Raw genomic sequence first — 55250 nt, 5'->3', positions numbered from 1 at the left:
TGCGCGCGCCGAAGGCGATCGCTGGTATCGCAATGATGACGGTGAACAGCGCGCCGGAGGCGAAATAGCCGAGGTGAAGGGTGTGGGCGGTCAGATCACCGGCGGCAGTTCCGAGAGCGAAGGTCGTCAGCACGGTCGCCCAATAGAAGAGTTCACGTCGCCGCGATGTGATGCTGTGGATGGACAGTGTCTTTTCGACGCGGAACCAGAGCACGAATACGACGGTCAGCGCGAGGGCGAAGAAAGCGGTGGAAACGGCGTAAGGAATGCCGACCACGATATGTAGGACGTCCGCAGCCATGGTGCCGAAAACGCTCACCATCACAACCGTGAGCCAATAGACCCATGGCAGGTAGCGATCTCGCGACAGCTGCCAGCAGAGTGCCGCGACCAGCCCGATGAAACCGAGTCCGACGGCAATCACCGGGTCGATCAGTCGCACCAGGAAGTCGGAGGTCGTCTCCCCCATGCCCGTACTCAGGACCTTCACCGCCCAGAACAGAACAGTAATCTGTGGCACCTTGCTCTGCACAAGCGGATGGTTGCGGGGTCGGGTGGCGGGACTCGACGGAGTCTCCCTCGGTGTAGGCGTCATCGTCGGATCAGGATGCCGACAGCAGTCTAAGAATCCGCACAGGACCCAGTCAACCCGTTGCTCTGTCGGAGCGTCGAACGTACGCTCGGTGGAGAACGCAGCATGCATGCACAAAGCCAGCGAAAGGACGCACCGTGGGAGTCGACCAGTATCACGAGCCACCGGAGGAACTCTCTGCCGAGACTCGTACCTTCGCGCGGATGTGCGCCAGTCTCAGCGAGGAAGCGGAAGCTATCGGCTGGTATGTGCAACGCATCTCCGTCGAAGCGGACGAGGACGCCCGCGCCATCATGGAGGACTCCATGGGCGAAGAATTCAAGCACTTCAGCATGGAGCTCGAGTTCCTGCTGCGCAAAACTCCGAAATGGCGCGAGATCGCGAAGGGCATCCTGTTCAAGGACGGCGACATCGTCGAGCACGGTGAAGCCGCGGAGGAAACGGTCGGCTAAGGCGAACTCATTCACTGCAGTGACCCGATCCAGAGTCCGAGAGCCGCGGCGGCGACAGCCACCACCAGCATCCCGGGACCATTCACCACCGCTACGGCATAACGGCGCGACTGGATGAGCCGCACCGTTTCGAAACTCGCGGTGCTGAAGGTGGTGTATCCGCCCATGAGTCCGACCCCGAAGACAAGACGCAGTTCTTCAGGCACCAGGTGGCCTGCCGCGAGTCCGGTGATCACCCCGAGCAACAGCGATCCGCTGATGTTGATGATGGTGGTGCCGAACGGATAGGCCGTCGTCACGCGGTTTCTCACCAGTCCGTCGACGAGAAGGCGGAGTGCGGCTCCCACGCCTCCCGCCACCGAAAGCAGGAGGAAAGTCACGACCGTCACTCGACTACCTCGTCTGCTGCCTGCCGAGACCGATGCGCGCTCGCCGCGATGGCAATGCCCGCGAAGGTGGCGAGTGCACCGAGCACCAGGGTGCCAAGCGCGTAGAGAGCGCCTCTCCAGCCATGGCCATCGGTCAGCAGGATGCTGTCCGTTGCGAGCGAGCTATACGTGGTGAAGCCGCCGAGAACGCCCGTGCCGACCAGCAGGCGGATCTTTCGACGTCGACCCTCATCCGGTCCTCGTCTCGCGAGGGTCTCCAGCAGGGCACCGAGAGCGAAGGCACCGACGATGTTGATGGCGAAGGTGGCGACCGGGATGCCGGCGATCGATGGAATGACCAGGCTCAGCGCTTCCCTGACTGCTGTGCCGATCATCCCTCCCACTGCCACGAGACCGAGGTAGCGCCAGCGGAGGTGGATGGGCCGTGGTCGTCCGGTATAGGTGGAATCGACGTCGAGGTCACTGTCGATAGGCAGCTCGGCATCCGTCGGCGTCGATTTGACCGTGTTCTCCTCAGCCGGGCCGGTCACGAGGCTGGTTCCCATGGAAGAGAATCGTCTGAGCCGACCGGGGCGAGCGGGATGACGACGACGGGACGACGTTGACGGTGAGCCAGATGCACGGCGACCGAGCCGTTGAAGAACTCCTGCATGGTTCCTCGCACGGTGGCGCGCCGGGTTCCCACGACGATCATGGTGGCGTCGAGCAGGTCCGCCAGGTGGCCGAGGGCCTGTGCCGGGTCACCCGCGAGAGCTCGGGTGCTCCACTTTGCGCCCTGAGCGCCCAACAACCGTTTGAGGCGCACGGCCAGTTCGTCGGGAAACTGCTCATCGACCGGGTAGGCGAGGTCCGGATCGAAGGGCAGCGCCCTCACCGTTCCGTCGGGAAACTCCTCAACTGGGTATCTGCCTCCGTCGACCCAGGCGCACACCAGCTGGGCATCGAAATGTGCAGCGAAACTGGTTGCCTGTAATACGACGGATTCCGGCTGGGTCGGCGTGACTCCGACGACAACGGAACGTGTGGGCGAATCAATGCTCACGATCTGCTCCCTGCTGTGATGACATGGCGAGTGGATAAGACAGCACCGTCCGGCGGGTCGGCGGAAAAGTCAGTCGAGGGGCGGCTGGCGACCGTCGTGGCGATAGCCGACGAGCAGGTGATGAACATGCGGGGCTCCTATCTCTGGGCGCACACAAGTGCCGAGATAGGGACTGTTGTCGACCGATGTCGAGGTTGGTTACGGCGAGCCCCACCGCCGCGGCGCCGAAGCGCTGACACCAGCATGCCAGATTCGGTCGCGCAGGCATAGGCCATCGGACCGGCGGTTCTATTTCGCCTCAGGGGGTGGGCAGAACGCCGCGGCGCGCCTACCGTGGGTCTCACGACGTCGTGCCCCTCGGTCGCGACGCGTATTCGCAGCGAGGAGGACAGTTGATGAGTACCGACGACAACACGCGAGAGGGCGACGGCGCCAGCTACACAGGCGAGTCAGCCGAGACGGCGCAGGGGACTTTCACCCCAGAGGAGCCGGATGACGTCAAGGGGAGTTACACCGACGAGCACACGGAAGAGCGAGACGGCGAGTACACCGATAAGGACGAAGACGCCGACGCGCTGCCAGACGGTGGCCCCGCCCCCCTCTCCTAGCTCGACCACACAGGAAGGATGTCGACGATGAGCGACTCACAGGACTACGCAGATCTCAACAAGCCGCTTCCGGATCCCGGACCGCGCGATGGAAAGCACGGGGAGGGTGACAACTGGGAGTACGGCGAACACGGCCAGTCCGAGACGAGTTCGGATGACGAACCACGCCCGGCCGTGACCGAGGATGGCTCCCTCTCCCCGGGGAGTACGGCAACCGGATCCCCGACCGCCCTCGACGAAGACGCAGTGGAGGAAACGGATAAGGATCGCGCGGACCGACACGACTGATCCGCGAAATTGCAGGAGGCCTCGAGCGATCGGGGCCTTCTGTGTACCGTCAGGAAGTTACTGCTTGTCTGTCGCGAAGTCATTCTCCTTCAACGAGACGCACGAAAGCGCTGAGCTGAGCCAGGCCGTCGATATTCGTCGGCAGAAACTCGGTGAGAGCCGGCGAGTAGAGCAGGTACGCGGCCCATTGGGCACGCGAGATCGCCACATTCAGCCGGTTCGCCATGAGGAGGAATTCGATGCCGCGTGGCACATCGGCCGCGCTCGAGGCGGTGAGCGAGACGATGGCGACGGCCGCTTCGCGACCCTGGAACCGGTCGACGGTACCCACCGACACGCCGTCCAAGTCGGCTTCGGCCAGACGTTCGCGCAACAGCTCGACCTGCGCGTTGTAGGGCGCGACCACGATCACGTCGCGCTGTTCCAGCGGTCTGGTCGAGCCGCCGGATGTCCACGCACGGTCGAGCAGGTCTCTCACCAGCGCGACCACGGCGTCCGCTTCCTCCGGTGAGGATGTCGCGTTGTCCCGGTGTTCCACCGGCACCGCATGCAGCCCGGGCGCGACCCCCGCGAGACTGCGATCGGAGGGGTACGAGTGCAGCCTGCCCTCGTAGGACAGTGCGGAGACCGGCGCGCAGAGATCCGGATGCATCCGCCAACTGGTCTCGAGAAAGTAGCCGAACTGCGGCGGGAGCACGTCGTGCCCGGCCGAGAGCCAACCGAGGGCAGAGACATCCACCGGCTCCGGATGGGTGCCCTGGCTCACCTGCGGAAGTTGCTGCGGGTCGCCGAGCAACAGCAGCCGCTGTGCCGAGACGGATGCCGCGATGGTGTTCGCGAGCGAGTACTGCCCAGCCTCGTCGATTACCAGGAGGTCGAGCGAGTCGCGCGGGATGTGGTTCGCGTTGGCGAAAGTCCAGGCGGTGCCGCCCACCACAAATCCGGGCTGCGCGGTGAAGGCACCGAGCGTCGCCGTGCTGAGCGTTGTCCACGGAACGGTGGCGCTGTCACCCGCTCTCGGCACCTTACCGACCAGCGCCGGGTCGAGCCCTGCCTTCACCACTCCCCCGAGCATGTTCTCAACCGCGGCATGCGATTGTGCGACGACTCCGACCTTCCATCCGTGGTCCCGCACCAGGTCGGCAATCACATGGGAGCCGACGTAGGTCTTTCCTGTGCCGGGAGGCCCCTGCACTGCCAGGTAGGACCGGTCGAGGGTGAGGAGCGATTCGCGAATCGCCGACTGTGTGTCGGCATCGGCGCTCAGGGTTCCTCTCGGTGCTGCCCGGCGGAGGATGTCGAAGGCGGCGTCAGGAATCGGCGCGGGCCACGACCGCAACACCTCGTCACCCCAGTAGTGAATCGCGTCGGCCAGCACCTTCGCGCGGGGCGGCGAACTCGGCGTCAGCGCCATCGGGAAATCATCGTAGGGATCACCCGCCTTCGGTAGCTTCTCCTCGATGACGAGGCCATCGGGGACCACCTCGATGATCTTCGCGCGACTATGGGCGTAGCGCGCGCCGGGTTCGATGTTTTCTCCGGCCGGTTGATATATCTCATAGGCGAGATACGGTGCGCGGCCGATCGAGAAGGAGCTGCCGAGCGCAGGCGTGCCGGTGACGAGCAGTTCGCGCGACAACGAACGATCGCGGCCCTCGATGGACCAACCTCTCATCACCGTCACGGCCTCGATACGGAAGACGTCGCGGGTGTCCTGCCAGTCGTCGATCGGCTGGCGCAGCCGGTCGTAGTGATCCCACCAGAAACTGTTGTTCTCTCGGCGGTGATAGTCGATCGCTGCCGCCGCGAGGGAAATCGCGGTCTCATCTGGCGTGCGATCGGTCGGCGGAACGGCATCGATGAGAGCGGACAGGTCGAGGTAGACCTGGTCGGGTTCGCGCTCGACCGTGACAATCTCGAGATCGGCGGGGCTGGCGAGAGCCACGTGACTATCGGCGGCGCGATCGAGCAGCCAGTCGCGCAGGCGGAGGGTGGAGACGCAGTCGTAGGCGTTGTAGTCGGCGATGTCGGCGAGAACCGCGGTAGCGGCATCCGCCTCCCCCGCTTCGAGCAGCTCGCGTGACCGAACGTATTCCGTGATGGAGTCGGCAGCATTGGCGACTCCCTCGCGGAGCCTGTCGCCCATGTAGAGCGGCTCCAGCTTCTTGAGCGAATAGCTGCGGCTGCCGATCACCAGTGCGCGTCGCACGATCGGGTAGAGATCGACGAGCACGTGTTCACGTAGCAGGTCGGCGACCCGTTCCTCACCGACACCGTGCCGGGCGGCGAGGGTCAAGAGGTGGGTGCGTTCGTAGGCTGCGTAGTGGTAGACGTGCATGCCGGGATGCCGCGCACGCCTGTCGTCGATGTAGTCGAGGAAGTCGACGAGTGCCTGGCGTTCGTCGACGAGATCGTGGGCCCAGAACGCTCGGAACGTCTCATCCGGTTCCACCAGCCCGAAGAGGTAGTCGAGGCCCCAGACCGCGCCCTCCTGGTAGAGCGGATCCCCCTCGAAATCGAAGAACACGTCACCGGCATTCGGCTCGGGAAGTGCCGCAAGTGCAGCCGGTGTCGTGACCCGCCAGGCGAGAGCGCCAGGCTCGAGCTGCAGTCTGGCCTGGCGACGCAGGGTGGCGAGGGTGGCATCCGAGATGCCGTCAACCGAATCTGCCTCAGCCAGTTGCTCGATCGTATCGATACCGGCGGCCCGCAGTTTCATTCGTTGGGAGGTGTGCAGGCCCGCGACGAGCAGAACGTCGCGGTGCAGCTGCACCTGTTCTTCGCAGGCGTCGCAGCGACCGCACGGCGCGTAACGTGGGTCGCCCCACTCGGTGGGCAGACGGTCGGCGACGCGTTCGTCGACCATCTGCTCGAGGCGAGCGCGACGCTTGCGATACACCGGAAGGATGTCACGCAGCCGATGTGAACTGGTGCTCTGGTCGCCCAGCAGGAGGTGCACGAACTCCCCCGTCGGAATGCCGAGACGCTGCAGTTGCTCGCTGTAGGCGGCGAGTTGCAGCAGGGCGATGATCTTGGCATGCCGGGCCAGCTTGGTGTCGTAGACCTCGTAGCTGCCGGCGTCATCACGGATGATGAAGTCCGCATAGCCGAGGAAGCGTCCGTCGAAGAATGCAGCCTGGTACACGACCTCCGCGCCCCCGGCGAAGGCGGCTTCACTCTGTGCAGCCGCTTCGGCGATTCTCTCGATGCCTGGGCGTTCGATCTCCACGACCTGCCTGGTCAGACGCAGTTCTTCGAGATAGCGCAGCTCATGGGCATCGCCCAATCGTGCTGTTCGCTCCAGCATGTCGTCGTCGACTGTTGTCGGCATCGGAATGCGACCGAGCTTCGCGTCGAGTTTTCGCATGAGGGCCCACTCGCATGAGGAGGCAGCACTCAGGTCGCTCGCCGAGTAAACGACGGGTGACGGGCCGAGCAGGAACAACCGATCACCTCCGCTCGACTGCAGCCAGGGTATCGGCTGCCGGCGACAGTCGTACGCGGTCGATGCGGTAGGCGGCTCACTGCTCACGGCCCGACCGGAGAGTCAGTCGGCCGGGAAACGGTTTCCTGACGCGTCGATTCAGACGAACCGCACTGCGGACTGGAGCCGAGTGCGTACGTCGAACAGCTCGTTGCCGCCCACCACGCGAGCCCCGGGAACGCCGTTTCTCAGCAGGGCGGGTAGCTGCGACTGTCGCACCACGATGGTCGCGGCCCCACGGATGCTTCCGAGGACCGTCAGTGGATCGCCGAGAGCGTCGTCGGGCAGCACGATCACGAGCGCGGTGAACTTCACCCTGGTTGCCTTGGCGATGACCTTGGCGCTTAGGCCCAGTTCGTGGAGTGGATGCCGGTCACTGACGATCTCACCGCGTTTGAGCGTGACCGGCTGGCCGTAGTCCTCCGAGAGGACGGCGAACAGTCCCGTGGGGCCGAGCACGATGTGATCGATCTTCTCGTCGGGCGTTCCGGTCGCCACGTCGTGCCAGACCGTATAGCCAATGCCCAGCGCAGAGAGCGTGCGAGCTGTCGCTTCCTCCGCCAGCGCATCGGCCAGAATATGACGGATCTCCCGGGGAGCCGAGCGCACCAGCGTCGGGTCGTAGGGGTCGTCCAGTGGTTCGCCGCGGCCTACCCATTCGCGCATCAGCGACAGGTAGCGTTCGCGCCGCCAGCCACCCGGATGTCCGTAGGCGCGGGCCCTGGGGCGAGTGTCCTGCTGTTGGGTTCGTGCGCGCGGTGCCCAGGTGAACCCGGCTTCGGTGCCGCTGATCGTTGGTCGCGCGCGATCGTAGGCTGCGCGGTCATCCGGGTTTCCGATGCGTTCCCATGCCGCCTGCACCGCGACGAATCTCGCCGTGTTGCCGCCAGTGTCGGGATGCGTCTCGCGCAGCAGGCGTCGATAGGCCTTACGCAGCTCGTCATCGTTGACGGTCGCATTCACGCCGAGCACCTCGTAGGGCGTCGCCGAGATGGGACTGTCGGGCATCGCGCTCTTCCTGTCATGCGGGTGTCAACTCATGACGATAGCGAACGGATGCTGGGACCGCGCGGAACGTTCGCTGTCGGCATGGAATGGGAGACCATCTCGAGGCGAACGAAGCGGCCGACCGAAACGTTCATACGAGAATGGGGTCGCGGCGAACCTTCAGGTTTCTCTACGATGGGAATAGCCGCACTTACTTGACGATTTGCAACCACATGACTCTCAACGACATTCCCATCACCACCATTGACGGTGCCGACACCTCGCTCGCCGAGTTCGACGGCAAGGTGAAGCTCATCGTCAACGTCGCTTCGCGCTGTGGCCTCGCGCCGCAGTACGAGAAGCTCGAGCAGCTGCAGAAGACCTACGGCGATCGCGGCTTCACTGTGCTCGGTTTTCCGAGCAACCAGTTTCTGCAGGAGCTCAGCACCGAAGACGCCATCAAGGAATACTGCTCGACGACCTGGGGTGTCACCTTCCCGATGTTCGAGAAGATCAAGGTGAACGGCAAGTCCCAGCACCCGCTCTACGCGGAGTTGACGAAGACGCCGGATGCCGCAGGCAAGGCCGGCAAGGTCAAGTGGAACTTCGAGAAGTTCGTCATCACCCCCGACGGCGAGGTGCACCGCTTCCGCCCGACGACGGAACCGGATGCCCCGGAGATCGTCGAGCTGATCGAATCCTCACTTCCCACGGCCTAGACACTGGTTTCGGCAAGGCCGTAGTCGTCCTGCGCGAACCATCGCACGCCGCGGCGGTGGCTCAGCAGTACTGCACGCACGGCGACCTCGCGCTCGCCGAGGGCTGTGACGATGCCGCGCGCCCATAGCTTGTCTGCCGTCGTGAAGGTCGCATCCGCATAGCGCTCGACCACGACGATGACCGCGCTGGCGTTCTCGGCCTCGACGGCGAGCTCGACGATGCTGGCGAGGGTCAAGAGCGAGGCGTCTGGTTGGGCTGGCGGATCGCTGAAGGGAAGTACGAGCGGCAGCTGCACCTCATGCTGGTCGAGAAAGAGGAACCAGAGTTGGTGCCGCGCGGCTCGGCCCACGAGGGCGGTCACGCGCTGTTCGATCAACGCATCGGTGACGAGCGGCTCGGTTAGCGTCTGTTCGTAATCAGGTACGGTCATGGGTCTATGGTTCTGCTGCCCGGTCGCCCGGGGTGCGCGGCGATGGAATCCGGGGATACTACGGGTGGCCAGCCAGCTGTGAGGGAGAAGCAGTTATCCACAACCGCCGATTCGTCCACAGAACGAGGGTTTCGGTCTGCCGCGTCGTCCGCTCCTGCGAAGCTTGAAGGATGACCGACACCCGCGCTTCTGCCCTCACGATCCTGCGCACTCTGGTCGGCAACGACGAGGCCGATTTTCACGAGGGACAGTACGAGGCGATCGAGACTCTCGTCGATCAACGTCGCCGCGCCCTCGTCGTGCAGCGCACCGGCTGGGGCAAATCCGCGGTGTATTTCGTCGCGACGCTGCTGCTTCGACAGCGTGGGGCGGGTCCGACCATCCTCGTCTCTCCGCTCCTCGCACTGATGCGTGACCAGATCGCTGCCGCATCCCGAGCAGGCGTACGAGCCGTGGCCATCAACTCCTCCAATGCGCATGAGTGGGAAGACGTGCTTCGCCAGCTGCGCGATGACGAGGTCGATGTGTTGCTTGTCTCACCGGAGCGACTCAACAACCCGAGCTTTCGCGACGAGCAGTTGCCCGCCCTCGTCGCCAGAGCCGGACTGCTCGTGGTGGACGAAGCACACTGTATCTCCGACTGGGGACACGACTTTCGGCCCGATTACCGACGACTGCGCGATTTAATCGCCGAGCTGCCCGACGGCATTCCCGTGCTCGCCACCACCGCAACCGCCAACAGCCGGGTGGTGGCGGATGTCGCAGAGCAGCTGGGCCAGGCAGGCAGCGTGGTGACTATTCGCGGTGCGCTGGCTCGTGCATCACTGCGACTCGGCGTGCTGAGGCTCCCGGACTCGAAGTCACGACTGGGCTGGCTGCTCAGTCATCTCGAGGAACTGCCGGGAAGCGGCATCATTTACGCCCTGACGGTTTCGGCGGCCGAGGATACGGCACGGCTGCTGCGCGACGCCGGGCAGGAGGTCCACGCCTATACCGGGCGCACGGATACCGCCGAACGTGAGCAGTTCGAACAACGGCTGAAGGCGAACGACCTGAAGGCGTTGGTCGCGACAAGTGCGCTCGGCATGGGCTTCGACAAGCCGGATCTCGGATTCGTACTTCACCTCGGGGCGCCCTCCTCCCCCGTCGCCTACTACCAGCAGGTGGGCCGTGCGGGGCGAGCCGTCGAGAACGCCGACGTATTGCTCTTGCCCGGCGCCGAGGACGAAGCAATCTGGCAGTATTTCGCGACAGCATCCATGCCGGTGGAAGACAAGGCACTGGCCGTGATCGCCGAGCTCGGCTCCTCTCCCCTGTCCACCCAAGCGCTCGAAGCCCGCGTCGACCTTCGCCGCACACCGCTCGAACTGCTGCTCAAAGTGCTCGACGTCGACGGTGCAGTGCGGCGGGTCTCCGGCGGTTGGGTGTCCACCGGCGAACCGTGGGCTTATGACGCCGAACGCTACGGGCGCATTTCGGCCGCTCGCGAATCCGAACAGCAGTCGATGCTCGACTACGAGACGACCAGCGGATGCCGCATGGAGTTTCTCCAGCGGGCTCTCGACGACGACTCGGCCGTTCCCTGCGGTCGCTGCGACCGTTGCGTCGGCGTTTGGTACCCGACTTCCGTCGGAACCGAGGCTGCGGCGGTGGCATCCGACTCCCTGGACCGGGTGGGTGTCGTCGTCGAGCCACGTGCCCAGTGGCCTGGCGGTATGGATCGCCTCGGCGTGCCGGTACGCGGCAACATCGCCGTCGGCGAGCGGATCGCATCCGGTCGCGCGCTGGCTCGGCTCACCGACCTCGGCTGGGGCAACTCGCTGCGCGAACTGTTCGCTGCGAACGCACCGGATGCGCCAGCGAGCCACGCGATGGTGGCGGCCTGCGTGCGAGTCCTCGCGGACTGGGGCTGGGATGAGCGGCCTGGCTCGGTCGTGAGCGTGCCGTCCCGGCGACATCCACTGCTCGTCGAGTCGATCGCGCGAGGGCTCGCCGAAGCGGGGCGACTCCCCTGGCTCGGCTCGCTGAGATGGCAGAACGGCGGGCCCGCTGGGGAAGCCGGCGGCAATAGCGCCTATCGGCTTGCGGGGGTCTGGGAGCGATTTGCGGCTATCGACATTCCGAAGGGCCAGCCGGTGCTGCTCGTCGACGACCTTGTCGACAGTCGCTGGACGGTCACGGTGGCCGGACGCCTTCTGCGACGGGCCGGCGCGTCGGCTGTACTCCCCTTCGCACTCGGGCTGCGGGGTTGACAACCCTTTCGTGGAAGGATCGCTGCATGATCATCGTGACGACGAACGACATCCCCGGTTATCGCATCGACGCCGTCTATGGCGAAGTGATGGGACTCACTGTGCGGTCGCGTGACTTCGCGGCATCGTTCACGGCGAGCTTCCGCGCGATCGGCGGCGGCGAGTTGCCCGAAATGACCAGGGCGCTCTATGAAAGTCGGCAGCAGGTGATGGAACGGATGACCGCGGAGGCTGTTGGTAAGGGTGCGAACGCGATCGTCGCCATGCGCTTCGACACCTCGGACATCGGCACCAACTGGACCGAAGTCTGTGCCTACGGAAGCGCGGTCATCGTGTCACCTCTCGGCGAGGGTGAGACCGGCGCCACCGCGCAGTCCATCCCGCTGGCGAAGGATCCGAACTACAGGGTCTGACCAGCCGGGCTCAGTCCGTCGAGTACCAGGACGGATCTTCTTCAGCGGTGCTGAAACCATCGGGCGTGTACATGCTCCGCATGATCTCGTCGAAAGTCTCGGTTGTTGCTGATGGCGGGGCGTTGTCGTTCATGACGGTCTTCTTTCTGCTCGGCCGCGGCATCCGTTTCGATGTCGTTCTCCGACTCTGCAGTGCGCGGCTGTGCCTGGTCGGTGATGCCGCCATGAGTTGGCTGAACGTGCCCCGAAGGTGGCGCTGTGCTCGTGGCTCTTTTTGCCTAGCCTCGTGAGGGGCGATGATGCCCGCTACCCGAAGGACACGAAATGGCCCTGCCGCCGGCCGGTTGGTAGGCCGTACCCGATGAACCAGGTCAACTCCGCTACTGGGATGGCGCAGGATGGACGGAACTTCGCCACTCGTCACCGACACTCCCGACATCGGAGACGAAGTCTTTTCGCTCCTGGTACGCCAGCCGTAAACCGAGAACCCGACTGTTCTTGGTCGGCGGCGCAGCAGCGGCCCTCACTCTCATCGTGGTCACCTCCGCCGTCGGCCAAGCCAGCCATCCGACTCTGGCGTCCCATGAGGAACAGTCGCCCGCACTCATGTCCAGCCCGAGTCCCACTCCGGTCGTGATCGAAAAAGACGAGGTTACGACGGCAGCGATGCCTTTTGGCCAGGTTTCAGCCAACGACGCAAACCTTGCGGTCGGCATGAACTCGGTGACGAGCCGATCGACGCCATCTTCGCGTCAACGCTGGTGCGTAGTGATCGGGCATCCATTCACACCTACCTGGAGACGGCTTTCGCCGGGGGTCTTGGCAAACTCGACGTCACGATGCCTGGTGCTTCGGACGGCCACGCATTCTTCACGCGATTCGATGCCGATGTCGAGATCATCGCCGCCAGGGCTGGACGCTCGTCTCCTGGGCTGGTCTTCCCGTGGGCGGAGCTCAACTGGCCGACGATTCCGCCGAGGACCCCACCGGAGAATCGCTCGACGTAGGCTGAACCGGTGGCCAGAGAATTCGCGCACGAACCGGATGCCAAGCGATATGCCTTCCGTATCGACGGCGATCTCGTCGCCGTTGTCGATTATGCGGTCCTCGGCACGTCGGTCTCCTTCACCCACACCTATACGGCTCCGCACCTCCGCGGGCACGGGTATGCCGCAGAGGTCGTCGAGTTCGCGGTCAATGACGTCGAGGCATCCGGTGACCTGCGGATCGTGCCGATGTGCTGGTACGTCGGCGAATGGTTCGAAAAGCATCCCGATCGCGCAGGGCTGCTGAGTCGCTGAGCACGAATCGGCCCTTTCGCTCTGGCGAATCACGGACTACAACGGGGTCATGGATATTCTCGCTGTTAACCCACAAGTCATCGAGCAGTTTCGCGCGGGCCAGGAGATCGAGGGGATGCACCGTGACCGGCTGCTCCTGCTGACCACGACCGGAGAAAAATCCGGCGAGCTACGCACCTCGCCGATGATGTTCCACCCGGAGGACGGACGGATGCTCGTGGTCGCAGCCAACATGGGCTCAGATGACCATCCGCACTGGTATCGCAATCTCGTGGCCTCCCCCAGCGTCACTGTCGAAGTCGCTGACGAAAGGTTCGATGCGACGGCGGTTGCACTCGAGGGCGATGATCGCGAACGGGAGTGGGCGATGCTCAAGGAGACCTATCCCTTTTTCGCCGACTACGAGACGAAAACCGAACGGCAGATTCCCGTGGTGAGCCTGGTGCGAGTGCCGACCGCAGCTTAAGGTCACCCGTCTCTCCTCTGGTGAAAATTCCAGCGTCGCGCATCCGATAGCGTCGTCTGTATGGGTGATAGCGGGACAGGGCGGCGACAGAAAGCCCTCACCCTCCTGGTTGCCGGTACCTTCTTCATGGAGAACCTTGACGGCACCATCCTGGCCACAGCGGCGCCTCGGATGGCGGACAGCTTCGGAGTGAACTCCGCGGCGATCAGCGTCACCATCACCGCCTACCTACTCACCCTGGCCGTGCTGATACCGCTGAGTGGATGGCTCACCGAGAAGTTCGGCGCACGGCTGGTCTTTCCCGCTGCCATCGTCATCTTCACGCTGGCATCCGTTCTCTGTGCTCTCAGCACAAGCCTGCCGGAGCTGGTGGCTATGAGAGTACTCCAGGGGATCGGCGGAGCCATGATGGTTCCGGTCGGTCGACTTGTCGTGTTGCGCGTGACAGAGAAGCGCGACCTCATCAGGGCGATCGCCTGGCTTACCTGGCCGGCTCTGGTTGCCCCGGTGATCGCTCCCCTCGCCGGTGGCCTCATCACCACCTATGCCTCCTGGCAGTGGATCTTTCTGATCAACGTCCCACTCGGCGTGATCGCCTTCATCGCCGCCCTCCGTCTCGTGCCGCGAGAGCAGCGTGACCAGCCGCCGTCGCTCGATTGGCTCGGACTGGCGCTCACCTGCGGCGGACTCGGCGCCCTCACCTGGCTCGGAGCCGAGCTTGCCGGTGCTGACCCGGCAGTGGATGTGGTGGTGATCTCCGCCGTGGCTGGGGTTGTGCTGAGCGCACTCGCCATCGCGCATCTGTTGAGGGCTAAACATCCATTGCTCGATCTGAGGGCGTTGAAGGTGCAGACCTTCCGGGTGACCCACGCCGGCGGTTCGCTGTTTCGGCTGACCATCGTCGCGGTGCCGTTTCTGCTCCCGCTGCTGTTCCAGGACGCACTCGGCTGGTCGCCGGTAACCTCTGGCGCGCTGGTGCTCTTCGTCTTTATCGGCAACCTGGCCATCAAGCCTCTCACCACTCCCCTGCTGGTGCGATTCGGTTTTCGCACGGTGCTGCTCGCGTCGAGTTTTGCGGCCGCCGTGAGCATCGGACTGATGGCACTGCTCGGTGGCGCCACCGCATACGCGCTGATCGCGGCATTGCTGCTCTTCAGCGGGGTGGCCAGGTCTGTGGGGTTCACTGCCTACAACACGATCGCCTTCGCCGATATCAAACCGCGGGACATGACCTCGGCGAACACCCTCGCATCGACGATCCAGCAGGTCGCGGCGGGGTTCGGCGTAGCCGTCGGTGCGGTGGCCCTGCGCGCCGGGCAGGTCGTCTACGGCGTGGATTCAGGGCTGGATGCCTATCGGTTCGCGTTCGTAGTGTTGGCGATCATCACCCTCGGTGCGACCCTCGAGGCCCTGTTCATCGACAGGAACGCTGCAGACGATCTGCGCGTGGCCCGCGCCAGGCGAGGACGCGTCGCCACCCGACCTAACCCTTGAGCGCACCCGATGAGAGTCCGGCCACATAGAACTTCTGCAGGCCGATGTAGAGGGCGATGCAGGGAATCATCGCGATGACCGCTCCCGCCACGAGGGTGCCGAAGTTGACCTGGCCGTAGGCACCGGTCTGCAGGTTCAGCAGCGCGATCGGCAGGGTGTACAGGCTGTCTTTGGTGAGGAAGGTGAGGGCGCCGAGGAACTCGGTCCACGAGGCGAGGAACGCGTAGAGCGCTGCGGTAGCGGCCCCCGGCAGCAGCATCGGCCTGAGTACCGAGACGAGCATCCTTGTGCGACTTGCTCCGTCGACGTGGGCCGAGTCTTCGAGTTCCGAGGGGATCGATTCGAAGGCGTTGCGCATCACGAAGACCCCGAAAGGCAGGTTGACAGTGACGTAGAAGAGGATGAGACCGAGCAGCGAGTTGGTGAGCTTCATCGCGTTGAGTTCGAGGTACAGCGGCGTGAGGATCGCCTGGAACGGAACCATCATGGTGACGAGGATCAGGCCGAAGACCACCTTCGAGCCACGGAAGCGGAACTTGGCGAAGCCGTAGCCGGCCAGCGTGGCGACCACCGCGGTGATGATCGCCGTCGAGATTGACACGATCAGGCTGTTCAGCAGTCCGGTCAGAAGATGCGAGGACGGGCTGAAGATCGCGGCGAAGTTCTGAAAGCCGAAATGCCAGAAACTCGACCAGGTGGGCGCGGCGATAATTACCTCGTTGGGCTGAAACGCGCGCAGGATTGCCCAGAGCAGTGGCAGACCGAAGATGAGGGCCGATCCGACTCCCGCGATCACGAAGAGGGTGCGCTTGACCCGCGTGTCGCGTGGATGTCCGACGCTCCCCTGACTTCGTTTGCCACGACTCGCGCGGGGTGCGTCGCCCGCGCGATCGGAAACCAGAACCGCGGTGCGGGTGGTTGCTGTCGTCATGATGTCATCCTCGTCATCGTCGGTGTCTGCAGGCCAGCGGTTTGTTCGTTGTCACTCATCGCGGTTGCGGAGTGCCCAGAACTGGAAAGCGGTGACGAGGCCGACCACGATGATCAGTGCGAAAGCCTCAGCGGTCGCGGCACCTAGCTGCAGCTGAACGAAACCACGGTTGTAGATGTAGTTGACGATGGTCTGCGTCTCGGTGCCCGGCCCGCCCTTGGTCAGGATGTAGAACTGGGTGAATGCGAGTAGCGAGCCGATCACCGAGAGGATGACGCTGAGCGCCACGGTGTTCCTGATCATCGGCAGCGTGATCAAGCGCTCCTGCTGCCACCAGGTCGCTCCTTCGAGGGCGGCTGCCTCGTAGATCTCGTCGGGAATTCCCTACATGCTCGACATGAGGAGCACCATGGTGAGGCCGGAGACCGCCCAGACCACGAGAACGCAGATGAGCAGCGTCGCCAGAGGGCCATTCACCAGCCAGGCCGTCGTGCCGTCGGTGATGCCGAGCAGCTTGAGGATCACATTGAGCAGTCCGGAGTTCGGTTGAGCCTCGAGTACCAGCATGAAACTCAGGGTCGTGAGACCGACGACGTAGGGCAGAAAGAAGATCGTGCGCAGCACCGTGGATCCGCGCCGCTTCGACCGCACCAGCACGGCCAGGAAATACCCGAGTACCAGAATCGGAACGGTGACGATCGTCGTATACAGCAGCGTGTACAGGATCGACTGCACGAGGGCTGGATCCTGGAACAGCGTCAGATAGTTCTGGATGCCGATGAATCGGTAGTCACCGATCAGCGGCCAGTTAGTCAGCGAGATGTAGACCGCCACCGCCAGCGGTGCGAGTGCGAACACCAGCACGAACAGCACGGCGGGCGTGACCAGTGCAAACCCGGTTCTCGGCGGATGGGTGAGCGATGACCGTGGAGCGTCGCGTTTCGGACCGGTTCTCGGCGTTGTCGCGAGCGTGCGTCGCGCTGCTGTCGTCGATGACATGGCGAGCCTTCCTGTGGGTTTCAGGCCTGGGCCTGGTCGAGGATTCTGTCGTAGGCCATTTGGGCCTGTTTCATAGCCGAGGCGACGCTGGAGCCGAAGACCGCGGCGCGGAACATCGCCAGCCACGGTCCGGCGGCCTGGTTGTAGAGCAGGTTGTAGGCGAGTGTCTGCGGTGCGTAACCCTTGTCGAGGTTGTCGAGGGGAAGCGCGGCGAGGGGGTACTTCTTGCGGTAGGCATCGGTGGCGGCATCCGCTCGGATCGGGAAATAGCCGCCGTCAGGCAGCGCACTCTGCTGCTCGAGGTCGGTGGCGTACGTCATGAACTCCCAACCACCGGGCGCATTCGCGGCACCGTTCGGGATGCACATGTTGTCGCCGCCATCGAAGAACGCGGTGCCACCCGTCGGTCCCGGCAGCAGCACGGCGTCCATCTTGGCGCGCATGCTCTTCGAGGCTGCGGGCACGACCGCTCCGTAGGAGGTGGGCATCATGCCGACGGTGCCTGCCCGAAAATCTCCGCCCCAGCGGGAGGCGTCGTCGGTGAAGGATGCCCGTGACACCAGGTCGTCTTTCCAGAGCTGGCGATAGAACTCCAGCGTCTGTTGAACGGAGTCGTTGCCGACGATGTCGCCGCTCTGCGAGCCGATATCTCCCTTGATCAGATCGCTCTTGGTGGCCCAGATGTGCGGCTGCACAACGAAGCCGAGGGCACCGGGAGAATTTCCGGGGAAGGTCCAGGCGTAGGTGTCGTCGCCGAGCTTCCTGATTTTGCCTGCCGCCTCGAGCAGACCGGCGAAGTCCTTCGTGCTGCTCTTCAGGTCGACATCCGCTCGATCGAAGAGTTCGGTGTTCACGAACAGCATCGAGTTGTCGGCGAGGTACGGAAGTCCGAAGTATTTGTCGCCTCGCGCCAGGAGGTGGAGGTGCCCGTTCGACAGGTTGTCGACGTAGGACAGCTGGTTGATCACGTGCGTGAGATCGGCGAAGGAGTCGCGGAAGATGAACAACTGGGAGTTGATGTCGTCGATGTCTACGACATCCGGCGGCTCTCCCCCTCTGATCGCCGTGGCCAGCTTGGTCACGTACTGCCCGTCGGGAACCGGCGTGAGGTTCACCTTCAGGTCACTGTGTGCTTTGTTGAAGCCAGCGACGGCGGCAGTCAGGCCGGTCTGGGTGGCCGATCGGCACCAGACCTCGACGGTGCCGGTCGCCTTTCGAGAGAAACTGCTGCTGCTCGAATTGATCGGCGGAAGTGTGCCGGCGCATCCGGCCAGCGTGAGTGAAGCCGCGCCGAGGATCGTCCCGGCGAGAAACTGTCTCCTGTCCATCCGGGTCACCTGCTCGGCAGCCACACGCGCATCGGGCCGATCTCGCGGTTGGCCCAGGCGTAGTACGGAATGGTGGTCAGTGTGACGGACTGCGGATGCGGCGGCCCGCCGGTCGGGTTGGCTCCCGGGTATCCCTCGCCCTCGTCTCCGGCTCGCGACCTCCGATAGGGCCAGGCGGTATCGGCGTGCGACGACGGGGCGGAACCCTGCAGATCGACGGTGACGATCCCGCCGAAGAGATCATCTCGTGCCGTGGTGCCGATGGTGGCGTCCGCATCCACCAGGACGTCGTCGACCGCCACATCGGGCGCGTCGACGTGTTCGAGGGCGTAGACGAGCGGCCCGCGTTCCACGGCAACCTGTCCGCGACTCGCATCGATGCGGGAATCGGCGGAGTACAACCGCACGGTGGTGTCCAACTCGAGCACCACCACATCGCCCGCGGAGAATTCCCTGGTGATTCGTGCGTAGGAACTCGGGGTCGTCTCGACGTCGACGGACTCGCCGTTGACGGTCAGCGTCGCCGAATCGGACCAGGCCGGGATGCGGAGGTCGAGGCTCCAGGTGCCTGTCGACTCCAGGATCTCGACGGCGATCGAGCCGCTCCACGGATAGTCGGTGCTGACTCGCACCGCTCCGTTGTCCCCGGCGAAGCTGCCGTTGGCGTACTGGTGCAGCTGGAGGTTTCCGTCCGATCGGGTGGCGAGGTAGGCGTCGAGGCTCGCGAAGGTTCGCATGATGTTCGGCGGGCAGCAGGCGCAGTCGAACCAGCCGCGGCGGCCGTGTGCCGGCGATCGATTCTCGTCGGCGTGGGCATCTGCGCGCAGTTGCAGCGGATTGACGTAGAAGTATTCGGTGCCCGAGAGCGATACGCCGGGCAGGAAGGCGTTGTAGAGCAGCCGTTCCATCGCATCCGCGTAGACGGGCTTGCCGGTGGCCAGCAACAGCCGCCACGCCCACTGCACTCCCCCGATGGCAGCGCAGGTTTCGGCGTAGCCACGATCCGTCGGGAGTTCATAGGGGTCGCCGAATGCTTCCCTGTCCCATCGCGATCCGAGTCCGCCGGTGATGAACGCTTTGGACGACATCATCGATGCGAACTGGCGCTCCAGGGTTTCGACGAGCGAGTCATCGCCGAGCTCAATGGCGACATCCGTGGCACCGGCCCCGAGGTAGACAGCGCGGACGGCGTGCCCTTCGACGGTCGTAGCCTCCCTCACCGGAATACGATCGGAGAAGTAGGTCGGTTCGGCGCCGTACTTCTCCAACAGGCCGTGTCCGCGGGCGTCGGTGAAGTATCGGGCCAGCTCGAGGTAGTCCCGGTTGTCGGTCTCGCGGTAGAGCTCGACCAGGCCCATCTCGACCACGGGGTGTCCGTCGACGTCGTGGCGCTTGTCCTCACCGAAGGTCGCGACGAGATGATCGGCGAGTTTCACCGCGACATCCAGCAGACCTCTGTCACCGGTGGCGCGCACCTGCGCGACCGCCGCTTGGAAGAGGTGACCGGCGCAGTAGTGTTCGTGGCTCCACGGCAACTGTACGTAGCGGCCCTCCGCGGCGTGCCGAACCTGCTGCACGGAGTCGAGGTAGCCGTCATCCGCCTGCGCCGCGGCGATGAGCTCGGTGATCTCACGCTGCATGGTGAGTAGATCCTCGGCCGGAGCACGTCCGTATTCGAAGGCGAGCGCCTCCAACCATTTGTAGACATCGGAGTCCATGAAGATCGGTCCGATGGCTTCGCCGCTTTTCAGTCCTGCGGCGAGGCGCAGGTTGTCGAAGTTCCCGGCCTCCTCAAGGCGGTGATAAGCCGATCGGATCGCGTCGCGTCCGTTTCTCTCCTGCCGCACCGACCAGAAGCCATCAGTGATCTGGGCTGCCGATGGGGCGAGCGGATGAAGCTCTACCCGAGCGTGATCGGAGGGAAGCACCGGACTGGCGCGATGCGGTGCTGTGGTCACGCCTGTTGCGGGCGACGGCGACGTTGCGGTCATACTTGCTCCGTAATTGTGTCACGATAATGTCATTCCGTGGAGACGGAATACGTTTTCTGTTGACAGGTTAGGGCGGTAACGGAAATCGCGCAAGTGTCGCGCTCCGAGTATTCATGCCACTATTTACAATGAAGTGAGTGCGCGTGGTCGAGCAGCGAGCGAGGCATGCCTGAGGAAAGGACTTTGCCGTGACCGGTGATGTGGGCAACAGGGGTTCTGCCTCTGTCGTGCGCATCACCGACGTTGCCGCCCTGGCCGGAGTGTCGATCGGTACCGCGTCGAAGGCCCTGAACAACACCGGCCAGCTGCGCCGGGAGACGCGAGAACGGGTGCGCGACGCCGCCGAGAAGCTGGGTTTCATCATGGATGCGCGTGGTCGCGCGTTGTCATCGGGACGCAGCTACACGGTCGGAATGCTGACCACCGACTCCTTCGGGCGATTCAGCATCCCCGTAATGCTCGGAGCGGAAGATGTACTCAATGCCGGCCAGATGGCTGTCTTGATGTGCGACACGCGTGACGATCCGGTGCGTGAGCAGCACTACCTCCGTTCGCTGGCATCACGTCGTGTCGACGGTGTCATCGTGACAGGCAGAAACACTGACTATCGCACCCCCGTCGATCTCGGGATGCCCGTCGTCTACGCATTCAGCCCCTCGAGCGACCCTGCCGATGTCTCGATAACCCTCGACGATGGTCGTGGGGCGGAGATGCTCGCCGACCACCTGATCTCGATCGGCCGCCACCGCATCGCCTATGTCTCCGGGCCCAGCCGACATGCTGCGGCGATCAAGCGTGCCACGGCAGCAGAGGCCCGTTTCGGCGATCGACTGGTGGGTCAGAGCCTCTATGGGGAATGGTCGGAGCGGTGGGGCAGGCAGGCTGTCGACATCCTGGTGCGGGAGCACGGCGATCTCGACGGCATCGCCTGCGGCAGCGACCAAATCGCTCGAGGCGTCTGCGATCGGCTGCGCGAACTCGGCAAATCGGTGCCCGCAGACATCGCGGTGACAGGTTTCGACGACTGGGATGTGATGGCGATGGCCAGCCGGCCCCCCCTCACCACCGTCAACCTGCGCCTGGAAGAACTCGGTCGCCTCGCCGGCCGCGCGCTGCTCGACCTCATTGCTGGACGCCCGGTGGCACGCGAAGGACTGGTCGTCGAACCCACGCTCGTCATGCGCGAGTCGACCATCGGCGGGTGACCTGATCGGGCTACCCGCGATCTGGAGACACGAGGTTGAGGGTGGGGAAGAGCACGTCGCGCTGCCGCACGAACGTAGGCTGAGTCCATGGCGTCTACCGCACTCATTGGCCCCGTCGTCGCCCCCAATCTGCACGTGATGACTTTCAACATCCGTCGACGGATGACGAACCTGAACCCGAGACTGGTCGACCGGTGGGAGCATCGCCGCCCCCTGCTGAAAGAGATTCTCGAAACCGAGCAACCCGCACTGCTCGGCGTGCAGGAAGCGCTGCCCGACCAGGCGAGTTTCGTGCGTCATGCGCTCGGTGAACGCTACCGTTCCATCGGGTACGGCCGCGAGGTCAATCGGCGTGGAGAAGGATGCCCGATCTTCTACGATTCCACGCGGCTTCAGTTGCTCGATTGGCGGCAGACAACGCTCTCGGAGACGCCGGACGTGGCGGGATCCACCACCTGGGGCAACCGCGTCCCCCGGGTCGTCGTTGACGCCACCTTCCGTGACATCGCGACGGGTATCGAGTTCCAGGGCGTGAACACCCACTTCGACAATCAATCCCGGGAAGCCCGGATGCGCTCGTCCGCTGAGGTTCGACGCATCGTCTCCGCATCTTCCCTGCCCGCAATCATCACGGGTGACTTCAACACGGACGTGGATTCGGACCCGTACGACGCGATCACCGCCGGAGGCGTAATGATCGACTGCTGGAACCTGGCGGAAAAACGCCTCACCGACGCCTGGGGAACCTTCCTCAACTACCGCCCACCGCGACACGAACGCAAACGAATCGACTGGATTCTCGTTACACCGGGGGTCTCGGTGCAGAAGGCGGGGATCAATGTGACGCGTTATGAACGCGGCTGGCCGTCGGATCATGCGCCGGTGCAGGTCGTCGTGGAATTCCACTGAGCTATCCCTCGCGCGGTGCTCGGCCGCTCATTCAGCGACGAAGATAGATGGATGATCACTCGACGCGAGGCTGCCCTCCGCCTGGACATCCCTCTCGAAATGGCTCAGCGGCACGACATCCCGAGCCGACTTTCCGAGGCGGAGTTTGCCGAACTCGAGGCGACCCCGCCGGCCTGGCTGGTGCAGTCGCGGGCGAACCGCACGGGAAAGAAGCCGGTATGGGTGCAGCTGAAGTGTGACATCTGCGGTTTCGAGGAGGCGGCTCGCCCGAAGAAGTGGTGGCCGGCATTCACCTATCTCAGCTGCGACTGGCATCTCGCCGGCGAACTGCCAGTGCCGGCGGTCGGGATGAATCGACGTGAGGTCGACGGGATCGGGTCGCGATTCGTCGGGATCGTGGACGAGCCGGTCTAGGAACTATTCGCTCCGTCGGGCTCGAGGCACCGTCGGGCTCACGAGTGCGTGACTGCCGCGAAGCAGCTGTTCGACGAGGTCATCCGGCACTCCACTGCCGAGTTGCACCGTCACCCAGTGCTTCTTGTTCAGATGGTAGCCGGGAGTGATCTGTGGATACTCCTCACGGAGGGCGATGCTGTCTTCCGGATCGCATTTCAGCGACACGTCGAACGAGTCGGAGGCCAGGGCCGACAGCGCGAAAATCTTGTCATTGCCGCTGGTTCTGAAGACAGATGTCTCCTCGCCGAAGGGGAACGTCTCGATCGCCTGGGGCAGCGCGAGGCAGAACTCCCGCAGAGCATCCGGTGTCATGAAACGACCCTAGCGAGAGCCACCGAGATTCATTTGCCGAATCGGTAATGTCTGTGTCGGCTAGACCTTCGCGGAGTTCATGGCGTCCGCTGTCAGTTCGACGGAGCGCAGACGGTCGGCGATGAGCGGTGACTGATGCGCCACGATCAACTCGTCAGCCTGGGCGGATGCGGCGAACTCCTCAAGAAATCCGCGTACCTCGGTGGGCGTTCCGACGGCCGAATAGCGCATCATGTTGGCGATCTGCCGCCCATCCGGCGTTGTCAGGAAGGCGTCGATCTCGTCGTCGTCGTAGTCCCGCGCGGCCGGTCCGCGGGCGACGAGGCCGCGCACCCTGGTGCGACGCGTCGACTCGAACTGCTGGCTGGCATCCGCCGCATCGTCGGCCGCGACCGCGTTGACGCCAGCGATCGCCCAGGGCTCCGAAAGCTGCCCGGATGGCTTGAAGTCGTTGCGGTATACGGACATCGCCTCGTGCAGGGCGTCGGGGGCAAAGTGCGACGCGAAGGCGTAGGGAAGCCCGAGCGCGGCTGCGAGCTGCGCTCCGAAGAGTGACGATCCGAGGATGTAGAGGGGTACGTTGGTTCCCGCACCCGGGATCGCCTGCACGCCGGGAATGAGCGACTCGCCGCGCAGGTACGCCTGCAATTCGAGCACATCCTGGGGAAACTGCTCGGCTGACATCGGATCGCGGCGCATCGCTCGCATGGTGTTCTGGTCACTGCCGGGTGCGCGGCCGAGGCCGAGGTCGATGCGTCCCGGATAGATGCTCTCGAGGGTTCCGAACTGTTCGGCAATGGTGATCGGCGCGTGGTTCGGCAGCATGATGCCGCCCGCGCCGAGTCGGATCGTCGTGGTCTGGGCCGCGACGTGTCCGATCAGGATGCTGGTGGCCGAGGATGCGATCGTCGGCATGTTGTGATGCTCGGCATACCAGACGCGTCGATAGCCGCTCTTCTCCGCAATTTGCGCGAGAGCGACGCTGGCCGCGAAACTCTCCTTCGCCGTCTGTCCGGGGGCGATCGGCGCGAGGTCGAGTATGGAGAGTGGGATGGTCATGCGGCGGTGCCTTCTTCGGTGTCGTTGTGATGCGTTGATGGTGGCAACGTCGCGGGCGGGTGAATCGTTCCCGGGGGGCCGGCATCGGTCTGCCTGGGTTAGATCTTCCTCGTTGGATCTTCTCCTCCACAGGCGGTCCCAAAATCTAACTATCCACAGCAGGATACCGGCGTTGAACAGCATAAAAGGAATGTCGGTGGCATCCACGAGAATGGTGTTATGAACGAGATGGACGAACTCTCCGAACGGGCAATTACCCTGCTCGCAGAGGTCGCGCTTAGATCGTTCGACGGTCTTTCCGTGCTGGACGACGAGCAGTTGTGCCTCCTCCTCGAGCGGTTCGAGAATGCCGGCCGATTCATCGACACGCTCCGCGCTCTCGCCGCGGCGGAGGTCGACGATCGATCGCGGCGCGAGCTTGGCGGTTCCGGGCTCGCGCGACGGTTCGGGCAGGTCCGGGGTGTTCACGTGGTAGAGAAGATCGCTCGATGTTCTCAGGCCGAGGCGAACCGACGCATTCGGATGGGGCAAGCGATCAGGCCGTCTCTCTCGATCACCGGAGAAGCCCTTCCACCCCTCTATCCACATCTGGCTGCGGCCATGATGGCAGGCACAGTCGGCGTGGATGCTGCCTCGAGCATCGTGAACTCCCTTGGGCAGGTTTCTCGTACGGCGACAGCACTGGCGGTGACGGGTGCAGAGGTGGCTCTCGTGGGCGAGGCCGCCCACACGAGCGCCGATCTCGTCGCCTTCGAGGCACGGGTTTGGCGGGAGGCTCTCGATCCCGACGGTGTCGAGCGACGCGACGAAGCATTGCGCCACCGACGATCGTTCACGGTTGGCCGCGAGGCGGGCGGCATGACACCGTTCCGCGGATGGGCCGATCCGGTTTCCGCGGGATTGATCAGGGCCATGCTCTCCGAGGGAGCCAATCCACGGTCTGCCCCGCGATTTCTCAGCGCGGATGACAGAGCACCCGGTGCAGAGACCGTCGTCACCTCGGACGGGCAGATGACTGATGCACTTCCTGATCCACGATCACGGGAGCAGCGACAGTTCGACGTTCTGATGGGAACCCTTACCGCCGGCCTTCGACGGAGCGAGACACCGAGAGGCACCCGATCACTGACGACCGTCATGGCCGTAGTGCGTCTCGAAGACCTCCGAAACGGTACCGGGGTGGGGTGGATCGACGACGTGGAAGAACCGGTTTCGGCGGCCACGATCGGGCAGCTCGCCTGCGACGCGGGATTCCGCAGAATACTGCTCGGAGACCATGGCGAGGTTCTTCATCTGGGTCGCCGCGAGCGACTCTTCACTGCCGCCCAACGAAAAGCTCTGGCGGTGAGGGACGGCGGCTGCGTCTGGGAGAACTGCACCGCTCCCCCTGGTTGGTGCGAAGCGCACCATGTGATCGAGTACGAGAACGGCGGCCCAACCGATATCGACAATGGCGTGCTGCTCTGTTCGACGCACCATCACGAGCTGCATGCGTCCGAGTTCACCATGACGATGATCGCCGGCAAACCGCATCTTCGTGCGCCGACCTGGATCGATCCAGATGGTACGTGGCGGCCGGTCGGCAGGACTCGTGCATTGGTAGTCGCAGGAGCCGTGCGGTGACGTGGTCCGGCAGGCAGTTGTTTTCATCGAGATTCGACGAGCTCAAACGTGAACACCGTCCGCACGAAGTCACGTGGGTCCGTGTCATGGCGGGCCTGATCGCCCGGCGTAGGGTTAATCGATGTCTTCGAGCCACCACATTCCCCGCGGGCGAGCGAGTCTTGAAGTCCTGCGGGCCGAAGCGGCCGAGGAACGGGACACCGTCATCCACGAGCGGTTGCTGGCTGGCGAAGATCCGTGGAGCTTCATGGAGGAGGTTCCGACAGTCGACGAACTCGTCGTCTACCTGCTGCGAGCGGATGCGATCAATGCCAACGATGGTGTGCTGCCCTCGGCGTCGAGGGAGTACCGCGTGCTACGGCAGATCGCACTCGAGCATCCCGCCCTGACCCAGACGGTATGGCGGATGCTGCCCCGAAACGGCGTCGTCGCCCGGCAGAGTTAGCTGAAGGTGCCCAGGGCGCTAGCCCACTGAACGTGCCGCGATCCGGTTCTCGGGCGGGGCGTCGGACCCTGGAGGGAAACTCACACAATCATCACGATTTGAGTGCGGTGGGCGAGATTTCGGTGCGGCGAGCGTAGAGTCCGACCCAGGCCCGCGGCGTTGCTGCACACCTGGGGAGGGGGCTCCGATGGGCGTCAGAACGCGAACGCGGTCGTGCCTCCCGTGTGAGTTAGCGTTGCGCCGTGTTCCGCGTTCGGGTCGTGCGGCATGACAAGTCGGAGCATCAGCGACCAAGCGCTTCCGACGCCCATCAGCAACCCGTCCGTGCAGGAATACGGGCACCGTTCCGGGTTCATCGCGGGACTGCTCGGCCTGGTCTTCTTCGCCGCGCTGGCCGGTGTCCTGGTCGCGGCGCTGGCGGTGCCATCCATTCTGGTGGCGAGTCGTGGTGCGAACGCCTCCATCGGATACTTCAACGACCTGCCCGACTACATCACGCTCGGCCAGCTGCCGCAGCGCAACACCATCTTCGCCAACCGTGATGGGCAACCAGTGCCGATCGCCAGCATTTACGACCAGAACCGCCAGGAGGTCGCCTGGGATGGTGTGTCGCAGTTTCTCAAAGACGCGACAGTCGCCGGCGAGGACCGTCGTTTCTACGAACACGGCGGTATCGATCCCCAGTCGATAGTGCGCGCCGCCGCCGGAAACGTGGCCGATGCTGGCATCACCAGCGGAAGTTCGACCATCTCGATGCAGCTGGTGAAGAACATCCTGATCCAGCGCGCCCTGGAGATCAAGGACCCAAAGGCCGAGAAAGCCGCCTACAGCGCGGCAATCACCGACACCCTCAACCGCAAGCTCAGGGAGATGCGCCTCGCCATCGGACTCGAGAAGCGCTACACGAAGAACGAGGTGCTGCTCGGCTACCTGAACATCGCGGGATTCGGCGGCACCACCTACGGGATCGAAGCCGCGGCCCAGAAATACTTCAGCGTCAGTGCCAAAGATGTGACACTCCCCCAGGCCGCGAGTCTCATCGCGATGGTGCAGCAGCCGAACCTGCGCAATCTCAGCTCTCCCAATCACTACGCGGCCAACAAGGAGCGTCGCGACCTGATCCTCACCGACATGGAGAGCCTCGGATACATCACCAAGATCCAGATGCAGGAGGCGATCGCAACACCGATCGAACCGAAACTGCTGGGGCCGACCAACGGATGCCTCTACGCCGCCGATGCGAAGTTCGCCTGCGACTACGCGCTGCGGCTCGTTCCCACGCTGGCCTCGCTGGGGGCCACCCCGGAGGAGCGCACGGCAGCCTGGGCTCGCGGCGGTTATCAACTCTTCACGAGCATTGACCTCAACCAGCAGGATGTGGCGCAGGCGAATCTCTCGGCAAGCGCGCCGGCCACGGAGACCCGTTTCGCCCTCGGTGCCGCTGCGGTTTCGGTGCAGCCGGGTACGGGGCGGATCCTGATCATGGCGCAGAACAAGGGCTACGACAATTCCGCGGAGGGCAGCGGCGCGGTCAACACGGCAGTCAACTACAGCACCGACAAGGCGTACGGCGGGTCCGCTGGATTCGCCACGGGCTCGACCTACAAGATTTTCACTCTCACTGACTGGCTGGAGACGGGTCACCGGCTCTCCGATGTCGTCGATGGAACGGTTCGGTCCTTCCCGCAGTCGAGTTTCAAGGGCACCTTGTGCGGGGAAACATTCTCGGGAGCGCCATACAAGCCCAAGAACGACTCCCCGGGCGAAGGCGGATCGATGACGGTTGCCGCTGCAACCCAGAATTCGGTGAACGTCGCCTTCATCACCATGGCCCAGAAACTCGACCTCTGTGCCATCCGGTCAACGGCCACGGCCATGGGTGTGCACCGTGCCGATGGGAGGCAACTCGACGACTATCCGTCGGCGACTATCGGCACGAATGAGATCGCACCGCTCACCATGGCCGGCGCAATTGCCACGATCGGCGCCAACGGTGTCTACTGCGCTCCGACCATCATCGACAAGGTCGTCGGACCGGATGGCAAAGAACTGCCGGCGCAGCCGCGGCAGTGCACGCAGGCGGTGGCGCCGAACATCGCAAGCACTGTCGCATCAGCGCTCTCGGCCGTGATGAGGGCGGGCACCGGCCAGCCGGGAAACCCGAGGGACAATGTTCCGATCGTCGGCAAGACCGGAACGACCGACGACGCCGATCAGAACTGGCTCATTGCCACGACGACGAAAGCCTCCCTCGCCGTCTGGGTGGGCAACACGGATGGCGGCAGGCGTAACTTTCGCCACACGACCATCGCCGGCACCAACGGCTATAACACCAAGTTCAACATCTTCCGCGCGACGATGAAATCGCTCAACAGCAACCCCGAGTATCGGGGTGGCGCGTTCCCGGCTCCCGACCCTCGGCTCGTCAACGGGACGGGCGCGCCGGTCAGAAAGTAGGTTGTACCGGTCTAGTCGAAGACCTCGATGGAACAGGCGTGCTCCAGGTGATCGGCACGTTGCGCATCACCAGCACGGAGTCCAGCGTCGCCGATCCTGTCGGCAGCGCATCGAAGAAACTGGAATCGATGCTGAGTGCGTCGGCCGAATCCACCCACCACTGGTCGGTCTCGAGTTTGAGGCCCTGCAGCCTGTGTCCATCGCGTGCTGGCGACCAGCCGACAGATCCGGCCTGGAAGAACGCGGAGGCGTCGGCGAGAGTCGGGAAGAGGCCGCTGGTGAAGGTGGGCGAGATCGCGACATCCGCCCGCACCGTCATACCGGGCGAGGTCATCGAGACGCTGATCCGGTCAGCCGTCTCCGAGCCCTCGAAGCGCGCATGGTGGTGGACGCCGGGGAATACGCGTCCGCCGACAGCGACCGGCAGCCAGGATGCGCTGTGCCGCTCTGGGATGTAGACGCCATGGTGAGTACCGGCTTCGTCATCCCATTCGACGGCGATGCGGTGCGCGGCATTCTCCGCTCCCCATCCGATCTGCGGACGGAACCAGGTCGGCCGAAGCGCTCCGAGGCGAAGAAGGCAGACGCCTGCGACGGCACTGCCGTCGACGATCTGCGGGCGCAGCGTGTCGGGCAGCAGTGACTGCGCGACGTCTGGATCGAGGCGAAAGTTGATGAGCAGACGCCGTTCGATATTCGCCGCCAGGGCGGGAATGCGCATATTCATGAAGTTGCCTTCGTCCGGTGATTGCGAATGCTGCGGATCACCATCTGCTCAGGGCAGACGGTGGAGAGAAACTCCCCCAGCGACAGCGCCAGCCTGTCTTCGACGAGCGAGTACAGGATGCGGTTGGCATCGCGACGCTCGGTGACGAGACCGGCGCCCTTCAGCACGGAGAGGTGACGCGAGATGGACGGCCCGGAGATCGGGAAGTTGGCACCGATCTCGCCGACCGCCAGTTCGCCGTCGCGGAGATCCTGCAGGATCTGTCGACGCGTCGGATCGGCAAGGGCCTTGAACACGTCGGTGGTCCCCGGGGTTTCTCGCATATTAGCAATATAGCAATATAGCTAAATAGTTATCACGGGTTTGTGGATCACATCCCGGCTCAGAAGCGTCGCTCCGGCAACAGCGGCGGGCATGATCAGCACGGCGCCCAGCGGTACCAGGAAGAGCAGGTAGGTGAGGATGCCGAAGCCGAGGCTCGTCGCGCGGCTGGTGCCGAGCATCCGTCGCCGCTGTCGAAGGGAGAGCCCCCTGGCGTTGAAGGCGAAGCCGGTGAGTTCTACGGTCAGGAACCAGCCGCCGATAATCGCGCCGAGCACCGGGACGATGACCTGCCCGACCACGGGAATGAAGCCGAGGACGAAGAGCACGATGCCCGCCAACACGGTGATGGCGAGCAGGCGGATGCCGGTACCGAGACCGCGTGCCACGGAACGCCAGAACGACTCCTTCAGCTCCGCAGGTGCTCCGCCGGAACGCTGTTCGACGGCAAGCCAGATCTTCTCGTAGAACGCGTCGCCGACGGCGAGGGTCAGGGTGGCGAAAGTGAAGACGCCGAGCAGGATGACCGCCCCGACCAGCGCCGTGCCAGCCAGCACGCGGATGCTGCCGCGCCACGGTTCGTTCCAGCCGCCGGCGAACGGGGTCACCCAGACCGCCAACGCGTTGAGGTTGATCAGGAAGACGACCAGCGCCGCGGTGTAGACGGCACCGACGATGAGCGCGGGGAGCGCGCCGAACAGCATGAGCCGGGGTGAGGTGATCCACATGCCGAGACCACGGCCGAGGTAGCCCATGCCGGCGAGGAATCGGCGGACGGTGCCGGGCGCGAGGGTTGGCGTCATCCGTTCAGGGTAGAGGGTCGATCTGGGATCGTGCTGGTGCGGACCGTGCTGGCCTGGACCGTGCTGGCCTGGCCACGCACGGGTTGGGGACCGGGCTCTCTCGGGCATCGGGTCGGTGGCGCGTGAGACGATGAACGGATGCTGCCCGACGTCGCTCCGCTGGTCGACGTCGCGGACATCATCCGCCTCGTCGGACCAGCTGCCTTTCAGCGCGGACGCGACTATGCCCGCGTTGGGGCCGTCTCCGGCCTGGTCTGGGACGCCGCTTTACGCATCCTCACCGCGACGGTTTCGGGTACCCGGGCCTATTCGGTCAGTGTTTTGCTTGCTGCCTCCACGGGTGAGCGAAGCCGCCCGCTGGACGGAACCTGCAGCTGCCCGGTCGGTGACGACTGCAAGCACGTGGCTGCCGTGCTGCTTCAGAGCAACACGATTCACGTCACAGGGTCGTCCCTGGTCGCGAAGCCCGAGGCGGATTGGAAGACCGCGCTCGGATCGAGTGCCGCTCCGCCCGCGCAGGCCGGTGTGCCGATGGCACTCCAGTTCGAGCTGCGAGAACAGCTGGCACGATCGCGCAGTCGGTGGAACGGACCTACGGCGAAACCCGCAACCTCCCCGCTGGGTGGCGGCATGAACTATCGCCTCGGCATGCGGCCTGTCATTCGCAGCAGCGCAGGAAAGTGGGTGCGTGCCAATGTCACCTGGAATTCGCTCGGCTACCAGCTGCACCGCCTCGACCTGAAACCTGAACAGCACAGCTGGTTCACCCAGTTCGCCGCGCTGCAACGCGCCACCCGCGAGGCCTTCGGTACGCAGGAACCTGACTGGCTGTACGCCGACGACTTTCAGAGCTCGCTCTTCTGGCAGATGCTGGCGGATGCCGGATCCCGGGACATCTCACTGGTCGGCGTCAAGAAAGACACTGTCGTCGAGGTCGCGGGCTCGGCATCCGTCGCCATCGACGCCCGGTCCGACGACCACGGGTTGCGGCTCTCGACCGCCGTGTCGATCGATGGTGTGGCCATCGACGGCACGAGCGTCGGCTCCATCGGGGATCACGGCGTGTACACGCGATCGCTTACGCGGATGACGCTGGCTCCGACGGTTGCGCCGCTCACCGAGCAGCAGCGCGGGCTTCTGGCACGGGCATCCGATGTGCTCGTTCCGGCCGGTGACATCGACGAGTTTCTGCGCGACTACTACCCCAGACTGCGCCGCGCCGTCGAAGTCACGAGCGCGGACGCCTCGGTCGTGCTGCCCGAGGTCGAGCCACCGGTGCTCGTGGTGACGGTGACCTTCACGCCGAAGCAGGCGCTCAAGTGGGGGCTGACCTGGGAAGGCGAACGAGACCCGGATGCCGAATCGGGGATCTTCGAACCAGCGGCCGAACTGCTGCCGGAATCCTCGGTGCTCACCGGTCTCGAGGCGGCGGAGTTCTCTGCCGAGGTGCTGCCGCGACTCTCGGCATTGCCGGGCGTTCGGGTGCAGGTGGTCGGCGACCAGCCCGACTACCGCGAGCTGACAGAGTCCCCGACCATGCGTATCACCACCGTGGAGACCGCGAAACGCGACTGGTTCGACCTCGGCGTGCTGGTGACCGTCGAGGGTCGCACCGTGCCGTTTACCCCGCTGTTCAAGGCCCTGTCGAACCACAGGCCGAAGCTCCTGCTGGTCGACAACTCCTATCTCTCGCTCAAACATCCCGCCTTCGACGAACTGCGCAGACTCATCGAGGAGGCATCCGATCTCGACGAGTGGGAGACCGGTCCCCGCATCAGTCGCTACCAGGCGAGCCTCTGGGCGGAGTTCGAAGATCTCGCCGACGAGACAGAGCAGGCGCGCTCCTGGCGTGCGACGGTCGGCGGACTGATGGCGCTCGACTCCATAGCGCCCACTCCCCTGCCGGCCGGTCTCGACGCGACACTGCGCCCCTACCAGCAGGACGGATTCACCTGGCTCGCGTTCCTCTGGGAGCATCGGTTGGGCGGCATCCTCGCCGACGATATGGGCCTCGGAAAGACACTGCAGGCACTCGCCCTGATCGCGCATGCCGCCTCGGAGGCTCCGTTCCTCGTGGTCGCGCCGACCTCCGTTGTCTCGAACTGGGCGACGGAGGCAGCACGATTCACGCCGGGCCTGAAAGTGCGGGCGGTCACCTCGACCCGTCAGGGCCTGCCAGACGATGTGGATGTCGTCGTCACGTCATACGCGCTGTTCCGTCTGAACTTCGCGGCCTACCAGGCTGTCGAGTGGGCAGGACTGATCCTCGACGAGGCGCAGTTCGTGAAGAATCCGGCGTCGAAGGCGCACGAGAACGCGCTCTCGTTGAAGACACCGTTCAAGCTCGCGATCACCGGCACCCCGCTGGAGAACAGTCTCATCGACCTCTGGTCGCTGTTCCAGGTCGTGGCGCCGGGGCTCTTTCCGTCGAACCGGCGATTCACCGAGGAGTACGCGCGGCCCATCGCGAGCGGTGCGGCACCTGAGCTGTTGGAGAGGTTGCGGCGTCGCATCCGTCCGTTGATGATGCGACGCACCAAGGAGTTGGTGGCGACCGAACTGCCAGCCAAACAGGAACAGGTGTTGCGAGTCGACCTGGTGCCGAAGCATCGGAAGCTCTACGACACCTTCCTGCAGAAAGAAAGACAGAAGCTGCTCGGCCTCATCGAGGATCTGGATCGCAACCGGTTCATCGTCTTTCGTTCGCTGACACTGCTGCGGATACTGAGCCTGGACGCCTCCCTCGTCGATCCGGCCTACGAGGGCGTGCCGTCCGCGAAACTCGAGGCGCTGTTCGAACAACTCGAGGATGTGATCGCCGAGGGCCATCGCGCGCTCGTCTTCAGCCAGTTCACCTCCTTCCTTCGACTGGCTGCGGCCCGTCTCGACATCGCGGGAATCGCCTACGAATACCTGGATGGCTCGACGCTGCGTCGCCCGGAAGTGATCGCCCGCTTCAAGCAGGGTGACGCCCCGGTGTTCCTGATCAGCCTGAAGGCCGGCGGCTTCGGACTGAATCTCACCGAAGCCGACTTCGTGTTCCTGCTCGACCCGTGGTGGAACCCGGCGACCGAGACCCAGGCCGTCGACCGCACGCATCGCATCGGACAGGAGCGGTCGGTCAACGTCTATCGGCTCGTCGCGGCCGACACAATTGAAGAGAAAGTGATGGCGCTGCGGGATCGCAAAGCGCAGCTCTTCGATGCCGTCATGGACGATGACGCGGTGTTCAGCTCGGCACTCACCGCCGATGACATTCGGGGACTGCTCGAGGGGTAGCGCCTCTCCTCCACAGTTCGTTTCACCTTCGCTATCGCACGATTGCCGTCGGCGCAGCGCATCGCTGTGCAGGACTTTCCTACTCTCGACCCGTCACCTATCGAGAGGGAATGCCCATGAGAGCGTCGAGCCACGCTGTTCCACCGCCTGCTGTTTCCGAGCACCGACACCGATATCGGTTGTACCAGGTCATCGCCGCTATCTTCGCCATGGTCGTCGGGGCCCTCATCCTGGCCCAGCCGACCAGCGCCGATGCGGCCATGCTCGGGCCGGGGTACGAGCGGCATGGCCAGGCGACCAGTCATCTGGGCGGATACCTCGACCCTGACGGCAGTGTGAGCTATTGCATCAATGCCGGCGCACCGAGTGCGATCGGCGGGGTGACAACGGATGCCGGCCTCTCCGACCAGGTCAACGGCCTGAGCCCCGCCGCGATGCTCCGGCTGAACGTGGTGCTCTCCCGTCACGGCAATACCGCAGAAAACAACACGGCTGCGGCAGTCGCCATGGCGGTGTGGAGCATCGCGGGCAACGCCGACTACCAGGCCGAGGGAGGCGACGCCTTCGTGCTCGGTCGAGCCCCGGTATCTGAACGGGCGGCGATCCTCGCCCTCGCGAACGACTTTCGGGCGGAGGCCGCGGCCTACATCGCCCCGGTGGGTTCAGCGATGATGACACTGAGCATCGATCCGGGTGATGATTCGCTCGGCCTGCTCGATCTGACCACTACGCCCGCCTCGGCCAGCGGCACCATCACCCTGACGAACGCCGTCTTCGCCGACTCGAACAGCCCGACCCGCACCGGTGTGCCGACAGGGGCGAAGCTTGCGATCCGTGGAACGCCGCCCTCAGCGGAGCCCTATCGGGTGAGCGCCGTTGGTGACTTTACAGCTGCCGGCGGACCTTCGGCGAATGTGCACCTGTATACGACCCCCGGCGCGCAGACACTGACAGCCTCGGGTACCTCCGCTCCCCTGGTCTTCTCGGCAGCGGCGAGGGATGAGGCCGATCGGCTGGTACCCCGCCTTACTACCGTCGCTCAACCGACGGGGATCGTGGGCAGAACCGTCATCGACACGGCGTCCGCGATCAATGTGCCGAGCGCCGGCATGCAACTCACCTGGGCCGGATACCTCCAGCCGAACGACGTGGCATCGCCGACCTGTACTGCCCAGACGCTCGTCTACTCGTCGACGAAACCCCTGACGATCACCTCCGACGGAGACTATCCCTCCGAGGAGTTCCCGGTCACCGAGGCCACTGTCGGAACGATCCACTGGGTTGAGACAGCTCGTGTTCGAGGATCAGTCGTCGCCCAGGGCATGTGCGGAGCGGCGAGTGAGACCTCGGTACTGTTTCCCGCCCCGCCGCACCTGCCGGTGGTGAGCGGATGACCGCGCGACGGATCGTGCTGGTCGTGGCCGCCGCTGCTGTCGTGGCGGGACTGCTCGCACTGACGATCGCCCTGTCGCAGGGTGAAACCTCTCCCCCGCCGCGGAATCATCCGAACGGTCCGGTGGAACATCGGGCAGAGCCCTATCGTCCTCTGACAGCTCCGGCGCTGGCGGCCCTGCCTGAAGCGCGATACGACGCGGTCATCGCTGGGCTCGTGCCTTCCGCCCTCGGGTCGGCCGATGCGGCCTATTCGATCGCCGCCGATATTCCGGTCTACGCCGCCGACCGAAAGACCGCGGTCGCTCGGCTTGCCGCGAAGAACTTTCTCGGTGAACCCACAGTGGTCGTGCCCGTCGCTAGGGATCGCGACTGGGCTCGCGTACTCACCCCCGCGCGGCGAGCGCTCCCATCGGCGAACGGCGGTACTGCTCCCGCGCAGACGGCCGGATGGATTCGCATCGACGCGCTCATCGACCCTGTTCCGCTCACCCGTAGAATCGAAGTCTCGATCGCTGCCCAGACGATGTCGATCGTCGCCGGCGACACCATCGAGCAGAGGTTCCGTGTCGGCATCGGCACTCCCGACGCTCCGACCCCGCAGCATGTCACCGGGTACCTGCAGGCCAGATACCTGGATGCCGCGCAGAACCAAAGCACGCATCCGGTACAGCTCACCTCCCTGCACTCGTCCGCCTCCGACGAACCCCTTGGCGGTGGCGACGGCGGACTGATCGGTGTGCACTACGAACGGACGGCGACCGGTGCCGTGTCCCACGGCTGCATTCGGTTGCCGTCGGAGGCCATCGAAGCCGTCAACGCACTCTCGCTCGGCACCCTGGTCACCATCACCTCATGACGGTGATCGCTATGTTTCGGCATGTGACGAGGCTGCGTGACATCCCGCCACCGGTCTCGCGGGGCAGAAGGACCGATCAGTCCGGTGCGAAACGGTCAGGCCGGCGCCAGGAACGCCTCGATTGCGCGGGCGAGAGCTGCGGGGTCATCCACTCCGCACAGTTCGCGGGCCGAGTGCATCGACAGCAGAGCGATTCCGACGTCGAAGGTGCGAATGCCGAGACGTGTCGCGGTCAGCGGTCCGATCGTCGATCCGCACGGCACCGCGTTGTTCGAGACGAACTCCTGATACTCGACCCCGGCCTGGGCGCAGGCACGACGCCACTCCGCGGCACCGAGAGCATCCGTGGCGTAGCGCTGGTTGGCGTTGACCTTGAGCAGCGGTCCGCGACCCACCAGAGGACGATTGACCGGATCGTGTCGCTCCGGATAGTTCGGATGCACGGCGTGCCCGGCATCCGCCGACAGGCACCATGACCCGGCGAAGGAACGCGCCTGCTCTGCCAACGAGTCGCCGTCCTTGATCCGCGCCAGGATGTCGGCCAGGAATGGGCCACTCGCACCGGACCGGGTGTTGCTGCCGACTTCTTCATGGTCGAAGGCGGCGAAAACCTGGATGGCTTCGTTCGCGGGCTTGGCTGAGGAACGCAACAGCGCTGTGAGGCCGGCGTGCACCGAGGAGAGGTTGTCGAGACGCCCGGAGGCGAAGAGATCGCTGGTGAGCCCGAAGACCTGCGGCGTTGCGGTATCGGCCACGACGATGTCATACCCGGCGACCTGTTCGCCAGCGCGACCGGCGAGGCCTGCGAGATGGGCCACGATATCGGCATCAGCGGGGCTTCCCGTACCGATCACCGGGTTCAGGTGCTGCTGCGGATTGAGGGTGAGGCCTTCGCTGTTGACGCCGCGATCGAGATGCACGGCGAGTTGCGGGAAGCGCAGGAACGGGCCGGTGCGCACCAGCGTCGTGCTGCCGTCGTCGAAGGCGAGGCGTCCGGCGAACTCCAGTTCGCGATCGAGCCAGGAGTTGAACAGCGGGCCGCCGTAGACCTCGACACCCGCCTGTAGCCAGCCCTGCGATCCTGTAGTGGGCTTCGGCTTGAGCTTGAATCCCGGCGAATCGGTGTGCGCTCCCACGATCCGGAACGGCGTGGTCGGGGTGACTCCCGTCGGAACTACCCAGGCGACGATAGCGCCGTCGCGACGTACGAAGTGGCGGGCGGCGAAGTGGCGACCGGTGAGGTCGCGATCGACAGGCGGTTTGCCCCGCTTCCTGGCCGGAATCTCGGTCCAGTCGTCGTTCTCGTACAACTCGGTGAAGCCGGCCTCGACGAGTCGACCGGCGGCCTCGGCGACCGCGTGGAACGACGACGGCGAGGCCTGGATGAAGCTGGCAAGGTCGGTCAGATGGTCGAGCGAGTCAGTCATGACCCCATTCAAGCACGGAGCTAATCAGCTCTCCGGCCGCTGGAACCACGGCGGATAGACCGCGACCTTCGGCTTGTGAGCGGAGCCATGCAGGATGGGGCGAACGGCATCGCGCGCCTTGTCATGGGCCACTCCGATGAGCGTCACCAGCTCGAAGGGGAAGGCCTCCTTCACCAGGAACTCGGCGGCGATGATGGAGTTCTCGTCGTCGTGCAAGCGCCGTAGCATCCGCTCATTGGCGTCTTCTGTCGAAACGAAGCGGGTGAGGGATCCGGCAGCGTCACCATCGGCGACCACCGTGTCGAGGTCTGTGGTGTGCTTGACCGTGCTGACCAGGATGACGAATTCGGCGGGCACGGCGTGACGCGCGTCGGGTGAAAGGCGCACGTCGGCCGCTCCGAGGCGGAGGTCCTCCCAAAGAGTGGCGTTGGGGGTGAGGAAGAACGGCACATAGCTGGCGACGGGGCTGCCCATGGCATCCGCGGTTCGGCGTGACTCGCGATTCTGGGCAGAGGAGATGTCGACGGTGGGGGCCGCGTCGGCGAGCAGGCCGCCTGCTGCGAGGATGCCGGCGAGGTTGCTGACATGCGTCACGTGGTAGATCCGCTGCTCGCCCACGTTCACCGTGGACTTTTTCGCCGAGGCGGGGGCGGACCCTGGGACCCTCGCGACACGCGAGCGCACGGCTTTCGCAGCCGCTTCGGGCACGGCCTTGGGGAAGCAGATGTCGCAGAGACCCGCCTCGAGACCATGGATACATTCGACGGCCACAGTGAAACCTTCCCTGGCCCCGTGAGAAGCGGATGCCAAAGACCACGTTACGGGGCTTTGGGCTCACCGGGACACCCGGCGCACAATGCTGTAGCCGATGCGCACGTCGTCTGCCGCCGCTAGCCTCGGAGGGTGAGCAACGAGAGACCGACCAACAACACAGCACCCAACGACACAGCACCCAACAACACAGCACCCAACAACCACAAACAGCTACCCATCGATTCCGATTCTTTCGACAGCCTCGCCACGCGCGGCCTTCGGCTGGGGCTCGTCGACACGGACTCCGCAGAGTTCTCCCTCTGGCTCCAGGCCGAGGCCCGCGGTTTTCACTCGCCGCGCCTGTCGGACGAAACGATCGCCGACCAGGTGCGCGTGCTCGCCGATCGCCGTACCACCGGCGTCTGGGACGAGTCGGCGGCGGATGCGGCCTCACCGATCGCCTCCGTCAGTTCATGGCCGACTGAGCTTACGGTGCCCGGTCACGCCAGTGTGACGTCCTGGGCGATCAGCGCGGTCACCGTGGCACCGACTCACCGGCGGCGTGGCATCGCGCGCGCCCTGCTGGAGGCAGAGTTGCGCACCGCTCACGCCCTCGGGGTTCCGGTGGCGATGCTGACGGTGTCCGAGGCGACAATCTACGGCCGGTATGGCTTTGGGCCCGCCGCGATGGGCGCCGACTGGACGATCGACACGCGACGAGCGAAATGGACAGGACCTGCGGCATCCGGTCGTGTGCAGTTCGTCACCCTCGACCAGGCCGTGGCTGCCGGTGTGGAACTCAACGAGCGAGTGCGACTCGACACTCCTGGTGAGATCGGATTCTCCGGTTTTCTCTGGGAGCGCAAGCTCGGAATTCACGTGGATGACAAGACGCAGGCGAAGCAGCTGCGCTACGTGCGCTATGACGATGCGGACGGCGTCGCCCAGGGGCTCGCGATCTATCGCGTGGTCGAGATCCCGGAAGGCGGATTCACCCACACCCTCGATCTGCAGTACCTCGTCACGGCCACTGACGACGCCTATGCGGGACTGTGGCGCTACCTGCTCGAAATCGACCTGGTCGTCGAGGTGACGGCTTCGCTTCGGTCGGTCGAGGAGCCGATCTCCTGGCAGGTCTCCGACTACCGGGCGGCGCGGAAGAAAGACGAACGCGATCATCTGTGGACGCGAATCCTCGACCTGCCGACAGCCCTCGAAGCTCGTCGTTACGGCGTACCGGGGCGCTTCCTGCTCGAGGTTGCTGACCCGCTGGGGTTTGCCCAGGATCGGGTGTTGATGACGATCAACGCGACCGGCTCGGCACTCGTGGTGCCGTTCGACGGCGCTGTTCCGGACGACGCGGCAGCACTCTCGCTGTCCATCAACGAGTTGAGCGCCCTCTACCTCGGCGGTATCTCCGCAGTCCTGCTCGCGCGGGCTGGGCGGATCACCGAACTCACCCCCGACGCCGCGTCCGCTGTCGACCTGTCGTTCCGGTCCGCCGTAACGCCCCGGCTGAGCATCTGGTTCTAAATGCCAGGGTTCCTGTCGCAGGCCTCGCGCGCGGCGCTGGAGCGTCTGCTTGCGGATGGCGACGCCTCGGTTTCGCCGCTGGGGAGGATTGCCGGCATCCGTATTGTGCTTGCCGCCCTGGAAGCCGAGCCCGCACTGCTACAGGGTGTGCGCGATGCGCTGGCGGCGGATGCGACCTGGGACGAGATAGCTGAGGCGGCACAACTGAAGCCCGCCGCTGCGAAGTGGCGCTGGCAGGGCACCGACGAGGAGATCGCCGCGCGGCTGGAGGCCGGACGCAAACGATCGGCGCGGCCGAGCAGCGTACCGACAGATCTTCCCGGGTACTCGGTCGCGGACGCCGCCCGAAAGCTCGGCGTGACGGCTCAGGCGGTGTACCTGCAGATCTCGCGTGGCAAACTCGAGGCACAGACGGTGACCCTGCCCGATGGCCGCAGCTACAAGCGCGTGATGCTTGGTGTCCGCTGAAGATATTCTGGTCATCGTGACGAAGACGTTCCCTCCAGCCCTGGCCGTGCCGACCGCCAACCCGCCGCTTCGCCGCATCTTCCGCGTGCTCCGGCTGGCGCTCGGGTTGCTCATTCTCTCGGCGATGATCACGCAGATCGTCGACCAGGTGACTCACGACGCATTCAAGCCCGTCGAGTACTTTGCCTACTTCACCATCGAGTCGAGCATGATGAACGTCGTAGTGCTGCTCGTCGGTGGTTTATTCGCGCTGCGGATGCGCCGTGACACTGAGCTGTTCACCAGCGTGCGGGTGGCTATCTTCTCCTATGCCGTGGTCACCGGGGCGGTCTACAACCTGCTGCTGCGCGGCATCCCCGCGACCGGTTATGCGGGACTTCAGTGGCCCAATGAGATCATGCACGTCTGGATACCGATCTTTATCGTGATCGACTGGTTCGTCGTGCCGGGGCGAGCCAGGGCTCCGTGGCGGCAGCTCTGGCTGGTCATCAGCTACCCGATCGCCTGGCTCGTCTTCACCATGGTGCGCGGCGCGGTGAGCGGCTGGTATCCCTACCCGTTCCTCGAGCCCAGCGGCCGGGGCGGGGTGGGCAGCGTGCTGGTCTACATCGTGGGTATCGCCGCGTTCATCATCGCCATCGCATCGATAGCGATCGGACTCAGCAGGATCGGCGTCCGTCGTCGAGTGGACCAATAGCCTGCGGTCGTCTGCGGCACCTTCCGGGGTTTTGCGGGTACAGTGGCGCTGAGATGTCGTTCAGTCGCCGCAGTTTTCTCCTCGGGGCGGGTTCAGGGCTTTCCCTGCTCGTGTTGACGGCCTGCACCGATCCCGAACCGGCGCCAACCACGACCGCCAAGCCCTCTCCCAGCGCCAGTTCGACGGTGCCGCGGCCGAAGGCCATGCAGCGCAGCAACTGGACCAGCGATCCCTATTCGCGCGGCTCGCACAGCTTCGTAACCGTCGGTTCGACTCCGCAGTTTCGCGACGACCTCAGCCGGCCCATCAACGGCCGCGTATTCTTCGCCGGCGAGGCGACATCCAGCGACCTTCCCGGCTCGGTGCTCGGTGCGCAGAATTCCGGAGCGCGGGCGGCGGGCGAATTATCGGATGCCGCAGACAAGGGTGATCGCATCGCCATCATCGGCGCGGGCGCTGCCGGTGCCGAAGCTGCGCGCCGACTGGCCCTCGAGGGTTTTGACGTGATTGTGATCGAGGCACGGAACCGCGTGGGCGGCCGCATCGATTCCCGGGTGTCGAAATCCTGGCCGCTCCCGGTCGAGCTCGGCGCCTGGCGGTTGGACAAGACGATGGATGCTGTCCTCCTCAGCCAGCTGGCCGAACTGGGTATCGCGACCAACCCGGTCACGGGATCGCTCCTGCAGGGGCCGAAGGCCATGGCGCGGGCCAACCTGGTCGGACCGAAAGCTGTCGAGACCGCCGTCACCTGGGCTGGTGAGCAGAACAAGGACGTCAGCGTCACCGACGCACTCGACGGTTCTGGTGCGACGAAAGGCGTCTCCGATGCCGATGGTTTTGCCGGGGCGGACCTCCTCGCCCAGTACCTGGCCTCGCTCGCGACGGTGAACGGCGCCGGTAACTCCAAGCTCTCCGCCTGGTACGGCCTGGACGCCGTGCCCAACTACGACAGGCTGGTCACCGGCGGCTTCTCCAACCTCATCGACGACTCACTCCACGGCGTGACGAAGTCACTGTCCACCGCGGTGGTCGGCATCTCCTACAGTGACTCGAGCGTGAGCCTGCAGCTCGGGACCGGCGAGTCGCTCAAGGTCGATCGGGTGCTGGTCACCGTGCCGCTCGGGGTGCTGCAGAAGGGCTCGATCCGCTTCGATCCGCTGCTGCCGTTTTCGCACCGCACCGCGATTTCCTCGCTCGGAATGGGTGCTGTCGAGACCGTGTGGCTGAGCTACGACAAGCCGTTCTGGTCGACGGATGCCGCGGCCTGGAGCCTCGTTGGAACCGACGACGACATCAGCACCTGGTTCAACCTGAAGGCGGTGACGGGCGAAAACGTGCTCGTGGGACTCGCTGGAGGGGATGCCGCGCGTCGGGTCGCCAAGCTCAGCGACGACGACCTGCTCGCATCCGCCCTGCGCGCGCTCGAGCCTTTCGCGGCCAGCTGAGTTCTCTCTCCGCGATGGGGCGCAGGCGACTGAGCCCGACGAGCCCGCTCGAGATTCCGCCGAACAGGGCGAGGGCCACTGCTCCGAACAGGAAAAACTCTCCGACGCTGCGCAACTGCGCGGGATCGAGGAAGAAGTAGGGGTACCAGCCGACGAATTCACCACGGATCAGGGTGACAACGCCCCAGCCGAGGGTAAAGACCAGCACGAAGGCCACGGTGCGCCAGAGCGCCCGTCCACGCCCGGGAGCGATCACCCAGTCGAGCAGCGCGATCGTGGGCAGCCAGAAGTGCAGCACCTGGTCCGACCATGGAACGTCGAGACGGAATCCGCGCGCTCCGGCCTGCTGGATGAGGAAAGCGAAGACGACGCCGGAGGAGACGGTGCCGCTGAGCACGCAGGCTCGCAGGGTGTCGAGCCATGGCGGGTCATCCGTTCCCCTCAGCGCGAGCGCGCCGGCGATGATGGACACCACCAGGAACAGGATGTTGCTCTGGATCGTCAGGTAGGCGAAGAAGTTGCCGGGGGTGAAGGTCGCCGAACCGAGCCCCCAGATGAACCGGGCGACGAGTGCGACGAGGCAGAGTGCTGCACAGGCCAGCCGCAGCATGCCGAACACCGCCCGAGTCGTCACCGTGCTGCCCACTTCCGTCGCGGTGCCTCCGGTCGGATCAGGCGTTTGCCGCACAGGCAGTCTACGAAGCTCGGCGTCTGTGCCCTCTGACACCGTGCCCGGTGACACGCGGGTGTGAGAGACGGCCAGCGGTTACAAACCCGGAACGTGTCGGATGTTCGAACGCACCAGCTGGACGGCCTCGCCGACACCGCCGTTCAGCACGACCTTCGACATTGCGAGCGAGAAGCCTTTGACCTGGTCGAGCGTGATCGCCGAGGGCAGGGACATGGCCAGCGGATCGGTCGCGATATCCACCAGTGCCGGGCCGTCGTGGTCGAGGGCGGCCGTCAGCGCGCCGCGAAGCTCCTGCGGGTCGTCGACGCGCTGCCCGAAGATGCCGAGGGCGTTGGCGACAGCCGCGTAGTCGACGGCCGGCACATCCACGCCGAAATCGGGATAGCCGTCTACGAACATCTCGAGTTTGACGAGACCGAGGGTGGAATTGTTGAACACGATGATCTTCACCGGCAGCTGGTAAGCGGCGACGGTGACCAGCTCGCCCAGCAGCATGGAAAGACCGCCGTCGCCGGAGATGGTGGCCACCTGGCGGCCTGGGTAGGCGAACTGGGCGCCGATCGCCTGCGGTACCGCGTTGGCCATCGAGCCGTGCAGGTAGGAGCCGAAGATGCGTCGTCGGCCGTTCGGAGTGATGTACCGCGCCTGCCAGACATTGCCCATGCCGGTGTCGGCGGTCACGATCGCGTCGTCGGCGAGCAGTTCGTCGAGCACCGACACCGCGAACTCCGGATGAATCGGCGACAGTGTGTCGACGTCGGCGTATTTGCCGACGACACTCGTGAGTAGCTTGTGATGGCGCTTCACCGTCCTGTCGAGGAACTTGCGATCCTTCTTCGCGCTGACCAGCTCGGTGAGCGCGGCGATGGTGGGCAGCACATCGCCGTGCACCGGATGGGCGACACTGGCGCGACGGCCGAGATGCGAGGCATCCGCGTCGATCTGGGCAATGGTGACCTTCGCCGCATCCGGCAGGAACTGTTCGTAGGGAAAGTCGGTGCCGAGCAGGATAACGAGGTCGGCGTCGTGGATGCCGGCGTGTGCTGCACCGTAACCCAACAGGCCGGTCATGCCGACGTCGAAGGGGTTGTCGTACTGGATCCACTGCTTGCCGCGCAGCGAATGCCCGACCGGGGCCGCCAGCAGATCGGCGAAGGCCACGACCTCGTCGTGGGCACCCTCGACTCCGGCACCGGCGAAGATCGCGACGGTCTTCGCGGCGTCGATTGCGTCCGCGAGGGCTCGCACGTCATCCTGGTCCGGCACGATCGTCGGGCGCTTCGTCAGCTTGAACGATGGTGCTTTGGCGGCCACTTCGAGCTCGGCGACATCGCCGGGAATGGTGACGACCGCCACTCCCCCGAGGCCGACCGCATGTCGCATCGCCGCGTTGATCACGCGTGGGGCCTGTGCGGCTGTCGAGATCAGTTCACGGTAGTTCGAGCACTCGACGAAGAGCCTGTCGGGATGCGTCTCCTGGAAGTAGCCGCTGCCGATCTCCGTGCTCGGGATGTGGCTGGCGATTGCGAGTACCGGTGCACCGGAGCGATGAGCGTCGAACAGGCCATTGATCAGGTGGAGGTTGCCGGGGCCGCAACTGCCGGCGCAGACGGCGAGCTCGCCGGTGAGTTGCGCCTCCGCGCCCGCCGCGAAGGCGGCTGCCTCCTCGTTGCGTACGTGGATCCAGTCGATCCCGCCCTTCGCGGATCCCCCGCTGCGGCGTACAGCGTCCACTATCGGATTCAGGCTGTCGCCGACGATTCCGTAGATGCGATGGACGCCAGCCTCGATGAGCTGGGCGATGAGCTGGTCGGCGACAGTTGTAGGCATGCGCCCAGTTAACGCCCCAGAAGCTGCGAGGTCCATGCGTCGATTGACTCAGCGTAGGCGCAGGATGAATTCGTTGCGGGAGAGGCACTAGCCGTTTACTTTCATGCGGTATTCCTCATTCATGGACCAGATCACGGATGCCGTGCTCGCCGCCGCAGGATCACCATGGGTGTATCCGGTGCTTTTTCTCCTGACCGTTCTCGACGCCTTCTTCGTGGTGTTGCCCAGCGAGACCGTCGTCGTCGCGCTGGGAGCACTCGCTCTCTCCGGGCATGGTCCCAACCTCTTCGTACTGATAGCCGTAGCCGCAGTCGCGGCGGTGATCGGTGACAGCCTGACCTTCGCCCTCGGGCGACGGGTCGGCCTTACGCGCTTTCGATGGATGCGTCGGCCGCAGGCGGTGCGCGCCTTCGCCTGGGCCAGGCGATCTCTCGACCGGCGGGCTGCCGTCGTGCTTCTGACCGCTCGCTTCGTGCCTTTCGGTCGGATCGCGGTCAACCTCACCGCGGGAGCGACCGGATTCGACTACCGACGATTCCTTGGCCTGACCGCCATCGCGGGCCTCTGCTGGGCAGCATACAACGCGGTGATCGGAGCGGTCTTCGGCGCGTGGTTCGGGGGAAACCCGGTGCTGGCCGTCGCGGTGTCGATCGTGGTGGCGGTCGGGCTCGGCATCCTGGTCGACCGCGTGTCGGCGCGGATCGCCCGTGTCAGAGCAAAGACGCCCGCAGGTGAATCGTTGCCGGACTCTGGCTAGAGCTTCCTGACACGCACTCAGCCGACAGCTTTCTCCAACCTCGCGAGCAGCGCCGTTCCGTCCGGAACGCCGAGGCCTGTGCAGGCATCCCAGCCCGGTGCTGCCGCGAATTCTCCGTTGTCGCCGGAGGTGACGTCGCGAAAACCTTCGCCCGTCGCCTTCGTCGTCGCGTCGGCGTAGAGCGTGGGCTGCAGCAGTCCGAAGCGCTTGCCTGTCGATTCCGCGAGACGGGCGATCAGGGCGGCCCAGAGCGGAGCGACGGCGCTGGTTCCGCCGTAGACCTTGCGTTCGCCGTCGACGAGCACCTCGTAGCCGGTGGTGGGGTCGGCGACGGCCGCGACATCCGGCACTCCCCGTCCGCCCGTGGCGATCGTGGGCGTGGGCACGGCGACGCCGCCCTGCCAGGTGGGCAGCGAAAACACCGTGCTCACTCCCCCGCCGGTGGCCCCACCGCCGGAACCGTTGTTCCACACCGTCTCCGATTCGACAGTTCCCGTGGTCGCCCGCAGGCTCGTGCCGCCGCAGCCGAGAACGTGAGGGCTGGATGCCGGGAAGTCAGCGTGATTGCGGCCATCGCTCGCGCCATCCGAGCTTCCGTTGTCGCCGGCGGCCGCGGTGACGGTCACACCGAGCGCGGCTGCATCGACGAAGGCATTGTCGAGAGCCGTGCGGGCCTGAGCGGTCCAGGCGTCCTCGTTCTGTCCCCAGCTGATGCTGATGGCCGTTGGAGTGACGGAGGCATGGGTCGCCTCGCTGACCGCGTCCACGAATCCCGCATCGGTGTTGGGCGCGAAATAGACGGCGATCTCGGCACCGGGGCTCAGTGCGCCAGCAACCTCGATATCGAGCAGAACCTCGCCGTCGGCGCCCGCGGCATCCTGCCCCGGGGCGTTCTTCGCGCCATCGACTCCGATGGCGGTCACCTTCGGGCCGGTGATGCCGAAACCGGAGAAATATTCGTCGAGCTCTGCCTGTCGATAGCCTCCACCGAGTTCGACGATGGCGATGGTCTGCCCTTTTCCGTCGGTACCTTTCGGAAAGCGGTAGATCTCGCCCAGTTCGATCGGTGTGTAGCTCACAGAGACAGCACGCGCTTCGGCCACCCGGAACTCCGCTCGCGCCTGCGGTCGATCGTCCAGACCGAGCACGGCGGTGACCACGCCGCCGAGCGATGCCGGCAGCATCAGCCCACCGGTGCGATGCCGGTGCTGCACCTCAGAGCCGTCGAGGGCCCGACTGGTCACGGCTTCGAGGCGCACACCGAAGACACGGCTCATCGTCGAGGCATCCCCGGCGATGCGGATGCGGCGCGAGGGAATGCTCGTAAACACCATGCGCAGTCCGAGCGAAGTCAGGGTCGAAGTCACCAGCTCGACGTCTGCGGGGTCCGCTCCCAGTTTTTCGGCGAAGTCGGCGGGATCCATCGGGGCGCCGCCAAGCGAGGTATCGGCATCCGCTCGCCGTCGAAGTACCACCGTTGCCTCGATCTCCCCCTGGCGTTCGAGATCGACAGCCCGTGGCGCGACGCTGTCGGCTGGAGATCGCTCGCTGCCGGGGAGCGCTATCAGGTCGATCGGCTCGGATGGTTTTGGACCTCGCTTATCGGACATGGTTCCGGTCTACCTCTCGTTGACGACGACTACAAGGGAGCCTGGTCCTTGCCTCACACCGACCGCCAGCCGTTCGTGGTCAGATGCGAGCCGGCCTGAGGCCCCATCTGGAGCATGCCACCGTCCACCGACCACGAAGCTCCCGTGACGTAACTGGCCTGTCGGGATGCGAGAAAAGCGATGACCGATGCGATCTCAGCCGAGGCTCCCTGCCGACCGAGCGGGATGCCGGGACGATCCTCGAGCTCAGGCTCGTCGTCGTCCTTGCCGTTCATGGGCGTTGCAATCTCGCCAGGGGCAACGGTATTCGCAGTGATCCCGTAGCTGCCGAGTTCGAGGGCGAGGGTCTTCACCAGTCCACCCAGGCCGTGCTTCGCGGCGTCATAGGCGCTCGAACCGATGCGCGGCTGACTTTCGTGCACGCTGGAGACCGCGATGATGCGTCCTCCGCGATTCGCCTTCACCATCCGTCTGGCTGCGCGCTGGATACAGACGAAGGCCCCGTCGAGATCGGTGGCGATGATCGTGCGCCAGCTGTCGACGTCGAGGTCGAGGAACAGTTGTGACTGGCCCATGCCCGCATTGTTGACGAAGACATCGAGTCCGCCGAGCTGATCGGCGAGCCCGTCGATGACATCGCCGCAGGTGGCCAGATCAGCCGTGTCGAGCTGTGCGACTACAGCCGCCCGTCCTGCGGCTCGCACCATCTCCGCCGTCGTTTCGGCGCCGTCCTGGTCGCTGTGCCAGGTGATCCCGACATCCAGGCCGGCCTCTGCGAGAGCGACAGCCGTTGCGCGGCCGATGCCGGAATCGGAGCCGGTCACAATGGCGAAACGCGGCGAGAAATCCCTGTGGTCATTCATGTCTTTGTCCTCCCTGGCCAGATGTCATGGCTTCACTACGACCTTGATACATCCGTCTTCCTTTCGCTGGAATACGTCGTACATGTCCGGTCCCTCCTCGAGCGAGCGATGATCTGGCACATGCTGTACTCCCCACTCTGCGGCGATCGGGGTGGTCACCCGATGTGCCTCGCACGGCACAAGGCGGGAGTCGAAACAGGTCGAAGCTCAGCACACTTGCAGCATTCAACAGAATGGTTGACTGCCATAGCCGCCACGGGTTTCTGCGGCGATCGACCACCGGAAGACTGGAATAATGGAGGGTGACTTCTTCGATCCCTCCCCTCGGACTCCTTCTCGACGTCGACGGCCCGATCACCAGCCCGGTGACCCGTACGATTGCCATCGCCAGCATCGTCGACGACCTCGTGACTCTCGCCAATGTCGGTCTTCCCATCGCCTTCAATACCGGGCGATCGGATGTCTTCGTGCGCGACCAGGTGCTGAAGCCGATGCTCGCCGCCGGCCTCACCACCTCGGCGCGGGTCTACGGCGTCTGCGAGAAGGGAGCCGTTTGGTTCGGCGGCACCCTCGACACCTTCGGCGGCGTGCAGGTCGATGAGTCGGTCGCCGTGCCCGCGGACGCGGTCGCTGAGCTCAGAACGCTGGCTGCCGCGGAGTTCGGCGACACCATGTTCTACGACGAGACCAAGCGCGCCATGGTTTCGTTCGAACAGCGAACGGATGTCTCATCCGCCAGCTATCTCGCCGCACAGAAGCTCTTCGACTCCCGTGCCCAGCAGATTCTCGACGCCCATGGTCTGGACGGCTTCCGCGTCGATCCGACGATCATCTCCACCGACGTCGAGTCGATAGACCTCGGCAAGGCTCTCGGGGCTCGCCGAGCGATCGAGCTGATGAGCGCATCGGGCGAGATCCCACACCTCTGGCGCACTGTCGGCGATTCGCGCAACGACTATGCGATGGCCGATTACCTGCACGAGAACGGCTACGAAGTGGCTCATGTCGACGTACGCCCGGCCGACGGCGTGCCGGACAAGCCGTACCGGATCATCACGGAGGGCGACGCTATCCACGATGAGGCCGGTGCGCGGTTCCTCGCGCACTGGGTGCGCGAACTGGCCTAGGCGCGTCGCGACCGGGCGCAATGGGCATCCGCGCGGCGGTTTGTTATCCGCGCGGTGGTTACAGCATCAGCGCGGATAACAAAACCCCGCGCTGATGGTTAGGGGCTCCTGCGCAGTCTCAGGCGCGCCGCCACCGGCGTCCAGAGCAACAGGGCGACCGATACTCCGAGCACGGCACCCGCGGCCGTATCGCTGAGCCAGTGGGCAAAAAGGTAGGTGCGGCTGAAAGCCATCGCGAGGATCCAGACGACCGCCAGCATCCAGACCCAGCGGCGGGCCAGAACCAGTGCGAGCGCCACGACGATCGCGGCCGCAGCAGTGGTATGGCCGGAGGGGAAGGAACCGGAGGCCGCAACCACGATATTGTCGGCTGGCCGCTGACGATCGACGAGTTGCTTGATCACTGTGGAGAGCAGGAAGCTCACGCCAACGCTGAGACCGATGAACATCGCGGCCCATCTCCGGCGCAGGAAAAAGAACACGGCCATCACCGCGACGGTGACCAGGGCCATGGCGATCGTGCCGCCGACCAGGTTGAGTGCGAGCGACGGGTACTCCAGCCACGCACTGCGGTGCTGCTGGAGGAAGCCGTGCCACGCGGCATCCACCGCCGGCAGTGTCGAGCCGAAATAGAGATGGATCAGGTACCCGGAGGCAAACACGGACAGGATGCCGAGCACCCCGATCACAGCGAACCCCGGCCGTGCGGAACGCACAGCGAATGCTGTAGCCATGTATCAACTTTCGTCCGGAGTGTTCACCGACTTTACCGACGCGACGCTCGGCAGCTGCCATGAACGGAGCCGTGAATAGTGAGAGTGCTCACAGGAAGGCATAGCCGTTGATGCCCCGGCAGGCGGAAGATGGGAGCATTCAGGTGAGGGCTGGAACCGGGAGGGCGAGCGCCGATGAAAATCCTGATCGTCGAAGACGACCCGGAGATGGGCCAGCTCATCGACCGCGGACTTACGGCTGAAGCCTACGAGACCCGTGTCGTCGACAACGGGGTCGACGCTCTCATCGCTGTGGCCAACGACGACTACTCGCTGGCTGTCGTGGACGTCATGCTTCCGCAGATGTCGGGTTTCGAGATCTGCCGACGCATCAGGGAGACGGGCAGCTTCATGCCGCTTGTGCTCCTGACGGCGCGCGACGCCGTCGAGGATCGCGTCTTCGGCCTCGATTCGGGGGCAGATGACTACCTCACCAAACCCTTCGCTTTCGTCGAGCTGAGCGCGCGCATCCGTGCCCTGTTGCGTCGAGATGCCACGGCGGACAAGCTGACAGTCGCCGTCGGCCGGCTGCGACTCGACTCGCTCAGTCTCGCGGTGACCGTCGACGGCCGTCCGGTGTCGATGAGTCCCAAGGAGTTCAGCCTGCTGCGTCTCCTTGCCTCGCAGGCGGGTAGCCCCGTGAGCCGCACCCGCATCCTCGAGGAGGTCTGGGGAACGACAGAGAACATCGATCCCAACATCGTGGACCAGTACGTGAGCTACCTGCGGCGCAAACTGGAACCGGATGCCGCCTGGGTGCGCATCACGACGATGCGAGGTACCGGGTACCAGCTCGAGGTTACGAGTTGAGGTTCCTGCCGCGACTGACGATCCGTTGGAGGATCACTCTCGGCACCCTCGCCATCGTCGCGGTGCTCGCGGCCGCCGCGGTGTTCGCCTTCCGCGCGCAGGTCGGGAGCATCCTCAGCACCACAACGACCACCGTGCTCAGCCACGACTCCGCACCCTATGTCGCCGCGATCCTCGCGCACCCGGACGAGAAGGTGGACTCACCAGGACGGGGCCAGCTGCTGGCGGTCGTCGATCCGAGCGGCTCAGCGGTGGAGTCGAGCCTGCCGAAAAGCCTGCGTGCCCAACTGCATCGAATTCTCCTGATGGGCGAGGAGGTCAAATCCGTCGTCGTAGGCGACGACACCTATCGTGTTCTCAACAAGACGGTGGTCACCGATTCCGGCGAATGGCACGTGGTCACTGCGCGCAACCAGGACTCCTCCATCCTCTCGCTCGATCGAATAACCCAGGCGCTCGTCGTCGGTGCCGTGATCATCGTGATCGGCTTCGGCATCGCATCCTGGCTGCTCACCGCCGCGGCCCTGAGACCTGTCAGTCGAATGCGACGGCAGGCCAGGGCACTCGTCGCAGAGGGGTCGACCGAACCGCTGCCCGTCGGCCCTGCGAGAGACGAACTGTCGGCGCTCGCAACGACGTTGAACGAGTTCATCGCCGATGTACGCCAGTCGGTCGACCGCGAACGCCAACTGGTCTCTGACGCCAGTCACGAACTGCGCACTCCTCTCGCGATCCTGATGACCCAGCTGGAGCTCGCGCACCTGAACAGCGGCGACGCTGCGTCTCTCGAAGCGGAGATCGTGACAGCACAGCGATCGGTGGCGCGACTGTCGGGCCTCGCGACCGGACTGCTCGAACTCTCGCAGATCGAGGCGCGGCCCCCGGAGAGCGGAAGCGGCTGGGATGAGCTCGCGGCAGAGCTCGCGGCATCCGTCGACAGGTCGCGGCTGCTGGCTGTGGCGAAAGGGGTCACCATCGACTTCGACGTCACGGCGGAACCGAGTGATGCCAGCTATCTCATCGCTGCCGGTAATTTCGGCAGGTTGGTCGACAACCTCAGCACCAATGCGATCGCAGCGGTCGATGAGGGCGGATCTGTGCGCATCGCGCTACGGCACTCCACAGGCGAACTGGTGCTGAACGTGGTGGACGACGGCCCCGGCATGACGGAGGAGTTCTTGCCGATCGCCTTCGACAGGTTCTCGCGACCGGACGAAGCGCGAGCCAAGCGCACCGGTGGGAGCGGCCTCGGTCTCTCCATCGTGCATGCCATGGTCGCCGCAGCAAACGGGCGGGTCACCCTGGCCAACTCCGACGGATTCAGCGTGATGGTCACCCTTCCGACGATATAGCGCAGCCAACCTGAGTGAACTCTCACCCCGGGAGGCCCTGAAACAGGGCTAACACCCGGCCTTGCTCATGAGCATGAATTCATGAGCACCGCCCTGGTCGAACGACCACTCTCCGTACCGCTTCGCGTGGTACTCGGCGGGATACGCCTGCGCTACCTCGCGATCGGGCTGGGAGCACTCGGCTGGTTCGTCACCTTCCTCGGGTCGTGGATACCGTCGTTCTGGGGTGATGAGGCGGCCAGCGTCATGTCGGCCGAACGTCCGATCTCCACCCTGTGGAGCGAACTGGGACGGGTCGACGCGGTACACGGCACGTACTACCTCTTCCTGCATTTCTGGATCGACCTGTTCGGGGCATCCGAACTGTCGGTGCGGTTTCCCAGCACGATCGCCGTCGGTGTCGCGGTGGCCGGTACCGTGGTGCTCGGCGGACTGCTCTTCAGCCGTCCGGCGGCTCTCATCGCGGGGATCGTCTGTATCCTGCTCCCCCGAGTCGGTTACATGGCTGCGGAGGGGCGCTCCTATGCGATCGGCACCGCGCTGGCTGTCTGGCTGACAGTGTTGCTCGTCACGCTGATGCGTCGACGTGCGACCGGCGTGCTGCCCTGGCTCGGTTATTCCGTGCTGCTGGCGGTCTCGATCTACGTGTTCCTGTACTTCGTGCTCATCGCCGTTGTGCATGGCATGGTGCTGGTGCTCTCCAAGGATGGCAGGCCGCTCATCCGTCGGTGGCTGGCCGCCGCCGTCGGTTCAGCGCTGCTCGCCTCGCCCCTGTTGGTCTACGGACTCGCCCAGCACGGCCAGATCAGCTTCCTCGCCCACCGCAATTACGTGACCTTCGAGCGACTGTTCGTGATCCAGTGGTTTGGCGATCCGTGGCTCGCAGCGGCCTGTTGGGCTGTCATCCTGGCCGCTGTCGTGTTCCTCATTCGTCGGCGTTCGGCAGGAGGCGTGCTCGTCGTCGCCTGGCTGCTGGTTCCGATGAGCATCCTGTTCGTCGGGAACAGCGTTATCGCGCCGATGTATTCGATTCGCTATCTCTCCTTTAGTACGCCGGCCGCAGCCCTTCTCATCGGAGTGGGAATCGGATGGCTCGGCCGCAACTGGCTCCGCGTGGCGGCTGTCGTCGCGCTCGTCGCTCTCGCCATACCGACGAACCTCTTCCAGCGCACGCCCTACGCGAAGGACGGTGGCAGCGATCTTCGGCAGCTCTCCGAGGTGGTGGCCCAGAATGCGCACAGCGGGGACGCGATCGTTTTCGACAAGAGCACCAAGCCGTCCGGTAGGCCCCGGCTCGCGCTGCACCTGTACCCACAAGACTTCGCGGGACTCAAGGATGTCGGCCTTCTGACGCCGTATATGCGGCTCCCCGGACTGTGGGATCGTGTCGCGCCGGTGTCCGAGATCGGCGGGGCGCTGACATCCACCCCCACGGTCTGGGCAGTGGAGCTCTCGAACGCGACCACCCCCGCCGACGTGCTCGACCTCCAACAACTCGGGTACACCGTTTCGCGCGAAATACCCGTCCATCGAACCACCGTTTACCAACTGACCAGGGAGACACCATGAACAGGACACTCGTCATCATCCCGACCTATAACGAGCGGGAGAATCTTGCGGACCTCACCGCGAGAGTCCTGAGGAGCGCCAACGGGGTCGACCTGCTCGTCGTCGATGACAACTCGCCGGACGGCACCGGTGCACTGGCCTCGGCCCTCGCCGCTGCCCACGATCGCATCCATGTGCTGCATCGCGCCGGCAAGGAGGGGCTTGGAGCCGCCTACCGCGCGGGCTTCGCCTGGGGACTGGAACGCGGCTACGAGCAGCTCGTTGAGATGGACGCCGACGGCTCTCACCAGCCTGAGCAGTTGCCTCTCCTGCTGGACCGGCTGAGAACCGCGGATGTCGTGCTTGGTTCGCGCTGGGTGCCAGGCGGGCAGGTGGAGAACTGGCCATTCCGCCGGATGCTGCTCTCGCAGGGTGGAAGCCTCTACGCACGAATCGCGCTCGGCCTGCCATTCCGTGACGTGACAGGAGGCTATCGCGCTTTCACCGCCGAAGCTCTCCAGGTGATCGGGTTCGACAGGGTGCTCTCGCAGGGTTACGGCTTCCAGATCGAGATGCTCTGGCACGCCTATACCGCGGGACTCAGCATCGCAGAGGTGCCCATCACCTTCGTGGAGCGGGTGCACGGTGTCTCCAAGATGAGCTCTGGCATCGTACGCGAAGCCATCGGGCGGGTGACGTTGTGGGGCATCCAGGGGCTGCCTGGCCGCATTCGCGGGACCGTGCCCCTCGACAGAACCGTGTCGGTCGACAAGACAGTGCCTCTCGACAAGCAGCATGGCCACGTCGCGCACGTCTAGGGCAGCGCTCGGTCGCCAGCTGCTGAGCTTCCTGCTCGTCGGCGGGGTCGGCCTGGTCGTCGATATTGTCGTATTCAACGCCCTGCGCACGACTGTGCTCGAACCGCACTACGTGCACAGCGGGCCGGTGATCGCCAAGGCTATCTCCACCTCCCTGGCAATCATCGTCAACTGGATCGGCAATCGGCTCTGGACCTTCCGTGCCCAACGCCGCACCGGTCGTCGCACCAATGTGATCCGCGAGGGTGTCGAGTTCGTCGCCGTGAGCCTGGCCGGCGCTTTCATCGCCCTCGGCTGCCTCTGGGTCTCGCACTATCTGCTCGGCTACACCTCGCTCATCGCCGACAACCTCGCCACCAATGTCGTAGGCCTCGCCCTCGGCACTGCTTTCCGTTTCGCGCTCTACCGCTGGTGGGTGTTCTCTGCGCGGCGAGGAACTGCGGATGCCGCGGCTCCTGCGCTCGCGGTCGCCCCTGCGTCCGTTCCTGTGTCGTCAGAACCACGATCTGCTGGGGTCGCTGTCCCGTCCCTCCCGAAGGACCCCATCGCCTAGCTGTCCCCATCGCCTGAGGTCGACACGCCGCTCGAATGTCGGCGGCAATTGACATATTCGAATGTATGTTCTGCATGTCTGCTTGAGTGCAGTAGATTTGTTTGGTGAGCGAAGAGCCTGTTGGCGGTGTGGATTATCCGCGGACGTTTCAGGAGTTTCGGGAGTGGTTCCCGGACGATTC

56 protein-coding genes and 1 pseudogene (1 of these 57 running past the window's edge) are annotated in these 55250 nt (G+C 64.8%); 31 read left to right on the top strand and 26 right to left on the bottom strand.

All coding sequences use genetic code 11. The annotated features are described in order from the left end of the window. A protein-coding gene (locus ABIB56_RS12400) for a COG4705 family protein (protein ID WP_354569526.1) crosses the window boundary here: on the bottom strand, positions 1-595 show its 5' portion. It extends 236 nt beyond the left edge of the window; the window shows 595 of its 831 coding nt (coding positions 1-595); it begins with the start codon at positions 593-595; its stop codon lies beyond the left edge, outside the window. A gap of 134 nt (positions 596-729) precedes the next feature. Here ABIB56_RS12400 and ABIB56_RS12395 point away from each other — a divergent pair, with 134 nt between their 5' ends. Continuing rightward, positions 730-1044 (top strand): ferritin family protein, encoded by a 315-nt coding sequence (locus ABIB56_RS12395; RefSeq protein WP_354569525.1) that lies wholly within the window; start codon positions 730-732, stop codon positions 1042-1044. Positions 1045-1055: 11 nt separating this feature from the next. On the opposite strand, the gene crcB is transcribed toward ABIB56_RS12395, so the two are convergent. Genes crcB through ABIB56_RS12380 form a run of 3 tightly spaced genes read right to left on the bottom strand, consistent with a single transcriptional unit; the run spans position 1056 to position 2475 of the window. Continuing rightward, positions 1056-1433, bottom strand: a complete 378-nt coding sequence (gene crcB, locus ABIB56_RS12390) for a fluoride efflux transporter CrcB (protein ID WP_354569524.1) — start codon at positions 1431-1433, stop codon at positions 1056-1058. Continuing rightward, entirely contained in the window at positions 1430-1978 is a 549-nt protein-coding gene (locus ABIB56_RS12385) for a fluoride efflux transporter FluC (protein WP_354569523.1), read from the bottom strand. The genes crcB and ABIB56_RS12385 overlap by 4 nt, the downstream gene beginning before the upstream one ends. Beyond that, positions 1960-2475, bottom strand: coding sequence for a universal stress protein (locus ABIB56_RS12380; protein WP_354569522.1), 516 nt, complete (start codon positions 2473-2475; stop codon positions 1960-1962). The genes ABIB56_RS12385 and ABIB56_RS12380 overlap by 19 nt, the downstream gene beginning before the upstream one ends. Before the next feature lie 395 nt (positions 2476-2870). On the opposite strand from ABIB56_RS12380, the gene ABIB56_RS12375 reads away from it, so the two are divergent. Beyond that, positions 2871-3083, top strand: coding sequence for a hypothetical protein (locus ABIB56_RS12375; RefSeq protein ID WP_354569521.1), 213 nt, complete (start codon positions 2871-2873; stop codon positions 3081-3083). A 27-nt stretch (positions 3084-3110) separates the two neighbouring features. Continuing rightward, entirely contained in the window at positions 3111-3371 is a 261-nt protein-coding gene (locus ABIB56_RS12370) for a hypothetical protein (RefSeq protein ID WP_354569520.1), read from the top strand. Positions 3372-3450: 79 nt separating this feature from the next. Here the strand turns inward: ABIB56_RS12370 and ABIB56_RS12365 are convergent, their stop codons facing one another. Together ABIB56_RS12365 and ABIB56_RS12360 are read right to left on the bottom strand one after the other, a co-directional pair. Beyond that, positions 3451-6738, bottom strand: coding sequence for a TM0106 family RecB-like putative nuclease (locus tag ABIB56_RS12365; protein WP_354569519.1), 3288 nt, complete (start codon positions 6736-6738; stop codon positions 3451-3453). 216 nt (positions 6739-6954) lie between these two features. Beyond that, positions 6955-7863: a J domain-containing protein gene (locus tag ABIB56_RS12360; RefSeq protein WP_354569518.1), complete on the bottom strand. Its 909-nt coding sequence runs from the start codon at positions 7861-7863 to the stop codon at positions 6955-6957. Between the two features lie 212 nt (positions 7864-8075). Between ABIB56_RS12360 and ABIB56_RS12355 the strand changes: the two genes are divergently transcribed. Further along, positions 8076-8561, top strand: coding sequence for a glutathione peroxidase (locus ABIB56_RS12355; protein ID WP_354569517.1), 486 nt, complete (start codon positions 8076-8078; stop codon positions 8559-8561). On the opposite strand, the gene ABIB56_RS12350 is transcribed toward ABIB56_RS12355, so the two are convergent. After that, positions 8558-8992 (bottom strand): hypothetical protein, encoded by a 435-nt coding sequence (locus ABIB56_RS12350; protein ID WP_354569516.1) that lies wholly within the window; start codon positions 8990-8992, stop codon positions 8558-8560. The two genes, ABIB56_RS12355 and ABIB56_RS12350, sit on opposite strands and share 4 nt — an antisense overlap. A 170-nt stretch (positions 8993-9162) precedes the next feature. Between ABIB56_RS12350 and ABIB56_RS12345 the strand changes: the two genes are divergently transcribed. Both ABIB56_RS12345 and ABIB56_RS12340 read left to right on the top strand, forming a co-directional pair. After that, positions 9163-11244 carry a RecQ family ATP-dependent DNA helicase gene (locus ABIB56_RS12345; RefSeq protein ID WP_354569515.1) on the top strand — a complete coding sequence of 694 codons (2082 nt, stop codon included), beginning with the start codon at positions 9163-9165 and terminating at the stop codon, positions 11242-11244. Between the two features lie 26 nt (positions 11245-11270). After that, positions 11271-11657 carry a YbjQ family protein gene (locus ABIB56_RS12340; protein ID WP_354569514.1) on the top strand — a complete coding sequence of 129 codons (387 nt, stop codon included), beginning with the start codon at positions 11271-11273 and terminating at the stop codon, positions 11655-11657. A gap of 10 nt (positions 11658-11667) precedes the next feature. Here the strand turns inward: ABIB56_RS12340 and ABIB56_RS12335 are convergent, their stop codons facing one another. Further along, the gene (locus ABIB56_RS12335) at positions 11668-11790 is read right to left on the bottom strand and encodes a hypothetical protein (RefSeq protein WP_354569513.1); all 123 of its coding nucleotides are present in this window, start codon (positions 11788-11790) and stop codon (positions 11668-11670) included. 230 nt (positions 11791-12020) lie between these two features. Here ABIB56_RS12335 and ABIB56_RS12330 point away from each other — a divergent pair. The 5 genes and pseudogenes from ABIB56_RS12330 to ABIB56_RS12310 all read left to right on the top strand — a co-directional run. Further along, positions 12021-12077 (top strand): annotated as a pseudogene (locus ABIB56_RS12330) (DUF2510 domain-containing protein); the annotation flags it as partial. A gap of 341 nt (positions 12078-12418) precedes the next feature. Beyond that, positions 12419-12664 carry a hypothetical protein gene (locus tag ABIB56_RS12325; RefSeq protein ID WP_354569512.1) on the top strand — a complete coding sequence of 82 codons (246 nt, stop codon included), beginning with the start codon at positions 12419-12421 and terminating at the stop codon, positions 12662-12664. Between the two features lie 9 nt (positions 12665-12673). Continuing rightward, positions 12674-12958 (top strand): GNAT family N-acetyltransferase, encoded by a 285-nt coding sequence (locus ABIB56_RS12320; RefSeq protein ID WP_354569511.1) that lies wholly within the window; start codon positions 12674-12676, stop codon positions 12956-12958. Positions 12959-13007: 49 nt separating this feature from the next. Further along, on the top strand, positions 13008-13424 hold the full coding sequence (locus tag ABIB56_RS12315) for a nitroreductase/quinone reductase family protein (protein ID WP_354569510.1): 417 nt from the start codon (positions 13008-13010) through the stop codon (positions 13422-13424). A 60-nt stretch (positions 13425-13484) separates the two neighbouring features. Further along, on the top strand, positions 13485-14918 hold the full coding sequence (locus ABIB56_RS12310) for an MFS transporter (RefSeq protein WP_354569509.1): 1434 nt from the start codon (positions 13485-13487) through the stop codon (positions 14916-14918). Here the strand turns inward: ABIB56_RS12310 and ABIB56_RS12305 are convergent. Genes ABIB56_RS12305 through ABIB56_RS12285 form a run of 5 tightly spaced genes read right to left on the bottom strand, consistent with a single transcriptional unit; the run spans position 14908 to position 20167 of the window. Further along, positions 14908-15849, bottom strand: coding sequence for a carbohydrate ABC transporter permease (locus ABIB56_RS12305; RefSeq protein ID WP_354569508.1), 942 nt, complete (start codon positions 15847-15849; stop codon positions 14908-14910). The two genes, ABIB56_RS12310 and ABIB56_RS12305, sit on opposite strands and share 11 nt — an antisense overlap. Before the next feature lie 51 nt (positions 15850-15900). Beyond that, positions 15901-16218 carry a carbohydrate ABC transporter permease gene (locus ABIB56_RS12300; RefSeq protein WP_354569564.1) on the bottom strand — a complete coding sequence of 106 codons (318 nt, stop codon included), beginning with the start codon at positions 16216-16218 and terminating at the stop codon, positions 15901-15903. A gap of 15 nt (positions 16219-16233) precedes the next feature. Further along, positions 16234-16848 carry a carbohydrate ABC transporter permease gene (locus ABIB56_RS12295; RefSeq protein WP_354569507.1) on the bottom strand — a complete coding sequence of 205 codons (615 nt, stop codon included), beginning with the start codon at positions 16846-16848 and terminating at the stop codon, positions 16234-16236. Between the two features lie 20 nt (positions 16849-16868). Beyond that, positions 16869-18176, bottom strand: coding sequence for an extracellular solute-binding protein (locus ABIB56_RS12290; RefSeq protein ID WP_354569506.1), 1308 nt, complete (start codon positions 18174-18176; stop codon positions 16869-16871). Between the two features lie 5 nt (positions 18177-18181). Beyond that, on the bottom strand, positions 18182-20167 hold the full coding sequence (locus ABIB56_RS12285) for a glycoside hydrolase family 127 protein (protein WP_354569505.1): 1986 nt from the start codon (positions 20165-20167) through the stop codon (positions 18182-18184). A 188-nt stretch (positions 20168-20355) separates the two neighbouring features. Here ABIB56_RS12285 and ABIB56_RS12280 point away from each other — a divergent pair, with 188 nt between their 5' ends. The 3 genes from ABIB56_RS12280 to ABIB56_RS12270 all read left to right on the top strand — a co-directional run bounded on the left by ABIB56_RS12280 (position 20356) and on the right by ABIB56_RS12270 (position 22695). Further along, the gene (locus tag ABIB56_RS12280; RefSeq protein WP_354569504.1) at positions 20356-21372 is read left to right on the top strand and encodes a LacI family DNA-binding transcriptional regulator; all 1017 of its coding nucleotides are present in this window, start codon (positions 20356-20358) and stop codon (positions 21370-21372) included. An 87-nt stretch (positions 21373-21459) separates the two neighbouring features. Next, positions 21460-22281, top strand: a complete 822-nt coding sequence (locus ABIB56_RS12275; RefSeq protein ID WP_354569503.1) for an endonuclease/exonuclease/phosphatase family protein — start codon at positions 21460-21462, stop codon at positions 22279-22281. Positions 22282-22332: 51 nt separating this feature from the next. Beyond that, a complete protein-coding gene (locus tag ABIB56_RS12270; protein ID WP_354569502.1) occupies positions 22333-22695 on the top strand; it encodes a hypothetical protein in 363 nt (120 codons plus the stop codon). A 3-nt stretch (positions 22696-22698) separates the two neighbouring features. Here the strand turns inward: ABIB56_RS12270 and ABIB56_RS12265 are convergent, their stop codons facing one another. Then, positions 22699-23049: an MmcQ/YjbR family DNA-binding protein gene (locus tag ABIB56_RS12265; RefSeq protein ID WP_354569501.1), complete on the bottom strand. Its 351-nt coding sequence runs from the start codon at positions 23047-23049 to the stop codon at positions 22699-22701. Between the two features lie 60 nt (positions 23050-23109). Beyond that, on the bottom strand, positions 23110-24108 hold the full coding sequence (locus ABIB56_RS12260; RefSeq protein ID WP_354569500.1) for an LLM class flavin-dependent oxidoreductase: 999 nt from the start codon (positions 24106-24108) through the stop codon (positions 23110-23112). Positions 24109-24327: 219 nt separating this feature from the next. Between ABIB56_RS12260 and ABIB56_RS12255 the strand changes: the two genes are divergently transcribed. From ABIB56_RS12255 to ABIB56_RS12245, 3 genes are all read left to right on the top strand, one after another. Continuing rightward, positions 24328-25731, top strand: coding sequence for an HNH endonuclease signature motif containing protein (locus ABIB56_RS12255; protein WP_354569499.1), 1404 nt, complete (start codon positions 24328-24330; stop codon positions 25729-25731). Between the two features lie 121 nt (positions 25732-25852). After that, the gene (locus ABIB56_RS12250; RefSeq protein ID WP_354569498.1) at positions 25853-26176 is read left to right on the top strand and encodes a tryptophan synthase subunit alpha; all 324 of its coding nucleotides are present in this window, start codon (positions 25853-25855) and stop codon (positions 26174-26176) included. 267 nt (positions 26177-26443) lie between these two features. Then, a complete protein-coding gene (locus ABIB56_RS12245) occupies positions 26444-28633 on the top strand; it encodes a transglycosylase domain-containing protein (RefSeq protein ID WP_354569497.1) in 2190 nt (729 codons plus the stop codon). Here ABIB56_RS12245 and ABIB56_RS12240 read toward each other — a convergent pair. Genes ABIB56_RS12240 through ABIB56_RS12230 form a run of 3 tightly spaced genes read right to left on the bottom strand, consistent with a single transcriptional unit; the run spans position 28623 to position 30484 of the window. Then, the gene (locus ABIB56_RS12240) at positions 28623-29360 is read right to left on the bottom strand and encodes a DUF2071 domain-containing protein (protein ID WP_354569496.1); all 738 of its coding nucleotides are present in this window, start codon (positions 29358-29360) and stop codon (positions 28623-28625) included. The two genes, ABIB56_RS12245 and ABIB56_RS12240, sit on opposite strands and share 11 nt — an antisense overlap. Next, complete coding sequence (locus ABIB56_RS12235) at positions 29357-29683, bottom strand: metalloregulator ArsR/SmtB family transcription factor (protein WP_354569495.1); 327 nt, start codon at positions 29681-29683, stop codon at positions 29357-29359. The genes ABIB56_RS12240 and ABIB56_RS12235 overlap by 4 nt, the downstream gene beginning before the upstream one ends. A 21-nt stretch (positions 29684-29704) precedes the next feature. Further along, on the bottom strand, positions 29705-30484 hold the full coding sequence (locus tag ABIB56_RS12230; RefSeq protein WP_354569494.1) for an EI24 domain-containing protein: 780 nt from the start codon (positions 30482-30484) through the stop codon (positions 29705-29707). Positions 30485-30622: 138 nt separating this feature from the next. Between ABIB56_RS12230 and ABIB56_RS12225 the strand changes: the two genes are divergently transcribed. The 3 genes from ABIB56_RS12225 to ABIB56_RS12215 all read left to right on the top strand — a co-directional run bounded on the left by ABIB56_RS12225 (position 30623) and on the right by ABIB56_RS12215 (position 36014). Continuing rightward, positions 30623-33763, top strand: a complete 3141-nt coding sequence (locus tag ABIB56_RS12225; protein ID WP_354569493.1) for a DEAD/DEAH box helicase — start codon at positions 30623-30625, stop codon at positions 33761-33763. Between the two features lie 179 nt (positions 33764-33942). Beyond that, positions 33943-35157 carry a hypothetical protein gene (locus ABIB56_RS12220; protein ID WP_354569492.1) on the top strand — a complete coding sequence of 405 codons (1215 nt, stop codon included), beginning with the start codon at positions 33943-33945 and terminating at the stop codon, positions 35155-35157. Beyond that, entirely contained in the window at positions 35154-36014 is an 861-nt protein-coding gene (locus ABIB56_RS12215) for a L,D-transpeptidase (RefSeq protein WP_354569491.1), read from the top strand. The genes ABIB56_RS12220 and ABIB56_RS12215 overlap by 4 nt, the downstream gene beginning before the upstream one ends. A 95-nt stretch (positions 36015-36109) precedes the next feature. Here the strand turns inward: ABIB56_RS12215 and ABIB56_RS12210 are convergent, their stop codons facing one another. Further along, complete coding sequence (locus tag ABIB56_RS12210; protein ID WP_354569490.1) at positions 36110-37441, bottom strand: M18 family aminopeptidase; 1332 nt, start codon at positions 37439-37441, stop codon at positions 36110-36112. A gap of 24 nt (positions 37442-37465) precedes the next feature. After that, positions 37466-38212, bottom strand: coding sequence for a DarT ssDNA thymidine ADP-ribosyltransferase family protein (locus tag ABIB56_RS12205; RefSeq protein ID WP_354569489.1), 747 nt, complete (start codon positions 38210-38212; stop codon positions 37466-37468). A 132-nt stretch (positions 38213-38344) separates the two neighbouring features. Here ABIB56_RS12205 and ABIB56_RS12200 point away from each other — a divergent pair, with 132 nt between their 5' ends. Genes ABIB56_RS12200 through ABIB56_RS12185 form a run of 4 tightly spaced genes read left to right on the top strand, consistent with a single transcriptional unit; the run spans position 38345 to position 42337 of the window. Continuing rightward, positions 38345-39727: a GNAT family N-acetyltransferase gene (locus ABIB56_RS12200; protein ID WP_354569488.1), complete on the top strand. Its 1383-nt coding sequence runs from the start codon at positions 38345-38347 to the stop codon at positions 39725-39727. Beyond that, positions 39728-40195: a hypothetical protein gene (locus tag ABIB56_RS12195; RefSeq protein ID WP_354569487.1), complete on the top strand. Its 468-nt coding sequence runs from the start codon at positions 39728-39730 to the stop codon at positions 40193-40195. Between the two features lie 16 nt (positions 40196-40211). Next, positions 40212-40892: a Pr6Pr family membrane protein gene (locus tag ABIB56_RS12190; protein ID WP_354569486.1), complete on the top strand. Its 681-nt coding sequence runs from the start codon at positions 40212-40214 to the stop codon at positions 40890-40892. A gap of 53 nt (positions 40893-40945) precedes the next feature. Beyond that, positions 40946-42337 carry a flavin monoamine oxidase family protein gene (locus tag ABIB56_RS12185; protein ID WP_354569485.1) on the top strand — a complete coding sequence of 464 codons (1392 nt, stop codon included), beginning with the start codon at positions 40946-40948 and terminating at the stop codon, positions 42335-42337. Here ABIB56_RS12185 and ABIB56_RS12180 read toward each other — a convergent pair. Both ABIB56_RS12180 and ABIB56_RS12175 read right to left on the bottom strand, forming a co-directional pair. Beyond that, positions 42276-43025, bottom strand: a complete 750-nt coding sequence (locus tag ABIB56_RS12180) for a Pr6Pr family membrane protein (RefSeq protein WP_354569484.1) — start codon at positions 43023-43025, stop codon at positions 42276-42278. The two genes, ABIB56_RS12185 and ABIB56_RS12180, sit on opposite strands and share 62 nt — an antisense overlap. A 78-nt stretch (positions 43026-43103) precedes the next feature. Then, on the bottom strand, positions 43104-44858 hold the full coding sequence (locus tag ABIB56_RS12175; protein ID WP_354569483.1) for a pyruvate dehydrogenase: 1755 nt from the start codon (positions 44856-44858) through the stop codon (positions 43104-43106). Between the two features lie 121 nt (positions 44859-44979). Here ABIB56_RS12175 and ABIB56_RS12170 point away from each other — a divergent pair, with 121 nt between their 5' ends. Beyond that, positions 44980-45615 carry a DedA family protein gene (locus tag ABIB56_RS12170; protein WP_354569482.1) on the top strand — a complete coding sequence of 212 codons (636 nt, stop codon included), beginning with the start codon at positions 44980-44982 and terminating at the stop codon, positions 45613-45615. A gap of 17 nt (positions 45616-45632) precedes the next feature. Here ABIB56_RS12170 and ABIB56_RS12165 read toward each other — a convergent pair whose 3' ends face one another. The 3 genes from ABIB56_RS12165 to ABIB56_RS12155 are packed head-to-tail and all read right to left on the bottom strand — an operon-like array spanning position 45633 to position 48247. Further along, positions 45633-47225: a S53 family peptidase gene (locus ABIB56_RS12165; RefSeq protein WP_354569481.1), complete on the bottom strand. Its 1593-nt coding sequence runs from the start codon at positions 47223-47225 to the stop codon at positions 45633-45635. Positions 47226-47278: 53 nt separating this feature from the next. Beyond that, the gene (locus tag ABIB56_RS12160) at positions 47279-48088 is read right to left on the bottom strand and encodes an SDR family oxidoreductase (RefSeq protein ID WP_354569480.1); all 810 of its coding nucleotides are present in this window, start codon (positions 48086-48088) and stop codon (positions 47279-47281) included. 24 nt (positions 48089-48112) lie between these two features. Next, complete coding sequence (locus ABIB56_RS12155) at positions 48113-48247, bottom strand: hypothetical protein (protein WP_354569479.1); 135 nt, start codon at positions 48245-48247, stop codon at positions 48113-48115. Positions 48248-48390: 143 nt separating this feature from the next. Between ABIB56_RS12155 and ABIB56_RS12150 the strand changes: the two genes are divergently transcribed. Further along, the gene (locus ABIB56_RS12150; protein ID WP_354569478.1) at positions 48391-49215 is read left to right on the top strand and encodes a hypothetical protein; all 825 of its coding nucleotides are present in this window, start codon (positions 48391-48393) and stop codon (positions 49213-49215) included. Between the two features lie 98 nt (positions 49216-49313). Here the strand turns inward: ABIB56_RS12150 and ABIB56_RS12145 are convergent, their stop codons facing one another. Beyond that, entirely contained in the window at positions 49314-49949 is a 636-nt protein-coding gene (locus ABIB56_RS12145) for a phosphatase PAP2 family protein (RefSeq protein ID WP_354569477.1), read from the bottom strand. Positions 49950-50123: 174 nt separating this feature from the next. Here ABIB56_RS12145 and ABIB56_RS12140 point away from each other — a divergent pair, with 174 nt between their 5' ends. From ABIB56_RS12140 to ABIB56_RS12120, 5 genes are all read left to right on the top strand, one after another. After that, on the top strand, positions 50124-50798 hold the full coding sequence (locus tag ABIB56_RS12140; RefSeq protein WP_354569476.1) for a response regulator transcription factor: 675 nt from the start codon (positions 50124-50126) through the stop codon (positions 50796-50798). Next, positions 50795-52150: a sensor histidine kinase gene (locus tag ABIB56_RS12135; RefSeq protein ID WP_354569475.1), complete on the top strand. Its 1356-nt coding sequence runs from the start codon at positions 50795-50797 to the stop codon at positions 52148-52150. Before ABIB56_RS12140 ends, ABIB56_RS12135 begins: the two co-directional genes overlap by 4 nt. 81 nt (positions 52151-52231) lie before the next feature. After that, positions 52232-53719 (top strand): glycosyltransferase family 39 protein, encoded by a 1488-nt coding sequence (locus tag ABIB56_RS12130; RefSeq protein ID WP_354569474.1) that lies wholly within the window; start codon positions 52232-52234, stop codon positions 53717-53719. Then, a complete protein-coding gene (locus ABIB56_RS12125; RefSeq protein WP_354569473.1) occupies positions 53716-54516 on the top strand; it encodes a polyprenol monophosphomannose synthase in 801 nt (266 codons plus the stop codon). Before ABIB56_RS12130 ends, ABIB56_RS12125 begins: the two co-directional genes overlap by 4 nt. Further along, complete coding sequence (locus tag ABIB56_RS12120; RefSeq protein ID WP_354569472.1) at positions 54494-55069, top strand: GtrA family protein; 576 nt, start codon at positions 54494-54496, stop codon at positions 55067-55069. The genes ABIB56_RS12125 and ABIB56_RS12120 overlap by 23 nt, the downstream gene beginning before the upstream one ends. The last annotated feature ends 181 nt before the right edge of the window (positions 55070-55250 follow it).

The sequence above is a fragment of the Glaciihabitans sp. UYNi722 genome (assembly GCF_040549465.1).
In the GTDB taxonomy this organism is placed as follows: Bacteria; Actinomycetota; Actinomycetes; order Actinomycetales; family Microbacteriaceae; genus Lacisediminihabitans.
This window is presented reverse-complemented; position numbering and strand designations above follow the sequence as displayed.

Coding starts and splice junctions, on each gene's coding strand:
- ABIB56_RS12385 (WP_354569523.1), bottom strand. CDS start 1,978: ATGGGAACCAGCCTCGTGACCGGCCCGGCTGAGGAGAACACGGTCAAA.
- ABIB56_RS12375 (WP_354569521.1), top strand. CDS start 2,871: ATGAGTACCGACGACAACACGCGAGAGGGCGACGGCGCCAGCTACACA.
- ABIB56_RS12370 (WP_354569520.1), top strand. CDS start 3,111: ATGAGCGACTCACAGGACTACGCAGATCTCAACAAGCCGCTTCCGGAT.
- ABIB56_RS12365 (WP_354569519.1), bottom strand. CDS start 6,738: ATGCGAAAACTCGACGCGAAGCTCGGTCGCATTCCGATGCCGACAACA.
- ABIB56_RS12360 (WP_354569518.1), bottom strand. CDS start 7,863: ATGCCCGACAGTCCCATCTCGGCGACGCCCTACGAGGTGCTCGGCGTG.
- ABIB56_RS12355 (WP_354569517.1), top strand. CDS start 8,076: ATGACTCTCAACGACATTCCCATCACCACCATTGACGGTGCCGACACC.
- ABIB56_RS12350 (WP_354569516.1), bottom strand. CDS start 8,992: ATGACCGTACCTGATTACGAACAGACGCTAACCGAGCCGCTCGTCACC.
- ABIB56_RS12345 (WP_354569515.1), top strand. CDS start 9,163: ATGACCGACACCCGCGCTTCTGCCCTCACGATCCTGCGCACTCTGGTC.
- ABIB56_RS12340 (WP_354569514.1), top strand. CDS start 11,271: ATGATCATCGTGACGACGAACGACATCCCCGGTTATCGCATCGACGCC.
- ABIB56_RS12335 (WP_354569513.1), bottom strand. CDS start 11,790: ATGAACGACAACGCCCCGCCATCAGCAACAACCGAGACTTTCGACGAG.
- ABIB56_RS12315 (WP_354569510.1), top strand. CDS start 13,008: ATGGATATTCTCGCTGTTAACCCACAAGTCATCGAGCAGTTTCGCGCG.
- ABIB56_RS12310 (WP_354569509.1), top strand. CDS start 13,485: ATGGGTGATAGCGGGACAGGGCGGCGACAGAAAGCCCTCACCCTCCTG.
- ABIB56_RS12305 (WP_354569508.1), bottom strand. CDS start 15,849: ATGACGACAGCAACCACCCGCACCGCGGTTCTGGTTTCCGATCGCGCG.
- ABIB56_RS12295 (WP_354569507.1), bottom strand. CDS start 16,848: ATGTCATCGACGACAGCAGCGCGACGCACGCTCGCGACAACGCCGAGA.
- ABIB56_RS12290 (WP_354569506.1), bottom strand. CDS start 18,176: ATGGACAGGAGACAGTTTCTCGCCGGGACGATCCTCGGCGCGGCTTCA.
- ABIB56_RS12285 (WP_354569505.1), bottom strand. CDS start 20,167: ATGACCGCAACGTCGCCGTCGCCCGCAACAGGCGTGACCACAGCACCG.
- ABIB56_RS12275 (WP_354569503.1), top strand. CDS start 21,460: ATGGCGTCTACCGCACTCATTGGCCCCGTCGTCGCCCCCAATCTGCAC.
- ABIB56_RS12270 (WP_354569502.1), top strand. CDS start 22,333: ATGATCACTCGACGCGAGGCTGCCCTCCGCCTGGACATCCCTCTCGAA.
- ABIB56_RS12265 (WP_354569501.1), bottom strand. CDS start 23,049: ATGACACCGGATGCTCTGCGGGAGTTCTGCCTCGCGCTGCCCCAGGCG.
- ABIB56_RS12260 (WP_354569500.1), bottom strand. CDS start 24,108: ATGACCATCCCACTCTCCATACTCGACCTCGCGCCGATCGCCCCCGGA.
- ABIB56_RS12255 (WP_354569499.1), top strand. CDS start 24,328: ATGAACGAGATGGACGAACTCTCCGAACGGGCAATTACCCTGCTCGCA.
- ABIB56_RS12250 (WP_354569498.1), top strand. CDS start 25,853: ATGTCTTCGAGCCACCACATTCCCCGCGGGCGAGCGAGTCTTGAAGTC.
- ABIB56_RS12245 (WP_354569497.1), top strand. CDS start 26,444: ATGACAAGTCGGAGCATCAGCGACCAAGCGCTTCCGACGCCCATCAGC.
- ABIB56_RS12240 (WP_354569496.1), bottom strand. CDS start 29,360: ATGAATATGCGCATTCCCGCCCTGGCGGCGAATATCGAACGGCGTCTG.
- ABIB56_RS12235 (WP_354569495.1), bottom strand. CDS start 29,683: ATGCGAGAAACCCCGGGGACCACCGACGTGTTCAAGGCCCTTGCCGAT.
- ABIB56_RS12230 (WP_354569494.1), bottom strand. CDS start 30,484: ATGACGCCAACCCTCGCGCCCGGCACCGTCCGCCGATTCCTCGCCGGC.
- ABIB56_RS12225 (WP_354569493.1), top strand. CDS start 30,623: ATGCTGCCCGACGTCGCTCCGCTGGTCGACGTCGCGGACATCATCCGC.
- ABIB56_RS12215 (WP_354569491.1), top strand. CDS start 35,154: ATGACCGCGCGACGGATCGTGCTGGTCGTGGCCGCCGCTGCTGTCGTG.
- ABIB56_RS12210 (WP_354569490.1), bottom strand. CDS start 37,441: ATGACTGACTCGCTCGACCATCTGACCGACCTTGCCAGCTTCATCCAG.
- ABIB56_RS12195 (WP_354569487.1), top strand. CDS start 39,728: ATGCCAGGGTTCCTGTCGCAGGCCTCGCGCGCGGCGCTGGAGCGTCTG.
- ABIB56_RS12185 (WP_354569485.1), top strand. CDS start 40,946: ATGTCGTTCAGTCGCCGCAGTTTTCTCCTCGGGGCGGGTTCAGGGCTT.
- ABIB56_RS12175 (WP_354569483.1), bottom strand. CDS start 44,858: ATGCCTACAACTGTCGCCGACCAGCTCATCGCCCAGCTCATCGAGGCT.
- ABIB56_RS12170 (WP_354569482.1), top strand. CDS start 44,980: ATGGACCAGATCACGGATGCCGTGCTCGCCGCCGCAGGATCACCATGG.
- ABIB56_RS12165 (WP_354569481.1), bottom strand. CDS start 47,225: ATGTCCGATAAGCGAGGTCCAAAACCATCCGAGCCGATCGACCTGATA.
- ABIB56_RS12160 (WP_354569480.1), bottom strand. CDS start 48,088: ATGAATGACCACAGGGATTTCTCGCCGCGTTTCGCCATTGTGACCGGC.
- ABIB56_RS12145 (WP_354569477.1), bottom strand. CDS start 49,949: ATGGCTACAGCATTCGCTGTGCGTTCCGCACGGCCGGGGTTCGCTGTG.
- ABIB56_RS12140 (WP_354569476.1), top strand. CDS start 50,124: ATGAAAATCCTGATCGTCGAAGACGACCCGGAGATGGGCCAGCTCATC.
- ABIB56_RS12130 (WP_354569474.1), top strand. CDS start 52,232: ATGAGCACCGCCCTGGTCGAACGACCACTCTCCGTACCGCTTCGCGTG.
- ABIB56_RS12125 (WP_354569473.1), top strand. CDS start 53,716: ATGAACAGGACACTCGTCATCATCCCGACCTATAACGAGCGGGAGAAT.
- ABIB56_RS12120 (WP_354569472.1), top strand. CDS start 54,494: ATGGCCACGTCGCGCACGTCTAGGGCAGCGCTCGGTCGCCAGCTGCTG.